Genomic DNA, 56,475 nt, shown 5'->3' with positions numbered 1-56,475 from the left:
GTCGCGGCGCTGGCCGAGGCGATTGCCGCCGACAGCACGCCCGTGATCCTGATTGCCCATAGCCTGGGCTGCATCACGGTGGCGCATTGGGCGGCCACCGCGCCATTGAATTTTCTGCGTCAGGTGCGCGGTGCCTTGCTGGTCGCGCCCGCGGATGTCGAGCGCCCGGCCTGTGCGCCGGCGCTGCGCAACTTTGCACCGATTCCGACGAATCTGCTGCCGTTCCCCAGTCAAGTGGTCAGCTCCGACAACGACAGTGCCGTCAGCGCTCCGCGTGCCCTGGAACTGGCGCGTAACTGGGGCGCCGAGGCAGGGATTCTGGCGGGTGCCGGGCACATCAACGTGAAGTCCGGGCATCAGCGTTGGGAGCAGGGCTTTGCTTATTTGTATCGCCTGCAAAACCGCATGGAACATCACGCTCTGCGCCGCGCTTGAGTCTTTTTATTTTTTCTTTTTTTTAAAATCGCCCCCCGTCTCCCGGCGGTTTTGGGCGGGAGTCTGCCATGAGCTTTGAAGTTTTCGGTCAGCCACTGCTGACCTTCCCCGATGCAGAAAAAAGTCCCCTGAGCATCCGCGCCAAGGCGCTGGTGTTTGTCGATCCACGCTCGCGTCAGTTGCGCGAAGAGCTGGAGCAACTGGCACCGCGCGCGATCTCGGTGTTGATCCGTGGCGAAACCGGCAGCGGCAAGGAATTGCTCGCGCGGCACATTCACCGGGCCAGCGATCGAGGCGGCTTGTTCGTGTCGGTCAATTGCGGGGCGATCAGCCCGACGTATGCCGACGCTGAATTGTTTGGCTATGCCGCTGGCAGTTACAGCGGTTCGGCAAGCAGCCGCGCTGGCTGGTTCGGTTCGGCTAATGGCGGCACGCTGTATCTGGACGAGATCGGCGATTTGCCGCTGCCGATCCAGATCAAGTTGCTCGCGGCGCTGGAAAACCATGAAGTCACGCGCGTCGGCTCGTCTCAGCCGAGCCCGGTGGACGTGCGCCTGGTCGCGGCAACCAGCATCGACCTTGCGCAAGCCGTGGCGGCCGGTAAATTCCATGAGCGGCTCTATCACTACCTCAGCGAAGGTCAGCTGGAATTGCCGGCGTTGCGCGAACGGGTGGGCGATATCCTGTCCCTGTCCGAATATTTCCTCGGTATCTACAGCCAGCGCCTGGACCTGCCCGTGCCGCTGATCAGCGAAGCGGCGCAGCATCTGCTGGAACAACACAGCTGGCCAGGCAACACCCGAGAGCTGGAAAACGTCATTCACTTCGCACTGTTGGTGAGCACCGGCGACGAAATTTTGCCAGAGCATCTGAACCTGACCGCGCCGCTGACGCAGATCGAGCGGCAGCTCAAGCACATCCTCATTAAAGGCACTGCTGCCGAGCGAGCCGCCCTGAAGCAACTCTTGAAGCAAACCGAATCATTGTAGGAGCGAGCAAGCTCGCTCCTACAGGGTGCGAACAAAATGGAATATGAAAGTGAATAAAAGATATTGTTCGGGAATAAAAATTCTCGGTATCTTCCGCTTCACGCCAGCGATAGCACTTCGCTGGCACCTCAACTTTTAGCCGTCGTCACTGGCGACCGTGATTTTCGATAAGGACACTGCATGAAAAAGGTTCTGTTGTTCACCGCACTGGCGGCTGCCCTGACTGCGGGCCTGGCCCAGGCCGGCGAGAAACTGGTGGTTGCGGCGACCCCGATTCCACACGCCGAGATTCTCGAACTGATCAAGCCAGCCCTCGCCAAAGAAGGCGTGGACCTGGAAATCAAAGTGTTCACCGACTACGTTCAGCCGAACGTACAAGTGGCGGAAAAGCACCTGGACGCCAACTACTTCCAGACCCAGCCTTACCTGGACAGCTTCAACAAAGGCAAGGGCACTAACCTGGTGACCGTGATCGGTGTTCACGTTGAACCGTTCGGTGGTTACTCGAAGAAGTACAAATCGTTGGCTGAACTGCCGAACGGCGCAACCATCGCTCTGCCGAACGAAGGCAGCAACAGCGGTCGTGCTCTGCTCCTGCTGCAGAAGGCTGGCCTGATCGAATTGAAAGACCCGAAAAACGCTCTGTCGACGCCGAAAGACATCGCCAAGAACCCGCACAACTTCAAGTTCAAGGAACTGGAGTCGGCCTTGCTGCCGCGTGTTCTGGACCAGGTCGACCTGGATTTGATCAACACCAACTACGCGCTGGAAGCAGGTCTGAACCCGGCTAAAGACGCGCTGGTCATTGAAGGTGCCGATTCGCCTTACGTGAACTTCCTGGTGGCTCGTCCGGACAACAAGGACAGCGACGCCATCAAGAAACTGGCCAAGGCGTTGACCAGTCCTGAAGTGAAAGCATTCATCGCCAAGAAGTACAGCGGCGCGGTATTGCCGGCGTTCTGATTAGACGCAGCAACAAACCCCTTCAAGGTTTCGAACGCCGACGGCTAACACCAGCGTCGGCGTGATCGTTCCTACACTCGGCGTGGGAATGATCTATATCGTTCAGGCCACCCTGGCCTTCAACGCCCTGCGCAACGCCACCAGCAGTTTAAGAATGTCCTGCGGATCCAGTCGTTGCGGCACTTTTACTTCAGCCATGTTCGCTTCCTTGTGAGGGGTCGGCCGGGAGAGTCTGGCCAAAAGCTGTGCGTCCTTGGAGGGGGAACTCGAAAAAAAGATCCTTCCTACAGCGCAAAGGAAAATAGTCGTCTTCCATCGTCACGGCAAATCCGCGAGATAGTTTTTTGCGTGATATCCATATGCTTTAACGGTATTTAAATTCTTTTTCTTATGCCTTTAAAGTCTGTGCCTGCCAGGTGGTTATCCACCGCCCATGGACCGCACCGCCGTCGCTTGCCGAGCGACGTTCAGGATGTTCAATGAACTTCGATTACGCTTTTATCCTCAGCACCTTGCCGGCGTTTCTCAAGGCCGTGGGCGTGACGCTGCAGGTCGGTTTTATCGCCATCGGCACCTCGTTGCTGGTGGCGCTGATCAACGCGACGATCCTGGTGTTTCGTACGCCTTACCTGCAACGCCTGGTCGGGTTGTACGTGGAGCTGGCGCGCAACACGCCGTTGCTTATCCAGCTGTTCTTTGTGTACTTCGCGTTGCCGGCGCTGGGCATCAAGGTGTCCGGCTTCGCTGCGGCGATCATCACCATGACGTTCCTTGGTGGCGCTTACCTCACTGAAGTATTGCGTGCCGGCGTGGACGCAGTGCCCCAGGCGCAACTCGAATCCGGGCGCTCCATCGGTTTGTCCCACGGGCAATTGCTGCGCTACGTGATCCTGCCCCAGGCCGGCATCCTCAGCTTGCCCTCGCTGTTCGCCAACTTCATTTTCCTGCTCAAGGAGACCACCGTGGTCTCCGCCGTGGCCGTCCCGGAAATTCTCTACACCACCAAAAGCTATATCGCGCTCTACTACAAAACCTATGAAATGCTCGCCGTGCTGACGTTGATTTGCGTGCTGCTGTTTTTGCCGCTGTCGCTGCTGCTCAGCCGCCTGGAAAGGAGGCTCCAGCATGGCCAGTTCGGGTCTTGAATTGCTCTGGGTGTCACTACCGCAACTGGGCAAGGGCGCGGCGCAAACCCTGTCGATCTCCTTTCTGAGCATCGCCATCAGTACGGTTGGCGGCGTGCTCTACGGCGTATTGCGGACGCTGAATTCGACATGGTTGAACGCGATCCTGCGGGTCTATCTGGAACTGTTTCGCGCGATCCCGGTGCTGGTCTGGTTGTATCTATTGTTTTTCGGCCTGCCGATTTTCTTTGGCCTGAGCATTCCGAGCTTCTGGTGCGCGGTGCTGGTGCTGTCGTTGTGGGGCGCCAGCGAAGTCGGAGAAGTAGTGCGCGGCGCCTTGCATTCGTTGCCGCGCGGCCAGCGCGAGGCGGGGTTGTCGATCGGCCTGAACGGCCCGCAACTCTACGGCTACGTGTTGCTGCCCCAAGCGCTGAAACGCATGACACCGCCGACCATCAACGTCTACACGCGCATCATCAAGACCAGTTCGCTGTCGGTGCTGATCGGCGTGGTGGATGTGATCAAGGTCGGCCAGCAGATCATCGAACGCACCTACGAATCCGTGCTGATCTATGGCGCGCTGTTCCTGTTTTTCTTTTTCATCTGCTACCCGCTCTCGGCCGCTTCGCGCGTGCTGGAGCGGCGCTGGACGCAAGCATGAGCGCATTGATCGAGTTCAAGGGCTTCAACAAGTTTTTCGGCGAGCAGCAGGTACTCGACGGCATTGACCTGCAAGTGAAGCCGGGCGAAGTGATCGTCATCCTCGGGCCGAGCGGCTGCGGCAAAAGCACCTTGCTGCGCTGCCTCAACGGTCTGGAAATCGCGCACAGTGGCAGCCTGAAGTTTGCCGGCCGTGAGCTGCTGGACAAAGGCACCGACTGGCGCGAAGTGCGCCAGCAGATCGGCATGGTGTTCCAGAGTTATCACCTGTTCCCGCACATGAGCGTGCTCGACAACCTGTTGCTGGGCCCGGTCAAGGTACAGAAGCGCGACCGCCATGAAGCCCGTGTCCAGGCCGAATCCCTGCTTGCGCGTGTGGGCCTGCTGGACAAGCACGACGCCTTCCCGCGCCAGCTCTCCGGCGGCCAGCAACAACGCATCGCCATCGTCCGCTCGCTGTGCATGAACCCCCAGGTCATGCTGTTCGATGAAGTCACCGCCGCCCTCGATCCGGAAATGGTCAAGGAAGTGCTGGAAGTTATTCAGGGCCTGGCCCGCGAAGGCATGACGCTGCTGATCGTCACCCACGAAATGGCCTTTGCCCGCGCCGTGGCCGACCGCATTGTGTTCATGGATGCCGGGCGAATCCTTGAGCAAAACCCTCCCGAGATGTTCTTTACGAACCCGCAAACCGCACGAGCGCAGCAGTTCCTGGAGAAGTTCTCCTACGTCGCCGCACTACCCAAAATGACTCAAACGAAGGAATCGGAACTGTTATGAAAACTGCCAAGTCTTCTCTATTTTTACTGCCGCTGCTCGGCCTCGCGCTGTTGGCCGGTTGCAACAAAACCGAGGAACCGGCGAAGCCGAAAGTCGCCAGTGAAAGCACTGCGCCGGCCAGCTACATCGACAAAATCAAGGCGCGGGACAAGCTGATCGTCGGCGTCTTCACCGACAAGCCGCCGTTTGGTTTCGTCAATGAGGCCGGGCGTTATGTGGGTTTCGATACTGACATCGGCCGTCAATTCGCCAAGGATTTGCTGGGCGATGAAAACAAGGTCGAGTTCGTTGCGGTCGAGCCGGCGAGCCGGATTCCGTTCCTGCAAAGCGACAAGGTCGACCTGATCCTGGCCAACATGACCGTGACCCCGGAACGCAAGGAAGCGGTGGACTTTACCAACCCGAACCTGAAAGTTGCGGTACAGGCGCTGGTGCCACAGGCCAGCGAAGTGAAAAACCTCGATGACCTGGCAACCCGCACGACCATCGTTACCACCGGCACCACGGCGGACATCTGGCTGACCAAGAATCACCCGGACTGGAAACTGCTGAAATTCGAGAAAAACTCCGAATCCCTGCAAGCCTTGGCCAACGGTCGCGGCGACGCTTATGCGCAGGACAATCTGGTGCTGTTCAGCTGGGCCAAGCAAAACCCTGGCTACCGCGTGCTGGACCAGAAACTCGGCGCCGAAGCACCGATTGCCCCGGCGGTGAAGAAGGGCAATATCGAGCTGCGTGACTGGGTGAATACTGAGTTGGCGAAGCTGGGCGAAGAGAAGTTTTTGCTCAAGCTGTACGACCAGTATGTGCGTAAAGAACTAAGCGATGACACCAAGCCTGAGAGCGTGATTGTCGAGGGTGGCAAGTGGCAGGGGTGATTCGCCGTTTCATATAGAGAGCCTCCAATACCTAGCATTTCTGCTAGGTATTCGCCCCTCGGGTACTGGTGCAAGCTGAATACTTTTGCGGGGGTGTTGCAATGAGCACGTCAAAAGCCAGCTTGTGTCGTTACCGCTACAGCGCGCTTGATCTGCTGACAGGGATTGAGCTCGCCGGGCAACAACCGCAGCAACGGTTTTACTGCCGCGAGCACCTGGCGACCGATGTTCAAGGCGCGGCCAGCCAGAGCGTGTTCCAGCAAGGTCATCAACTGTTGGCGCTGCAATCGCGTGACAGTGGTGGCGTCAATAACCGGCTGCTGGCCACGGACCCACAGCGCTCCGTGTTGCAGGTGACTGATCGTGGTGGATCGGTGCAGCAGGTTTATTCGCCTTATGGTCACCGTCGGATCGAAAGCGGTGCTGGGAGTCTCTTGGGGTACAACGGCGAAGCGGTCGATCCGCTCACCGGTCATTACCTGCTCGGCAATGGACATCGCATGTTCAACCCGGCGCTGATGCGCTTCAACAGGCCGGACGAGTTAAGCCCGTTCAGTCGCGGTGGACTGAATCCGTATGCGTATTGTGTGGGCGATCCAGTAAATTTCAGTGATCCGACCGGGCAGTTTGCCGAAATCGGCCGATTGATCACCAGCATCCTGGGTTTGTCGAATACAGGACTGGGCATGACCCGTGCCATCCCCTCCTTTAACCTGGCCAAGGATGCCTTGGGATTGGGTGCATTGAGGAAATTACCGGCCAGACAGGGCTTTGCGGCAACCAGCACGGTGGTGGCCAGTGGGTTGATACTCACCACGGGTGTGGCTGGGGTTGCCAGTGCCGTTGTGTTATTCGTCGAGAATCCTGAGGCAGCCAAAATACTGGGTTATGTCGCATTAGGGCTGACTACGCTGGCGGTAGCCTCGAGAGTGGGGACTTACTGGGCTGTGAGAAAGCCCGGGACTGAAGCTGCCTTGGTGAGTTTTGTGAAGAACAAGGGGCAGGTGAGCATCGCGACACCCCACGCGTCACCACGGCCTTCGGTGTCTTTCGAGCCCTCGGCTCCCCCACTAACGCCAGGCCTGGGACCAACAGAATTTTGGAGCACGGCCAACAACATTCGTCGTAGGTCTATCTGAAGGCACAGCCGACAGATTGGCCGATCAATCCGGCCATTACCAAGCCGGTTCATCCAGTAGCCACTCCCCAACAATCCCGCTCTGCCCGAGGTTTTTCTCCAGCACAGTGGGAACAGCAAACCTGTGCACCTATTGAACCCTGTTCTAAGCTCACAGTCGTATCGCCATTGGCACGTCCGTACAACGCAAAGGAGTCTGCATGGCTGGTCCCGGATTGAAAAGAGTGGTTGGCCTGAGCCTGCTTGTCCTGCTGAGCGCCTGCGGGGAAAAACCCCAGGGCGAAAAGGACCGTCCGCGGGTGTTCGTGCAAGCCGTCACGCCTCTGGATTACGCCGCGTCCGTGACCCTCACCGGCGATGTGCAGGCGCGCGTGCAGACTGAGTTGTCCTTCCGCGTGGGCGGCAAGATCATCCAGCGCATGGTCGATGTCGGAGACCGGGTTACAGCCAGACAGGTATTAGCCAAACTCGACCCGAAAGACCTGCAAACCAGTGTCGACTCGGCCCAGGCGCAGGTCACCGCCGAGCAGGCGCGGGTCAAGCAGACCGCCGCCGCCTTCGTTCGCCAGCAAAAACTCCTGCCCAAGGGCTACACCAGCCAAAGTGAATTCGACTCCGCCCAAGCCGCGTTGCGCAGCAGCCAAAGTGCGTTGACGGCGGCCCAGGCGCAGTTGGCCAACGCCCGTGAGCAACTGGGCTACACCTCGCTGATCGCTGATGCGCCGGGGATTATCACGGCCCGTCAGGCCGAAGTCGGTCAGGTGGTGCAGGCGACAATGCCGATTTTCAGCCTCGCCCGGGACGGTGAGCGTGACGCGGTGTTCAACGTCTACGAATCGCTGCTGGCGGAGGCGCCGGCAGATAAAACCATTATGGTCAGCCTGCTCGACAACCCCGCCATCAAAACCAAGGGCACCGTCCGGGAAATCACTCCGGCGGTGTCCGCGCAGACCGGCACGGTGCAGGTCAAAGTCACCCTTGATGCGCTGCCGGAAGGCATGCAGCTCGGTTCGGTGGTCAGTGCCACGGCGAAGACGCCGGGCAAATCAGCCGTCGAGCTGCCGTGGTCGGCGCTGACCAAAAATCTCAGCGATCCGGCCGTGTGGCTGGTGGACGACGAAGGCAAGGCGCAGTTGCACACGGTCACGGTCGGTCGTTACCTGACCGGCAAAGTCATCATCAGCGACGGCCTGAAGGGTGGTGAAAAAGTCATCATTGCCGGCGGCCAGTTGTTGCATCCCGGGGTGAAGGTGGAAATCGCCGAAAACACCTACAAAGACCTGGCCGAAGGAGCCCAGCCATGAGGCGCGTGTTGCTGGGGCTCGCCGGTGTGATGCTGGTGGCCTGTTCGGAAAAAGAGCCACCGCCGGAGCCAGTGCGTCCGGTGTTGTCGATCAAGGTCCAGGCGCTGGACGAGGAAACCCTCGGCCGCTTCGCCGGGAGCATTCAGGCCCGTTACGAAACCAATGTCGGTTTCCGTGTGCCGGGACGGATCGCCAGCCGCAACGTCGATGTCGGCGCCGAAGTCCAGAAGGGCGCCTTGCTCGCCACGCTGGACCCCACTGATCAGCAAAACCAGCTGCGCTCGGCCCAGGGCGATCTGGCGAAGATTCAGGCGCAGCTGATCAACGCCCAGGCCAACGCCCGGCGTCAGCAGGAACTGTTCGATCGTGGCGTTGGCGCGCAGGCGCAACTGGACATCGCCCAGACCGACCTGAAAACCACCCAGGCCTCGATGGACCAGGCCAAGGCCGCGGTCGATCAGGCCAAGGACCAACTCGGTTACGTCGAATTGCGCACCGATCACAAAGCCATCGTCACCGCGTGGAATGCCGAAGCCGGGCAAGTGGTGACTGCCGGCCAGCAAGTGGTGACCCTGGCGCAGCCGGACATCAAGGAAGCGGTGATCGACCTGCCCGATACGCTGGTCGAGCAGTTGCCGACGGACGTGGTGTTCCAGGTCGCCGTGCAACTGGACCCGAGCATCACCACCACCGCCATCGTTCGTGAAATCGAACCCCAGGCGCAGAGCGCCACCCGCACCCGCCGCGCTCGCTTGACCCTGACGGACACGCCGCCCGGTTTTCGGCTGGGCACTGCGATCAGCGTCACCCTCAGTTCCGCAATCAAACCGCGCATTGAGCTGCCACTGACCGCGCTGCAGGAAGTCGATGGCAAAACACGCATCTGGGTCATCGACGCACCCACCCAAACCGTGTCCCCACGTGACGTCAGCCTGGTCAGCCGCACCGATTCGACCATGATCCTGGCGAGCGGCGTAAAGTCCGGCGAGCGAGTGGTCAGTGCCGGCGTCAACAGCCTGAAACCGGGGCAGAAAGTGAAAATCGATGAGGACAGCCCACAATGAAAGGGAGTTTCAACTTATCCGAATGGGCCCTCAAGCATCAGTCGTTTGTCTGGTACCTGATGTTCGTCGCCCTGCTGATGGGCGTGTTCTCGTACATGAACCTCGGTCGCGAGGAAGACCCGTCGTTCACCATCAAGACCATGGTTATCCAGTCCAGTTGGCCGGGCGCGACCCAGGAAGAAACCCTCAAACAGGTCACTGACCGCATCGAGAAAAAACTCGAAGAGCTCGATTCCCTCGACTACGTGAAAAGCTACACCCGGCCCGGCGAATCGACGGTGTTTGTGTATCTGCGCGACACCACCAGCGCCAAGGACATTCCGGAAATCTGGTACCAGGTGCGCAAGAAGATCAACGACATTCGCGGCCAGTTCCCCAAAGGCCTGCAAGGGCCGGGGTTCAACGACGAGTTCGGTGATGTGTTCGGTTCGGTGTACGCCTTTACTGCTGACGGTTTGTCGATGCGCCAGTTGCGCGATTACGTCGAACAGGTGCGCGCCGAGATTCGTGAAGTGCCGGGCCTGGGCAAGGTCGAGATGGTCGGTGAGCAGGATGAAGTGCTCTACCTGAATTTTTCCACACGCAAACTGGCGGCGCTGGGTATCGATCAGCGCCAAGTGGTGCAGAGCCTGCAATCGCAAAACGCGGTGACGCCTGCCGGCGTGATCGAAGCCGGTCCGGAGCGAATTTCCGTGCGCACCTCGGGTCAATTCGCGTCCGAGAAAGACCTGGAAAACGTCAACCTGCGGCTCAACGATCGCTTCTATCGTCTGGCCGACATTGCCGAGATCAGCCGTGGCTACGTCGACCCGGCAACGCCCGAATTCCGCTTCAATGGCCACCCGGCCATCGGCCTCGCCATCGCGATGAAGAAGGGCGGCAACATTCAGGAATTCGGCAAGGCGCTGCACCAGCGCATGACCGGGCTGACGGCTGACCTGCCGGTCGGTGTCGGCGTACATAACGTGTCCGACCAGGCCGATGTTGTGGAAAAAGCCGTCGGTGGCTTTACCAGCGCGCTGTTCGAAGCCGTGGTGATCGTGCTGATTGTCAGCTTCATCAGCCTCGGCGTGCGCGCCGGTCTGGTGGTGGCGTGCTCGATCCCGCTGGTGCTGGCGATGGTCTTTGTGTTCATGGAATACAGCGGCATCACCATGCAGCGGATCTCCCTCGGCGCGTTGATCATTGCCCTCGGGCTGCTGGTGGACGACGCGATGATCACCGTGGAGATGATGGTCACGCGCCTGGAAATGGGCGAGACCAAGGAGCAGGCGGCCACGTTCGCCTACACCTCGACCGCGTTCCCCATGCTCACCGGCACGCTGGTGACGGTGGCCGGTTTTGTGCCCATCGGCCTCAACGCCAGTTCGGCAGGGGAGTACACGTTCACGTTGTTCGCGGTGATTGCGGTGGCGATGCTGGTGTCGTGGGTGGTCGCGGTGTTGTTCGCGCCGGTGATCGGCGTGCACATTCTCAGCGCCAAGGTGAAACCTCACAGCACGGAGCCCGGGCGCATCGGCCGTGCATTCAATTACGGCATGCTCTGGTCCATGCGCCATCGGTGGTGGGCCATCGGCATCACCATCGCCTTGTTCGTGGCGTCGGTGTTCTCCATGCAGTTCGTGCAGAACCAGTTCTTCCCGTCCTCGGACCGTCCGGAAATCCTCGTCGACCTGAACCTGCCGCAAAACGCCTCGATCGCCGAAACCCGCAAGGCGGTGGACAAGCTCGAAGCGACGTTCAAGGACGATCCGGACATCGTGCGCTGGAGCACCTACATCGGCGAAGGCGCGATCCGTTTCTACCTGCCTCTCGACCAGCAACTGCAGAACCCGTACTACGCGCAATTGATCATCGTCAGCAAAGGCCTGGAGTCGCGCACGGCCCTGAGCCAGCGTTTGCGCGAGCGCCTGCGCAAGGATTTCGTCGGCATCGGCAGCTATGTGCAGGCGCTGGAAATGGGCCCGCCAGTGGGCCGGCCGATCCAGTACCGGGTCAGCGGCAAGGACATCGACCAGGTGCGCAAACAGGCCATCGCGCTGGCCACCGAACTCGACAAAAACCCGCACATCGGCGAGATCATTTACGACTGGAACGAGCCGGGCAAAGTCCTGCGCATCGACATTGCCCAGGACAAGGCGCGGCAGCTGGGGCTGTCGTCGGAGGACGTGGCCAACCTGATGAACAGCATTGTGGTCGGTGCGCCGGTGACCCAGGTCGATGACGATATCTACCTGATCAACGTCGTCGGTCGCGCGGTGGACGCCGAGCGCGGTACGCCAGAGACCTTGCAGAACCTGCAAATCGTCACGCCGAGTGGCACCTCGATCCCGCTGCTGGCCTTCGCGACCGTGCGTTATGAACTGGAGCAGCCGCTGGTGTGGCGGCGCGACCGCAAACCGACCATCACCATCAAGGCGGCGGTGCGCGACGAGATTCAACCGACCGATCTGGTCAAGCAACTGAAACCGGAAATCGATAAATTCGCCGACGGTTTGCCGGTGGGCTACAAGGTTGCCACTGGCGGTACGGTTGAGGAAAGCGGCAAGGCCCAGGGGCCGATTGCCAAGGTCGTGCCGTTGATGCTGTTTCTGATGGCGACGTTCCTGATGATCCAGTTGCACAGCGTGCAGAAGATGTTCCTGGTGGCCAGCGTCGCGCCGCTTGGCCTGATCGGCGTGGTGCTGGCGTTGATCCCGACGGGCACGCCGATGGGCTTCGTGGCGATCCTGGGGATTCTGGCGCTAATCGGCATCATCATCCGCAACTCGGTGATTCTGGTGACGCAGATCGACGCCTTGGAGAAAGAGGGATTGGCACCGTGGGATGCGGTGGCGCAAGCCACGGAACACCGTCGTCGGCCGATTCTGTTGACGGCTGCGGCGGCGAGCTTGGGGATGATCCCGATCGCCCGGGAAGTGTTCTGGGGGCCGATGGCGTACGCGATGATCGGCGGGATTATTATTGCGACGTTGCTGACGCTGCTGTTTTTGCCGGCGCTGTATGTGGCCTGGTACAAAATCCGCGAGCCGAAGAAAGAGACGACCTGATAAAAAACAAAAGATCGCAGCCTGCGGCAGCTCCTACGGGTGGACGCAAAACCCTGTAGGAGCTGCCGCAGGCTGCGATCTTTTGATCTGCCTAATCCGCGCGACGCCAAACACTCGCCAGCCAAGGCTGTTGCTCCCGCGGCAGTCCCTCCGGCCGGTAGTAATGCTCCAGCTCGACAAACCCCGCCGCAGTCAGCAAATCCTGCCACGCCTGAAGATCGTGATACGCCCCATACCGCGGCCCATTCCATCCTTCCTGGTTTTCGCCACGGGGATTGGAACTGAACAACACCCCACCCGGCTTCAAAGCCCTGTGCAACTCCTTCAAAACCCGAGGCAACTCCTGGCGCGGAATATGAAACAGCACCGCATTGGCGAAGATCCCGTCGAAGCGCTCCGCCGGCAAATCAAGTTTCAGAAAATCCTGCTGCCAGACCTCGCAACCACTGTCTTCACGCGCCATCTGCGCAAATTTTTCCGAGCCGTCGAGGCCGACCGCTATGTGGCCCATGCGCGTGAAAGTCTGCAAATCGCGACCGGGACCGCAGCCGAAGTCGAGGATGTCGAACGGCGCCTCGCCTTGAATATGCCGTAACAGCGCGTCGATGTTCTGGCTGACATCGTGATCGCGCGTCCCTTCGCGAAAACCCTCGGCCACCGAGTTGTAATGGCCGAGGGTGGTGGAAGTGATTTGCTGAAGATCGTCGGGGGACTGTTTCATGGTTGGCTGCGCTGGCAATTGGGATTCGCCGAATATACGCCATGCCCTTACTGACTCAACGCTTATTGAGCCCCCGAGCCAACCGATCCCCACCCAACTGAATCACCGCCACCAGGACCACCAGCAGCACAATGACCGTCAACATGATCTGGCTATCAAACCGCTGATACCCGTACCGATAGGCAATGTCGCCCAGCCCACCGGCACCAATCGCCCCGGCCATGGCCGACGAGTTGATCATGGTCACCAAGGTAATGGTGAAACCGCCGACGATCCCCGGCAGCGCCTCAGGCAACAACACATGCCAGACGATGTGCCAGCGCCGGCAGCCCATCGCCTGCGCCGCTTCGATTAAACCAAAATCCACCTCGCGCAAACTGACTTCGGCAATCCGCGCAAAAAACGGCGTAGCGGCAATCGTCAGCGGTACCACGGCGGCCCAGACGCCGTAAGTAGTGCCGACAATCAACCGCGTGAACGGAATCAGCGCCACCATCAGAATCAGGAATGGGATCGAGCGGAACAGGTTCACGAATGCGCCCAGCACGCGGTTGAGCATCGGTGCCTGGTAGATGCCACCCTTGTCGCTGGTGACCAGAATCACCGCCATCGGAATGCCCGCCAGCAATGCGATCAGCGAGGACACGCCGACCATTAAAAACGTGTCGATGAACCCTTGCAGCAAGCGATCAAACCACATAACCCAGCACCTCCACCTGTTGCGCGAAGTGAGCAGCGCGCTGACGCAGTTCCTCGGCACCGAGTGCCGAGCCAGCCACCGCCAGCAACAATTGCCCCAACGCGTGGCCCTGAATCCGTTCCACGCCACCTTGCAGCAACCGCACGCGCCCACCGAGTGCGGTGAACAGTGCGGCCAGGTCCGGTTCGTGCGTGGCGCTGCCGGTGAACTGCAAACGCAAGACCACGGCGGCGTCCGACGACTGTGGCTGAGCCTGAAGGCGACTTTGCAACTCTTGCGGCAGCGCATGCTGCAACGGCGCCAACAACGTCTTGCTGACTTCATGCTGCGGGTTGCCGAACACTTCCCACACCGGGCCTTGCTCGACGATACGCCCGTGCTCCAGCACCACGACGCGGTCGCAGATATCGCGGATCACCGCCATCTCGTGGGTGATCAGGATGATGGTCAAACCCAGGCGCTGGTTGATCTCGCGCAGCAGGCCGAGGATTGATTGCGTGGTCTCCGGGTCCAGCGCCGACGTAGCTTCGTCGCACAGCAGGATTTGCGGGTCGTGCACCAGCGAACGGGCGATGCCGACGCGCTGTTTCTGCCCGCCGGACAGCTGCGCTGGGTACGCCTTGTGTTTCTCTTGCAAGCCCACCAGTTCCAGCAGTTCGCGAACTTTCTTTTGGCGTTTTTCCTTCGGCACACCGGCAACTTTCAGTGGCAGTTCGACGTTCTGCCAGACCGTCTTGGCCGACATCAGGTTGAAGTGCTGGAAGATCATGCCAATGCGCCGACGCAGCGCGACCAGACGGTCTTCATCGAACTCGCCGATGTCCACCTGATCGATCAGCACACGCCCCGTGCTCGGTTGTTCGAGGCGGTTGATGGTGCGGATCAGCGACGACTTGCCGGCGCCGCTGCGGCCGATGATGCCGAACACTTCACCGCGCTGGATCGCCAGATCGATGCCGTGCAGCGCCGCCACCGGACCTTGCTGGCCGTTGTAGGTCTTGCCCAGGCCGATGAACCGTACATGAGCATGGTTCAGGTCACGGTGCAGTTCAGTCTTTTCGGCTTTCTGAGGCTCTGGAATATCCAGTCGCCGTTGGATCGCTGCCGTCATTCTCAGCTTTCCCAACCGGCTTGGTAGAGCTTGCCGTGGGCTTTATCGAGGGCAGCGCGAACGGCTGGCGAGTGCTGGTAAATGTCGACGAATTTGATCAGGCGCGGGTCGGTTTTGCTTTTCGGCTGGATCACGAACTGGATCACGTATTCCTTGTGGTCGAGGCCGTCGAACAGCAGCGCGGAACCGGCATCAAAGGTCTTCGCCAGGCGAATGTAGGCCGGGTAGCCCTGGACCAGATCGGCGTCGTCATAGGCGCGCACCAGTTGCACGGCTTCGACCTGGAGGATTTTGATTTTCTTCGGATTGGCGATGATGTCTTCTTCGGTGGCCTTGTAGCCGACACCCGGTTTGAGGGTGATCAGCCCGGCTTTGGCCAGCAGTTGCAGACCGCGACCGCTGTTGATCGGGTCGTTGGCAATGGCGACGCTGGCGCCTTCAGGAAGCTCGTCGAAGCTTTTGTATTTTTTCGAGTAGAGGCCGACGTTGTTGATGATCCCCGGCGCGAACGGCACCAGGTCAAAACCGGCGGCGGCCTTGGCGTTTTCCAGGAACGGCACGTGCTGGAAGTAGTTCACGTCGATGTCACCGGCGGCGAGGCTGACGTTGGGGGCGATCCAGTCGGTGAACTCGACGAGTTCGACCTTGAGCCCTTGTTTGTTGGCTTCTTCGACGGCGGCTTCCAGCGAGATGGCGAAAGCGGCAGTGGTCCCGACTTTCAGCGGCGCGTCGGCGGCGAAGGTGATGGAGCTGAACAGGCCGAGGGCCAGGGCCAGTGCTTTGACTGGGTGAGAGAGGTAGTGCTTTTTCATAATGAGATTTCCAGTCAGTGCATTAATTTTTGGGTTTCATGGCGGGCCTCATCGCTGGCAAGCCAGTTCCCACGGGGATTTTTTGAGCGCCCGAGAACCCTGTGGGAGCTGGCTTGCCAGCGATGCTTTTAGCGTCGAAACGCGGAACCCGTGTGTTGCTCCGGCAAATGCGCCTCGGCGTGAAACAGCTTCTCGCGCAGGCTGCCATCGTCATAAGCGGTCTTGTACGACCCGCGACGCTGCAGCTCGGGAATCACCAGATCAATAAAATCCACATAGCTTTCTGGCGTGACGATCCGGGTCAGGTTGAAGCCATCCAGCCCGGTCTCGGCGATCCAGGATTCCAGCTCGTCGGCCACTTGTTCCGGTGAACCGACCACGGTGATGTAGCGACCACCGAGGGCGTGTTGCTCGAGCAATTTGCGCCGGGTCCAGTCGTTGTTTTGCAGGTTCTTGGTGGCGGACTGGATCGCGTTGCTCTTCACGTACTGGATCGGTTCGTCGATGTCGTACTCGGAGAAATCGATCCCGGTGGACGCGGAGAAATGCGCCACACCGGCCTCGGCGCTGGCGTAGCTCAGGTACTCGGCGTGCTTGGCCCAAGCGAGTTCTTCGGTGGCGCCGACAATCACGTTCAGGCCCATGAACACCTTGATGTCCTCGGGATTGCGCCCGGCATCGACGGCGCTGGCGCGCACCTTGTCCACCTGAACCTTGGTCGAAGGCTTGGTCTGTCCGCTGATGAATACGCACTCGGCATGACGCCCGGCGAACAGTAAACCGCGATCCGAACTGCCGGCCTGGAACAGCACCGGCGTGCGTTGCGGCGACGGCTCGCAGAGATGATAACCCTCGACCTGATAGAACTCGCCCTTGTGCTCGACCTTGTGCACTTTGTCTGGCTGCGCGTAGATCCGTTGCTGTGGATCGTTGAGCACCGCGCCGTTTTCCCAGCTGCCCTCCCAGAGTTTGTAGAGCACTTCCAGGTATTCATCGGCCTGGTCGTAACGACGGTCATGCTCGACCTGCTCGCTCAGGCCCATGGCTTTGGCGGCGCTGTCGAGGTAGCCCGTGACAATGTTCCAGCCCACCCGACCGCGGCTCAAATGATCGAGGGTCGACATGCGCCGGGCGAACAGGTACGGCGGCTCATACGTCAGGTTGGCGGTGAGGCCGAAGCCGAGGTTTTTCGTTACGGCGGCCATCGCTGAGACCAGCAACAGCGGATCGTTGACCGGCAGCTGGATCGACTCTTTCAACGGCACATCGACCGAGTTCTGGTAGACGTCGTACACACCGACGATGTCGGCGATGAACAAGCCGTCGAACAAACCGCGCTCGAGCAACTGCGCCAGTTCGGTCCAGTATTCAATAGTTTTGTATTGGGTGGAGGTGTCCCGTGGGTGCGTCCACAAGCCATGATTGATGTGCCCGATGCAGTTCATGTTGAACGCGTTGAGCAGGATTTTCTTTTTAGCGTCGGTCATCAAATGGTCCCCCGCAGCGGCGGGTTTTCATCGTTGAGGTAATAGTTGCCGACCGCGTGATATTTCCAGCGCACCGGGTCGTGCAGCGTGTGCACCCGCGCGTTACGCCAGTGGCGATCAAGGCCGTGCTCGATCAGGGTGGCCTGGCTGCCGGCCAGTTCGAACAGCGTGCTGCCGGCGGCGAGAGAAATTTCGGTGCTGATGGCCCGCGCCTCGGCGACGGCAATCGACGCGGCGGCGACGGTCTCGGCGTTGGTGTCGGCCTGGGCCTTGTCAAGGAATTCGCCCGAGCGTTCCAGCAGTGCTTCGGTGGCGTGCAGACGAATGCTCAAGTAGCCGAAGCTTTTGATGGTCAGCGGGTCGTCGGTGGCTTTTTCATGGGTGGCATCAATCCACGGCCGGGTTTTGGTGCGCACGAAATGCAGCGCATCTTCATACGCCGCGCGGGCGATGCCGGTGTCGATGGCGGCGTGAAGAATCTGCGCCAATGGGCCGACGGTCGTCGGGCGTTCGAAAGCGCTTTGAAACGGGATCACGTCTTCGGCGGCGACGTAGACGTCTTCGAACACCACCGAACCGCTGCCGGTGGTGCGCTGGCCGAAACCGCTCCAGTCATCGATAACGGTCAGGCCTTTGCTGTCGCGCGGGACGAACGCCAGTTGCTGCACGCCGTTTTCATCCACGACTGAGGTCGGGATGCGTTGCGCGTAGATTGCGCCCGTGGCGTAGAACTTGCGGCCGTTGATGCGATAGCCATCTACGTCCCGCTTCAGGCTGGTGGTTCGGTCGCTTGCGGTTTTGGTGCCGAGTTCAGCGAGTGCATTGCCGAATCGCTGGCCGGCCAACACGTCGGCATAAAGACGCTTTTTCTGCTCGGCGCTGCCGTTCACGCGCAGTACTTCAAGGGCGTAAAAATGGTTCTGCGGAATTTGCCCGAGCGAACCGTCAGCCCGGGCGATCAAGGCGATCACCTTGGCCAGCGTGACGTTGGATACGCCCGCTCCGCCGTACTCTTTCGGCACACTGATGCCCCACAGGCCCGAGCGGGAAAACACTTCCAGTTCCGGGTGCGGCAGGCGACGTTCGCGGTCACGCAGGGCGCTGTCGCGTTTGAAATCTTCGGCCAGGTCGGTGGCGACAATCAGGGCTTGCTCATCGCTGGTTATGACCGCGACGTGGTGAGAAATGGGCATGTGTTTCTCCAGAGATCTGGTCAAAAATGTCTGGTCGTTAGATCCAGGAATGACGAGCGGGCAGCGTGCCGTTGAGGTGATAGGCACCGACGGCGTGATACTTCCAGCGCACCGGGTCATGCAGCGTGTGCACGCGAGCATTGCGCCAATGGCGATCAAGGTTGAATTCGGCGAGGGTGGCGCGGCTGCCGGCCAGTTCGAAGAGCTTTTCGCTGGCCAGCAGCGAGATCTCGGTGGTCAGCACTTTGGCTTCCGCCACGGCAATCGAGGCGCGTGCGGCAGACTCGGCGGTGAGTGGCGCGGCGTTGACCTGATCCAGTACCTGGCCGGCCTTGCGCAGTAGCGCTTCGGCGGCGTGCAGTTCGATTTTCAGTTTGCCGATATCGGCAATCACGTAGAGATCATCGCTGGCGCGCTCGACCTTGGCGTCGATCCACGGACGGGCGCGGGTTTTCACAAATTCGATGGCGTCATCGATGGCGCCGCGAGCGATGCCGGCGTCGATGGCCGCTTGAATCAGCTGCGAGACGGAACCCTGGATGTTCGGTGTGTCGTTGATCTTCCAGTTATCCACCACCAGCTCGGCGTCGACCCTCACGTTGTTGAGCAAAATGGTGCCGCTGGCAGTGGTGCGCTGGCCGAAACCGGACCAGTCATCGACGATGCGTAGGCCCGGCGTGCCGCGACGGACGAAGGCCAACACTTGCTTGCCGTCGTCGTTCAACGCCTTGACCGCGACCCAGTGGGCGAACAATGCGCCGGTGGAGTAAAACTTCTGCCCGCTGATGACAAAGCCGTCGCCGTCGGCGGTGATCCGTGCCTTGAGTTCCAGGGTGTTTTTTGTGCCCCGTTCCGGGCCGGCATTGCCGATGCGCCAGCCTTCGAGCACGCTTTTGAACAGCTGCTTTTTCTGCGCTTCGGTGGCACTGCCGAGCACTAGATTGAGAATGCCAAACTGGTTCTGCGGGATTTGGCCCAATGCCGGGTCAGCCGCGGAAATAATCGCGAAGACCTCGGCCAGGGTCACGAACGACACCTGCGGGCCACCGTATTCGCGCGGTATGGCAATGCTGCCGAGACCGCTGCGGGTGAACTGTTCGATGTCCGACCACGGCAACTTGCGTTGCTGGTCCCGTTTGGACGCCTGCAGGCGGGCGACTTGCGCCAGCTCATGAGCGGCCTTGATGGCTTGCGCGTCATTGCGCAACACCTGCGCGGGCAACAACAGCGGGGCGATGTCCAGATCACTCTGGACGGTGGCTTCTGCCAGACTGGACATCAGAGCCGCTCCTTGGCTGCACGCAATGCCCTGGCGATCTGCACTGGGGTGATTGTGTTCCGGACCATACCTACCTCACATCTCATGGAAACGCCGCGATGGTTGCGGCGAAGTAAAAACAAGAATGTCCGGTGGTCCGGTGCATATACCCTAAGCGCGTATAAATAATTAATAAACTAACTTTTGGGAATATAGATAGAAGTGTGTCGTGAGCAACTGTTCCCAGGGCAACAGTTTGTTCGTGCAGCAACAGACACGCTTTTGCAGGAGCGAGCCTGCTCGCGATGGGCGTTAACGATGACGTGGTTTTCCTGGATGATCACGGCGTCCTTCAGTCCATCGCGAGCAGGCTCGTTCCTACAGAGGGCGGACCTTGGTGCAACCGATTTTCAACGTGCGCGCCGGTGCCCAGCGGGAGTTGTTGCCCACACGGTCGAGGATGCAATAGGTTACTTCCAGCCGCAGGTCCTCCCCCGCTTCAAGGATGATCGCCGGCGGCACCCATACCTGAATTGGCTTGCCCACCTCACTGGCTTTGAGCCGTGGCAGGTCCATGCGCACATCACCCCAGCGCAGGGTGATTTCGTCGTCGGCAGCCATGTTCAGATACGGATCGATAGTCAACGGAACGCCGCGCTTGATCTGGTTCGGATTGACGCCCTGACGGCGGATCGTTTCGGGAATGATCACCGGCGCCAGGCTCTGGTTTTCATCACCGCACAGCGCATGCAACTGGCCACCCGGGCAGTCGAGCTTGATCAGGACGCGTGTTGTCGGGGACAGCGCAGCTCCATGGCCGACTTGCATGACGCGGTAATGGATGCGTGAGGAGCCATTGGCGATGAAGCTTTCCGGCACTCGCAGGCTGACGGCTTTGCCGACGTCGTCGGCATCCAGCACTCTGGAGGCGACGTAACAGTTTTCCCAGAACAGCTCGATCAGGTCACCTTTGTCCATGCCAGGGTAAGGCGCCACATCGATCAGTAGGTGAGCCGCCGAAATCACGTTGATGCCGCTCTTGTGTGATTGCATCACGGTCGGTGCGGCGAGTTCGGGTTTGTTCGAGATATTGTTCATGGGTTTCTCCTTGAAGTCTTGCAGCGAAGTCCATTTCCGGAAAATCAAAAATGCGAATTACGAACAGCAAAACCGTTCATTAACTTAATTGGAATAATGATTGAGCGTGATGGGTGTCGATTGCTGAAGACTAGATAAGAGTGCGCATCGACGAGAGTCAATAGAGTGAATTGGTTAAAGACTGAATCTGGCGTTATTCAGAAAACTCCTACACGTCGATGTTAATTAACCATAGCGCTCTGTCTGCAATAGCTGCCATAACAAGCCGTGTCTACCGGGCTGAAACATTGGTTTATCGCCTCTCTTCATATTTCAGGAGCGATGATAGTAAAGGCGTCAGTCAGTCCACAGGGCATACATATGTACCGCGCACGCGCACAAGAAGACGCCTATCGTACGGACACATTTATATAGGTTTGTGGGGTTTTTTTATAAGCGGGTGGGGTGCTTCCATCCATGGAAGTTGCCCGGTGGTACGAGGGTGTTTTAGTTGTGAGCGTTATTAAGGAACTTGCTGAGAAACTGTTTGGTCCGTTCTTCCCTTGGATTGGCAAACAGCGCCTTGGCTTCGCCTTGTTCGACGATCACGCCCTTGTCGAAAAACACTACGCGATTGGCGACGTCACGGGCAAAGCCCATTTCATGGGTGACAATTACCATGGTGCGATTCTCTTCGGCCAGGCTGCGGATGGTCGCCAGCACTTCACCTACCAACTCCGGATCGAGCGCTGAGGTGGGTTCGTCGAACAGAATGACTTCCGGTTCCATCGCCAGCGCCCGGGCAATCGCCACACGCTGTTGCTGACCACCGGAAAGGCGTCGCGGGTAAGCGTCTTCCTTGCCCGCCAGGCCGACCCTGGCCAGCAGCTTTTTACCCAGGGCAACGGCTTCGTCGTGCGGGATCTTCTTGACGATGATCGGGCCTTCGATGACGTTTTCCAGGGCGGTGCGATGCGGGAACAGGTTGAAATTCTGGAACACGAAGCCCACGTGCTGACGCAAGCGCCGCACCAGCGTTTGCTGCTGATTCAAGGGACGGCTGCCATCGATCTCGATGTCACCGACCTTGATCCGGCCGCTGGTGGGTTCTTCGAGAAAATTCAGGCAACGCAGGAACGTGGTTTTCCCCGAGCCGCTCGGCCCGATGATCGCGACGACCTCGCCTTCCTTCACTTCCAGATCAATGCCGTTAAGCACCACTTGACCCTTGAACTGCTTTGTCAGTTTTTCCACGACAATCATGGGGTCAGGACTCCTGGTCGTGCCGATTGACCCGTGCTTCCAACTGGTTCTGGAAGTGCGAAAGCACCGTGGCCAGAATCCAGTAGATCAGCGCGGCGGCAAGGTACATGGTGAAAATTTCGAAGGTCCGGGCGGTAATCAGCTGCGCCTGGCGGAACAGTTCCGGCACCTGAATGGTGGCCGCCAGCGCCGTGTCCTTGACCAGCGAGATAAAGCTGTTGCCGAGCGGCGGCAATGCGGTGCGCATCGCTTGCGGGATGATGGCCCGGCGCAGGGTCTGCGCGCGGGTCATGCCGATACTCGCAGCCGCTTCCCACTGGCCGCGCTCGATGGAGCTGATCGCGGCACGCAGGATTTCGCAGGCATAAGCCGCCATGTTCAGCGAGAAGCCGATCAGGGCTGCTGGCAGCGGATCAAGTTCGATGCCCAATTGCGGCAAGCCGTAATAGATCACGAACAGTTGCACCAGCAACGGCGTGCCGCGAAAGAACGACACGTAGATGCGGGCCAGCCAGCTCACCAGTTTGAAGCGCGACAGACGCATCAACGCCAGGCCGAAACCCATCACCAGACCGAAGAACATCCCGCCCAGGCTGAGGATTACCGTGTAGTACGCGCCCTTCAGCAGAAAGGGCGCGGAGTCCAGCGCCAGTTGGAAAGCTTCTTCCATTATTGAGTGACGTCAGCGCTGAAGTATTTTTCCGAAAGCTTTTTCAGCGTACCGTCGGCACGCAGCTTGTCGATGGCCTTGTTCACTGCGGCCAGCAGCTCAGGCTCGCCTTTGCGCAGGGCGATACCGGCTTCCTGACGGGAGAATGCTTCGCCGGCGGCGGAAGTGTCCTTGGCTTTCTTGGCGTATTCCAGAGCGGCGAGACGGTCGATCAGAATGGCGTCGGTGCGGCCGTTACGCAGGTCGGCGAATTTGCTTGGATCATCTTCATAGGTGCGCACGTCAGCGGTCGGCACGTTGGCTTTCACCCATTGCTCGTAGTTGGTGCCCAGGCCTACGCCGACTTTCTTGCCACCCAGGTCGGCGGCGGTCTTGATGTTCAGCTCCGCAGCCTTTTTGGTCAGCACCAGCGCCTGAATCCCGGAAACGGTGTACGGCTCGGAGAAGTCATACTTCTTCTTGCGTTCTTCGGAGATGGTCACTTGGTTGATCACTGCGTCCAGACGCTTGGATTCCAGCGCCGCGAGGATGCCGTCCCATTTGGTCGGTTGCAGTTTGACCTTCACGCCCAGCTCTTTGGCCAGGGCTTCGGAGAATTCGACTTCGAAGCCGGCCAGTTTGCCGTCGGCGTCGACGAAACTGAACGGTGGGTAAGTGCCTTCCAGGCCGACGTTGATCACGCCAGCGTCCTTGATTTTTTGCAGCTGCTCACCGGCAACCGCTTGCCCCAGCAGGCCGGCGCTCAGCGCCAGGCCCAGCGAACCTACCAGCAGATTTCGACGTAGTACGGAAAAATTCATGTCAAGCCCCTGTTGTTTTATGAAGAGTTTTTTATGACGACGCTTTTAGGAATGTTGGCAAAATCGGGATGTGGACGACTGGGATATCCTGCCCTAAAGCAGCTGATGCGTCTCGCTGCAAATGCGCCTGCGGCATGACTATATGATGGCGCTTTTAGATACGAAAATAATAAATACAGTTTTTGTTATTCCTTAAAGGAATATGTGTCGGATAGACCGCGCAGCGCTCTCAGAATGACGAGTTGTACGCAAACAATGCCGGTGCGCCGCCGGTGTGCAGGAAGATAATCGGCCCTTCATAAAAGCGCTGACGCCCGATCCCGTCGAGCAACCCGGCCATGGCTTTGCCGGTATATACCGGGTCCAGCAACAGACCTTCCTGACTCGCCAGCAGTTTGACCGCCGCCAATGTCCCGGCATTCGGCTCGCCGTAGCGCGGGGCGAAATACTCGTCCCACAATTCGACCTTGAAACTCGCCGGCAGCTGCACTCCCAGCAACGCAGCGGTGCGTTCGGCCAGGCCCTGAACCTTGGGTCGCTGATCTTCATCGCTGCGGGAAACCGTGACGCCAATCACCGGCAGATCCGGCAACACTTCGCTCAACGCAAGCGCCAGGCCACTGTGCGTCCCGGCGCTGCCAGAGGCCAGCACCACGGCGGCGAAGGTCAGGCCGGTGTCCTTGATCTGTTCCGCCAATTCAAGCCCGGCCCGCACATAGCCCAAAGCGCCTAAAGCGTTTGAGCCTCCGATCGGCACCAGGTACGGCTTCTTGCCGTTGTTGCGCAGACGTGCGGCCAACGCCTCCAACTGCTCGTCAGCGTTGTCGAGGTTTTCCACCAATTCGACCTTGGTATCGAACAAATCGAGCAACAGCCGATTGCCGTTGCCTGTGTAGTTGGCGTCGTCGGTGCCCAGCGGATTTTCCAGCAATGCGACGCAGCCCAGGCCGAGTTTGGCGGCGAGCGCGGCGGTCTGGCGCACATGGTTGGATTGCAGCGCGCCAGCAGTGATCAGCGTGTCCGCACCCTTCGCCAGCGCATCGGCGCCGAGGTATTCAAGTTTGCGCAGCTTGTTGCCGCCCAACGCCAGTGGCGTCAGGTCGTCGCGTTTGACGTACACGTCGCGGCCCAGCCAGGCAGACAGGCGTTCAAGTTTTTCCAGAGGGGTCGGGTGGCCGAGCAGATCGAGGCGGTCGAAACGGGCGAGCTGTTGTTTGATCATGGGTCCGTACTGGCGGTGAAGGATGTCAGGACTATAGGCACGGCTATAGGTGTGGGCAACCGTCAATCGCTTATAGCTGAAAGTGCTGAGCACAGCACAATCGGTTCTTAATTTGGCCTGCAGACCTTGCCGTAAAGTAATCGCCGTCAGCGCGGCCAGACAGTCCGGCCGCCCGTGTGGAGTTTTTACCGTGACCGAGCGTTCCAGCCATTGGCAATTGCAGACCATCGTCAGCCAGCTGCGCACGGCGCGCGATCAGTGGCGTGCGCAAAACGGCCGAGTCAGCGGCGAGCAGGGCGGTCGTGAATTGCCTTCGCGAGCGGCCATGGCCGAGATTCTGGAAGCGCTGTGCGGTGCGTTGTTCCCGATGCGCCTCGGCCCGGTGGACCTGCGCGAAGAGAGTGAAGATTTTTACGTCGGCCATACGCTGGACGTCGCGCTGAATGCATTGCTGGCTCAGGCGCGTCTGGAATTGCGTTACGCCGCTCGCCACAGTGATCAGGCCGATGCTGAAGTCGAAGCCCGGACCATTCAGATCATTCAGGGATTTGCCTTGGCTCTGCCGGGATTGCGCAGCGTGTTGGACACCGATGTGCTGGCGGCCTATCACGGCGACCCGGCGGCCCGCAGTGTCGACGAAGTGTTGCTGTGCTATCCGGGCATTCTGGCGGTGATTCACCATCGTCTTGCCCACCATTTGTACCGCGCCGGGCTGCCGTTGCTGGCGCGGATCAGCGCCGAAATCGCGCACTCGGCGACCGGTATCGACATTCACCCGGGTGCGGAGATCGGCCGCAGTTTCTTCATCGATCATGGGACCGGCGTGGTGATCGGCGAGACTGCGATCATCGGCGAGCGCGTGCGCATTTATCAGGCCGTGACGCTGGGCGCCAAGCGCTTCCCGTCGGACGAAGACGGCCAGTTGCAGAAGGGGCATGCGCGGCATCCGATCGTTGAAGATGATGTGGTGATCTATGCCGGCGCGACGATTCTGGGGCGGATCACCATCGGCAAGGGTTCGACCATTGGCGGCAACGTCTGGCTGACGCGCAGTGTGCCGGCGGGGGCGAACCTGACGCAGGCGAATTTGCAGCATGATGATGGGGCGCAGAAGTAAGGTCCGATCTCTAGCGACCTTGCCGACGCCATTGCTGGCAAGCCAGCTCCCACAGGTCTTATGCACAGTACCTGTGGGAGCTGGCTTGCCAGCGATTGGATCTCAAGGCAAACCGAGATAATGGCATTCAGCCAATTCTCCAGTGAACGAATCCCCCAACCCCCGCGTCATACCCATCCTTGAGCTAGCGTACAAACAGTACCGTCGAGCCCTGCGATTAGTCCTTAGCACCCTATTCATGTTTAACTTGAACGCTCATTCAAGTTAAACCGCCGGTTTGCTGCCCGCTCACAACAGGAGGCTTGCCCTTGCCGAGTCCGTCATTGATTGTCCGGTTTCACCCCCTTGAGGCGCACTGCACATGAGTGCACCGTCCACCCCCGCCAGCGGCCAGGTCCGCATGAATCCGCCGGTATTTTACTTCGCGGCGAGCTTCATCCTGCTGTTCGGTATCGTCGTCATTGCCATGCCCGAACAGGCTGGTGCCTGGCTTCTGCAAGCGCAAAACTGGGCGGCCAATACGGTCGGCTGGTACTACATGCTCGCGATGACCCTGTATCTGGTCTTCGTGGTGGTCACCGCCTTGTCCGGCTACGGCAAGATCAAGCTCGGTGCCGACCACGACGAGCCCGAATTCAGTTACCTGTCGTGGGCCGGCATGCTGTTCGCCGCCGGGATCAGCATCACGCTGTTTTTCTTTTGCGTGTCCGAACCGCTGACTCACCTGTCGCAACCACCGCAAGGCGAGGCCGGCACGGCAGACGCGGCGCGCCAGGCGATGCAGATTCTGTTTCTGCACTGGGGCCTGCACGGTTGGGGCGTATTTGCCTTCGTCGGCATGGCGCTGGCCTACTTCGCCTACCGCCACAACCTGCCGCTGGCCTTGCGTTCGGCGCTGTATCCGTTGATCGGCAAGCGCATTAACGGGCCGATCGGTTACGCAGTGGACGGCTTCGGCATCATCGCCACGGTGTTCGGCCTCGGCGCCGACATGGGCTTCGGCGTGTTGCACCTCAACTCGGGGCTCGACTACCTGTTCGGCATCGCTCACACCCAGTGGATCCAGGTCGGTCTGATCACGCTGATGATGGGCGCGGCGATCATCGTCGCGGTGTCCGGCGTCGATAAAGGCGTGCGGGTCATGTCCGACATCAACATGCTGCTGGCCTGTGCGTTACTGCTGTTCGTACTGTTCGCCGGCCCCACGCAGCACTTGCTCAACACCCTGATCCAGAACATCGGCGATTACCTCGGCGCGTTGCCGATGAAGAGCTTCGACCTCTACGCCTACGACAAACCCAGCGATTGGCTGGGCGGCTGGACGGTATTTTATTGGGCCTGGTGGATCGCGTGGTCGCCGTTCGTGGGCCTGTTCATCGCACGGATTTCCCGTGGCCGGACCATCCGCGAATTCGTCTTCGGCGTGTTGTTGATTCCGCTCGGGTTCACCTTGGCGTGGATGTCGATCTTCGGCAACAGCGCCATCGATCAAGTGCTCAATCACGGCATGAGCGCGCTAGGCATGTCGGCCATCGATAATCCGTCGATGACCCTTTATCTACTGCTGGAAACCTACCCGTGGAGCAAAACCGTGATTGCGGTCACGGTGTTCATCAGCTTCGTGTTCTTCGTCACCTCGGCCGACTCTGGCACTGTGGTGCTGTCGACGCTTTCGGCGAAGGGCGGCAACCCGGATGAAGACGGGCCGAAATGGCTGCGGGTGTTCTGGGGCGCGATGACCGCGCTGGTGACCAGCGCACTGTTGTTCTCCGGCAGCATCGATGCGCTGAAGTCGGCGGTGGTGCTGACCTCGTTGCCATTCTCGATGATTTTGCTGTTGATGATGTGGGGCCTGCACAAGGCGTTTTATCTGGAGTCGCAGAAGCAAATCGCACAGCTGCATTCGCTGGCGCCGGTGTCCGGTTCGCGGCGTGGCGGTTGGCGGCAGCGCCTGAGCCAGGCGGTGCATTTCCCGTCGCGGGATGAGGTCTACCGCTTCCTTGATACGACGGTACGCCCGGCGATCGAAGAGGTGACGGCGGTGTTCGTCGAGAAAGGTTTGAACGTGGTCACTCAGCCCGACCCGGCCAACGATAACGTCAGCCTGGAAATCGGCCATGGCGAGGAGCATCCGTTCATCTATCAGGTGCAGATGCGTGGCTACTTCACGCCTTCATTCGCCCGTGGCGGCATGGGTTCCAAGGAACTCAACAATCGCCGTTACTACCGGGCCGAAGTGCATTTGGCCGAGGGCAGCCAGGACTATGATCTGGTGGGTTACACCAAGGAACAGGTGATCAACGACATTCTCGATCAGTACGAACGGCACATGCAGTTTTTGCATTTGGTGCGTTGATCCTAGCTCTCGCTGCTCAACACCATGAACAGCACCAACGCCGCCACCGGCACGCCGAACACAATGCTGCCGACCACCAGCTCCGTCGTCACGGGCTGGCCCGCGGTGACCACGCCGATGGCGCCGTTGATCATCGTCAGGGCCAGCCACAGGACGATGAAGCTGTAGGTCATGGTCTGGCGGCTGAAGCCGATTTTCTCGCCGATGAACAGCATCAGCGCCAGCAGGATCAGGCCGAAGGTGATGATGATCGTGGTGTGCATGGTGCGTTCCTCCCTGCAGATGTGTGCTGTTCTTGAGGCCCTCATCGCTGGCAAGCCATCTCCTACAATGGATCTTTGAACGATGCAAATTCAGTGTAGGAGCTGGCTTGCCAGCGATGGCGTCGGCCCTGCGTACAAACCAGCTTAAACCAACCCGCCATTCACCCGCAGAACCTGCCCGTTGACCCAAGCTGAATCCGGCCCCAGCAGAAAAGACACCACACACGCCATATCCTCCGGCTGAGCCAGACGTTCCAGCGGCGGCATCCTGGAGAACGCCAACAATTGCAAGGAGCCACGTGGATCAAGTCAAAGCGGTCAGTTTGCGGACGCACGGTGAACGCTGCAAATCTGTGAAACGTTTCAGCATTTTCTCCAGTCGGAGGTTTATCGGCGTTTATCTCGGCGTATGCTGCAACTCGCGAAGCAGTCGATAACCACTTCAAGACAGACAAGAGAGCATTCGATGACGTACACCGCTGCCGAAAATCGCTACGACTCCATCCCCTATCGCCGCGTTGGTCGCAGCGGACTGGTGTTGCCGGCGTTGTCCCTGGGCCTGTGGCATAACTTCGGCGACAGCACGCCGATCGACACACAGCGCGCATTGCTGCGCACGGCGTTCGATCTGGGGATCAACCACTTCGACCTGGCCAACAACTACGGCCCGCCGTACGGCAGCGCCGAGATCAACTTTGGCCGTTTGCTGCGTGAAGACTTCAAGCAGTATCGCGACGAGTTGATCATCTCGAGCAAGGCCGGTTGGGACATGTGGCCGGGTCCTTATGGGCAGGGTGGTGGTTCACGCAAATACGTGTTGGCCAGCCTTGATCAGAGCCTGCAGCGTCTGGGTCTGGACTATGTCGACATTTTCTATTCACACCGTTTCGACCCGGACACGCCGCTGGAAGAAACCGCCAGCGCATTGGCCACGGCGGTGCAGCAGGGCAAGGCGCTGTACATTGGCATCTCGTCCTATTCCGGGGTGAAAACCCGTGAAATGGCCGCGCTGCTGCAGGAATGGAAAGTGCCGTTGCTGATTCATCAACCGGCCTACAACCTGCTCAATCGTTGGGTGGAAAAAGACTTGCTGGACGTCACCGATGAACTGGGCACTGGAGTGATTGCCTTCACGCCATTGGCTCAGGGCCTGCTTACCGACAAATACCTCAACGGCATTCCGAAGGATGCGCGGGTCAACCGTCCGGGCGGTGGTTCGTTGCAGTCCTCGCACTTGTCCGAAGCCAACATCGCCCATGTACGCGGGCTCAACGAGATTGCCAAGCGTCGTGGTCAGAGTCTGGCGCAACTGGCGTTGGCCTGGACGCTGCGCGATCCGCGCGTGACCTCGGCGCTGATCGGTGCGAGCCGTCCAGAGCAGATTATCGAGAACGTCGGGGCGTTGAAGAATTTGAGCTTCAGCGCAGAAGAGCTGGCGGAGATTGACCGGTTTGCCCAGGAAGGCGGGATCAATCTGTGGGAAAAACCTTCGACGGCTGAATAAGTGTTCGGCGCCGGATTATCTGGCGTCTGTAGCGCGCATCGCGAGCAGGCTCGCTCCTACAGTGGTTGGGTGTTGGCCACAAAATGTGTGGCCAACCGAGAACTTTGCAGGAGTGAGCCTGCTCGCGATGGGGTCAGAACAGTCCATGAAAAATCAGGGTTTACTGGAAAAACGGCACATCCCCCAACACCGTTGCCCGCTGCATCACCCGCCGCGCCGGGCGGTAATCATCCACCGCGTAATGCTGTGTCACGCGGTTATCCCAGAATGCGATGTCGTCCTGCTGCCAGCGCCAGCGAATGGTGAATTCGGGCCTTGTGGCGTGCGCAAACAGCAACTTAAGAATCGCCTCGCTTTCGGTGTCCGAGAGCTCATTGATCTTCGACGTGAAGCCCTCGTTGACGAACAATGAACGACGCCCACTCACCGGATGCGTGCGAATCACCGGGTGCGACAGCGGCGGGTTTTTCCGCCGCGCTTCTTCCCACTGGGCCAAGGCTTCGGGCGTATTGCCGTAACGCTCCAGCGGAAACGAGCGAGTGAAGTCGTGCGTTGCCGTCAGCCCTTCAAGCAAGCTTTTCATGGGCGCCGACAGCGCTTCATACCCCGCAATGCCGCTGGCCCACAGCGTGTCGCCGCCAAACTCCGGCAGCAGTTTTGCACTCAACACCGCGCCCATCGCCGGGGTCGGCAGGAAGGTTACGTCGGTGTGCCAGATCGCGTTGTCGCGCACGTCGGTGACGGCGGTGTCGAGGATCAGCACTTCCGGCTGTTCCGGTACGTTCGGGTAGATCGGGTGAATGTGCAGGTCACCGAAGTGGGCGGCGAAACGCGCCTGTTGCTGCGGTGTGATCGGCTGGTCGCGGAAGAACAGCACTTGATGTTTGAGCAGTGCCTGCTCAATGGTATCGCGCTGTTCCAGGTTCAGCGGCTGGCTGATGTCGATGCCGCTGATCTGCGCGCCCAGCGCGTAGCTGAGGGGGACGATGGTCAGGTTACTCATGGTCTTTCTCTTCAATCCGGGGTGCCGAGCTGTCGGCATGGTCAATGACAAATCTTCAGTGCGCTTGGCCGTGCCACGGCACCAGCTTGCGCTGCAGGGCACGCAGGCCCATTTCCATGGCGAAGGCGATCAGCGCAATCACCAGAATCCCCAGCACCACCACATCGGTGACCAGGAACTGCGCGGCAGACTGCACCATGAAGCCCAAACCGCTGGTGGCCGCGATCAGTTCGGCGGCGACCAAGGTCGACCAGCCCACACCCAGACCGATGCGCACACCGGTCAAAATGTCCGGCAAGGCGCTGGGCAAAATGACGTGGCGAATCAACTGCGCTTTGGTCGCGCCCAACGACTGCGCCGCGCGCAATTTGGCCGGGTCGACCGTGCGCACCCCGGTGGCAGTGGCGATGGCGATCGGGGCGAAAATCGCCAGGTAGATCAGCAAGACTTTCGACAGCTCGCCAATACCGCACCAGATCACGATCAGCGGAAGGTAAGCCAGTGGCGGAATTGGTCGATAAAACTCGATGAGCGGATCGAAAATGCCGCGGGCGATGCGGTTGTGGCCGATGGCAATGCCGACCGGCACGGCAGTCAACACAGCAAAGCCGAGACCCAGGCCTATGCGGCTGAGGCTCGAGCCCAGGTGTTGCCACAAGGTTGAGTCCATGTAGCCGGTGGTCGCCAGCAGCCAGCCTTTTTGCAGCACGGCGGACGGTGGCGGCAGGAACAGCGGTTCGATCATGCCCGTGGCGGTGACGGCCCACCACAGGGCAACCAGGGTGGCCAGCGTCAGCACGCTGATCCAGCGCGTGCTCAAACTGCGACGAATCGGAATCACCGTCGAGCCGGGTTTCGCCGTCACGACCGGGATTTCATAGCTGCTCATGCGCGCTCCTGCCGCGTGGCGGCGCTGCGTTGGTTGAACACTTTGCCGAGCACGTGTTCACGGGTTTCGATGAAGCGCGGATCGGACTTGATCGCCCGTGCCGACTCACCGGCGGCGTAACGCTGACCGAAATCCAGACTCAGGCGCTCGACGATTTGCCCAGGGTTGGGCGCCAGCAAAATCAGATCCGTGGCGAGGAACACCGCTTCTTCGATGTCGTGGGTAATCAGGAATACCGGTTTGGCGGTGCGCTGCCAGACTTGCAGCAACAACTCTTGCATCTGTTCGCGAGTGAAGGCGTCGAGGGCGCCGAAGGGTTCGTCCATCAGCAGGACGCGTGGATCAGCCGCGAGTGCGCGGGCCAGACCGACGCGTTGTTTCTGGCCGCCCGAAAGCTGCCAGATGCGCCGGTGTTCGAAACCGGACAGGTCCACCAGCGAGAGCATTTCCCGTGCGCGAATTTCGCGTTTTTCTCGGGACACACCGGCCAGTTCCAGGCCGAAACCGACGTTGGCCAGCACGTCTTGCCAAGGCAGCAAGGCATCGTCCTGGAACACCACGCCGCGTTCGGCGCTCGGGCCTTTGACCGGCACACCGTCAAGGGTGATGCGCCCGGCGCTGGGCTCGACGAAACCGGCAATCAGGTTCAACAGCGAAGTCTTGCCACTGCCGGACGGGCCGAGGGCAACCAGCAATTGCTGGGGCCCCAGGCTCAGGGAAATATCCGCCAGCACCGGTTCCGGACTGCCGGGGTACTGTGCGCTGATGCGCTCCAGCTGAAGCAAAGCCATCGCAATTCACTCCCGATCAGTTGGTGATGAACTTGGCACTGACAAACGGCGCGTAGTCCGGCAGTACGGCTTCCACCTTGCCTTGTTCTTTCAGGAACACGGCCGTGTCGGTGATGGCTTTGGTGGTCGGTGCGCCGAGCGTGATCACTTGATCAGCCGCCAGTGGGTAGACGTTGCCTTGCAGCAGCAGCGGAATGTCGCTGGCCTTGGCGCCCGACAATTTCACAAGCTTGTCGACGTTGGATTGATTGGCGAGCCAGGCTTTCGGGTCTTTGCGGTAATCGGCGTAGGCATCCAAGGTGACTTTGGCGAACGCGGTGACGATTTCCGGGTGTTTCTCGGCGAAGTCTTTACGCACGATCCAGGCATCGAACGTCGGTGCGCCAAACTTGGCCAGTTCGCCGGAGGTGATCAGCACTTTGCCGTTTTCCTTGGCCACGCCCAGGGCGGGGTCCCAAACGTAAGTGGCGTCGATGTCACCGCGTTTCCAGGCAGCAATGATCGCTGGCGGCGCGAGGTTGAGGATGGTGACTTTCGACGGGTCGATGTTCCAGTGCTTCAGTGCGGCGAGCAGGCTGTAGTGGCCGGTGGACACGAACGGCACGGCAACTTTCTTGCCGATCAGGTCCTGTGGGGTCTTGATCCCGGAACCGTCACGGGCAACCAGCGCTTCAGCGGCGCCAATCTGGGTGGCGATGAGGAACGTTTCTACCGGAACCTTGCGTGTGATTGCCGCCGTCAGGGGGCTGGAGCCGAGGTAACCGATTTGCACGTCGCCGGAGGCGATGGCCGCGATGATGTCGGCACCGTTATCAAATTTGCGCCAGTCGATCTTGGCGTTCGTGGCTTTTTCGTAGGCACCGTCGGCCTGGGCGACTTTCGCTGGGTCCACGGTGGTCTGGTAGGCGACCGTTACGTCAGCCGCCTGGGCAAACAGACTCGCCGCAGCCAGAGACGCGGCCGCCAGGAGGCGAAGGGGGAAGTGCAGTTTCATTGGGGAGCTCCATATCAGGCGACCGAGGACCGGTGTGACAGGAGACTAAATGATCTAAGAATCCGAAAATAAATAACTTTTTCGAATGAGCTTATGTACGGAAAATTCTAAGCGCCACTGCACCTGTCGAAGCCCCGCTTGCCGGCGATGAGGCCCTAAAGCCCTGCAGCGATCTTTCGATCGCCATCGCTGGCAAGCCAGCTCCTGCAGGGTTCCGCGTGATGCACATGATTTTTTAGGAGCCGGCTTGCCGGCGATTAAGGTCCGCAGGACCGCCAGCGTCAGTTACTGATCGCCAGAATGCTCGCCTGATACGATCCGACAAACACATCGAAATCGCCGACTTCGTTCTGCTCCAGTTCCACTTGCTCCGCCAGCGACGAACGCGCGCGCGCTTCAAACGTTGCCTGGTCTTCAGCGCTCAAAGGTTCGCTGCGGAAATACTCGGCATGGGCCTGGCTTTGGCGCAGGGAGAATTGGCTGAAGCTTTCCTTGTGCTCGGCCATAGCTGCCAACACCTGAGCCGATGGTGTCAGGGACGAATCCTTGACCTTGGCCAGTTGCTCATCCAGCGACTTGCTGTGTGCATCGCCGCCATGGCTCTGATCCAGCAACGCAGCCAGTGGAGCAATTTTCTCCAGCAACTCGCTCGCCCATTCCTTCATTTCAACCGGCTGCCCGTCACGCTGCAATTGCAGACCTGGACGGCGACCTTCCTTGACCACGCTGAGGAAGTTGGATGTTGCGTTGCCGCAGGTGTTGTTGGTCAGCAACGGGCTGTCGTTCAGCGCGCAATACAGCAGGAACGCGTCGAGGAAGCGCGATTCGGTGAGATCGATGCCCATCGGCAGGAACGGGTTGATGTCCAGGCAACGCACTTCGACGTACTGAATGCCACGGGCCACCAGCGCCTGGATCGGCCGTTCACCGGTGTAGGTCACGCGTTTCGGGCGGATGTTGGAGTAGTACTCGTTTTCGATCTGCAGGATGTTGGTGTTGAGTTGAACCCACTCACCGTCCTGATGCGTGCCGATTTCCACATAAGGCGCATACGGCGTAGCCACGGCCTCGCGCAAGCTGTCGGTGTAGCTCGCCAGGTCGTTGTAGCACGGCGTCAAACCGGCCTGGGCGTTGCTCTGGTAACCGAGGTCACTCATGCGCAGGCTGGTGGCGTACGGCAGGTACAACGTGTCCGGGTCCAGTTGTTCCAGCTGGTGCGAACGACCGCGCAGGAAACCCGCATCCAGTGCTGGCGAAGCACCGAACAGGTACATCAGCAGCCAGCTGTAGCGGCGGAAGTTACGAATCAGCGCGATGTAGGCAAACGACTGATAGTCGCGGTCGGTGCCGACAAAGCCTTCCGTTTCCCTGAGCAGCGGCCAAAGCGTCTCTGGCAGGGAGAAGTTGTAGTGAATCCCGGCGATGCACTGCATGGTCTTGCCGTAGCGCAGGGCCAGGCCCTTGCGGTAGACGTACTTGAGCTGGCCGATGTTGGAGGTGCCGTAATAGGCGATAGGGATATCTTCCTCGGCCGGCAACGGGCACGGCATCGATGGACTCCACAGGTACTCGTTGCCGAGCTTGCTGTAGGCAAAACGGTGAATCTTGTCCAGGCTCGCCAGGGTGTCGGCCGGGTCGGGCAGGGCGGGCGTGATGAATTCCAGCAGCGACTCGGAATAGTCGGTGGTGATTTGTTCGTTGGTCAGCGCAGAACCCAATTCTTCCGGGTGCGGCGTTTGCGCCAGGCGACCTTCGCCAGTCACGCGCAGGCATTCACGTTCGATGCCGTGAAGGCACTGTTCGAGCAGAGAGAGGTTAGCGCGCTCGCCGAGCAGAGCCAGGCGGCGGTTGAGAAGTTCGCTCAAGTTGGATTCCTTCACGCGTCAGTCGCCCCAATATGGGGGTGGGCAGGACGGTCTACAAGGGTGAAGTTAAAACTGGCGTTTTCGCCTGGTTTTTGCAACCGCGCAAGCCATGCCGGTCGATCAAGAACTGCACAATCCCTGTAGGAGTGAGCCTGCTCGCGATGGCGGTGTGTCAGTCAACACATGCTTCGTCTGACACACCGCCATCGCGAGCAGGCTCACTCCTACAGGATTCGTTGCGCTGAAATTAACTCAAATCGATGACATCTAGCTACAGGACAACGAACGTGCCTTGTGCTTTTGCGACGAGTTTGTCGCCCTGCATCACGTCGGCCTCGACCACTAAAGTGCGCCGGCCTGGGTGAATCACCCGCGCCGTGCACATCACCTCGCCGTCGGAAACGGCGCGGATGTAGTTGATCTTGCATTCGATGGTCACGCTCTGCTGGTCGAAGCCATGGGCACTGGAACAGGCCAGCCCCATGGCAATGTCCACCAGACTGAACAACGCCCCGCCGTGCAGCTTGCCGCCGCGATTGCGCAGTTCTGGCTCAAGCCCCAGGGCCACTTGAGCCACCCCGGTTTCCAGGCTGTGCAAACGGCAGCCCAGCAGCCTGAAGAATGCACTTTCGGTGACGCCGGCGGGCAACTCCATCAGCGTTTCTTCAACTGCTTGGCGTTGGCGAACAGCGAAGCCATGGGGTTGTTGGTTGGGGCGGCTGCCGTGGTTTCCTTGCGTGGCGGCGTGTTCTGCGACTGGCGTGGTGCCGACCCTGGACGCGCACCACGAGCGCCGTCGATTTTCTCGCCCGGCGTGTCGCTCATGCGCATCGACAGACCCACACGTTTGCGTGGGATGTCGACTTCCATGACCTTTACTTTCACCACGTCGCCGGCCTTCACCGCTTCACGCGGGTCTTTGATGAACTTCTCCGAAAGCGCTGAGATGTGCACCAACCCGTCCTGATGCACGCCGATGTCGACGAATGCTCCGAAGTTGGTCACGTTGGTCACGACGCCTTCGAGGATCATTCCCAGTTCGAGGTCCTTGAGGTCTTCGACGCCTTCCTGAAACTCGGCCGTCTTGAACTCGGGACGCGGGTCGCGGCCAGGTTTTTCCAGCTCTTGCAGAATGTCGGTGACCGTTGGCAGACCGAAGGTTTCGTCGGTGTACTTCTTTGGGTCCAGACGCTTGAGGAAGCTGGCGTCGCCGATCAACGAACGGATATCACGGTCGGTTTCAGCGGCAATGCGCTGCACCAGCGGATAGGCTTCCGGGTGAACCGCCGACGAATCCAGCGGGTTGTCGCCGTTCATCACGCGCAGGAAACCGGCCGCCTGTTCGAAGGTTTTTTCGCCCAGACGCGCGACTTTCTTCAACGCCGCGCGGGTTTTGAACGCGCCGTGCTCGTCGCGGTGGCTAACGATGTTCTGCGCCAGGGTCGCGTTAAGGCCGGAGATGCGCGCCAGCAGCGCAACCGAAGCGGTGTTCACGTCGACGCCCACGGCGTTCACGCAGTCCTCGACCACGGCGTCCAGGCCGCGCGCCAGTTTCAGCTGCGACACGTCGTGCTGGTACTGGCCGACCCCGATGGACTTCGGATCGATTTTCACCAGTTCGGCCAGCGGGTCCTGCAAGCGACGGGCAATCGACACCGCGCCACGGATCGACACGTCGAGGTCCGGGAATTCCTTGGAGGCCAGTTCCGACGCCGAATAAACCGATGCGCCGGCCTCGGAGACCATGACTTTGGTCATCTTCATCGCTGGGTATTTTTTGATCAGTTCAGCGGCAAGCTTGTCGGTTTCTCGACTCGCGGTGCCATTGCCGATGGCGATCAGGTCCACCGAGTGTTTGGCGCACAGGGCGGCCAGCACGGCGAGAGTCTGATCCCACTTGTTGTGCGGTACGTGCGGGTAAACCGTGGCGTGATCCAGCAGCTTGCCGGTGGAGTCGACCACGGCGACCTTGCAACCGGTGCGCAGGCCCGGGTCGAGACCGAGGGTGGCGCGCGGGCCTGCCGGGGCCGACAGCAGCAGGTCGTGCAGGTTGTGGGCGAACACGTTGATCGCTTCGGTCTCCGCGCCGTCGCGCAGTTCGCCGAGCAAATCGGTTTCAAGGTGGGTGTAGAGCTTGACCTTCCACGTCCAGCGCACCACTTCGCCCAGCCATTTGTCGGCGGCGCGGTTCTGGTTCTGGATGCCGAACTGCTGGCCGATCATGCCTTCACACGGGTGCATGGTGCCCGGCAGTTCGTCGCCGACTTTCAGCGCGGAACTCAGAATGCCTTCGTTGCGGCCACGGAAAATCGCCAGCGCGCGGTGCGACGGCATGCTTTTCAGCGGTTCGTCGTGTTCGAAATAGTCGCGGAACTTGGCGCCTTCCTCTTCCTTGCCGGCGATCACGCGGGCACTGAGGATGGCTTCCTGCTTCAGGTAGCCGCGCAGTTTTTCCAGCAGGCCGGCGTTTTCAGCGAAGCGCTCCATGAGGATGTACTTGGCGCCTTCGAGGGCCGCCTTCACATCGGCCACGCCTTTTTCGGCGTCGATGAAGCGCGCGGCTTCGACGTCCGGGGTCAGGTTCGGGTCGTTGAACAGACCGTCCGCCAGCTCGCCGAGGCCGGCTTCCAGGGCAATCTGGCCCTTGGTGCGGCGCTTCTGCTTGTACGGCAGGTACAAGTCTTCGAGGCGGGTCTTGGTGTCGGCGAGCTTGATGTCGCGTTCCAGTTGCGGGGTCAGCTTGCCTTGCTCTTCGATGCTGGCGAGGATGCTGATGCGCCGTTCGTCGAGTTCTCGCAGGTAGCGCAGACGCTCTTCCAGATGACGCAACTGGATGTCATCAAGGCTGCCGGTCACTTCTTTCCGGTAACGGGCGATGAAGGGAACGGTAGAGCCTTCATCGAGTAGCGCGACGGCCGCTTCGACCTGTTGTGGGCGTACGCCGAGTTCCCCGGCGATGCGGCTGTTGATGCTGTCCATAAAACCACCTGACAAATTGTGAAAGCAGGCTCGCGGGCGCAGGAATAAAGGCTCGGCGAGTCTGGTTGAGCGGCCTGGCCTGCGCCGCTACCTGGATCAACAGGCATCCCGTTGACCCGTGAAATCGAACAATTACTACCGTGGCGATGAAAATGAAAAGTCGCCAGTACGGTAACGATCAGACGTTGCCTGACACAAAACGCCGCGCATTATAACCAGCGTTGTGTCATTCGGGGGCGTCACAGTCTGTAGGCACAATGCCCGGATTTCTGGCAGTGAAGGAAAAATCTGCTAACAATGCACACGGTGCGTATAACGGCAGCTACGCCATAATGCGCGCCGAGATCAAAGGAGCATCCAATGAGCAGCACTGCAAACATTGCTGAAGGCGAAAAAATTCTTATCGTTGACGACGATCCGGGGCTCAGCAGCCTGCTGGAACGCTTTTTCGTCAGCAAGGGCTATCGCGCCCGCGCCGTACCGAACACCGAACAGATGGACCGCCTGCTGGCGCGTGAAGTGTTCAACCTGGTCGTCCTCGACCTGATGCTGCCCGGCGAAGACGGCTTGACCGCCTGCCGCCGCCTGCGTGGCGCGAACAATCAGATTCCGATCATCATGCTCACCGCCAAGGGCGACGAGCTGAGCCGCATCAAAGGCCTGGAACTGGGCGCCGACGATTACCTGGCCAAGCCGTTCAACCCGGATGAGCTCATGGCTCGGGTCAAAGCGGTCCTGCGCCGTCAGTCGACCCCGGTGCCGGGCGCACCGGGCAGCGAAGACGAAAGCGTAACCTTCGGTGACTACGAACTGTCCCTGGCGACCCGCGAACTCAAGCGCGGCGACGAAGTGCACATGCTCACCACCGGTGAGTTCGCGGTGCTAAAGGCGCTGGTCATGAACGCGCGTCAGCCACTGACTCGCGACAAGCTGATGAACCTGGCCCGTGGCCGCGAGTGGGATGCCCTGGAGCGTTCCATCGACGTGCAGATCTCCCGTCTGCGCCGGATGATCGAACCTGATCCTTCCAAGCCGCGTTACATCCAGACTGTCTGGGGCGTGGGCTACGTGTTCGTTCCGGATGGCGCCGCCACCAAGTGATCGGCGATTTGTAGGAGCGGGTCTTGCGGACGTAGCGTCCGCAGACTCGCGATCCGCAATATGCGAGCATCGCTCGCTCCTGCAAGTGTGTAGCGGTTATCCATGAAAACCCCCGTGTGGTTCCCCCAAAGTTTTTTCTCCCGCACCCTGTGGCTGGTGCTGATCGTTGTCCTGTTCTCCAAGGCGCTGACCCTGGTTTATCTGTTGATGAACGAGGACGTGCTGGTGGACCGTCAATACAGTCATGGCGTCGCCCTGACGCTACGCGCCTACTGGGCGGCGGATGAAGAAAACCGTGACAAGATTGCCGAAGCCGCGACCCTGATCCGGGTCGTAGGCACGGGTGTGCCTGAAGGCGAGCAACACTGGCCCTACAGCGAAATCTATCAGCGGCAGATGCAGGCGGAACTGGGCGCCGACACCGAAGTGCGCTTGCGTATGCATTCGCCGCCGGCGCTGTGGGTCCGGGCGCCGAGCCTGGGCGATGGCTGGCTGAAAGTGCCGCTGTACCCGCATCCCCTGCGCGGCCAGAAAATCTGGAACGTACTGGGCTGGTTCCTCGCCATCGGCTTGCTGTCCACCGCTTCAGCGTGGATCTTCGTCAGTCAGCTCAATCAACCCTTGAAGCGTTTGGTCTATGCCGCGAGGCAACTCGGCCAGGGCCGCAGCGTGCGCCTGCCGATCAGCGATACACCGAGTGAAATGGCCGAGGTCTATCGCGCGTTCAACCAGATGGCCGAAGACGTCGAACAGGCTGGTCGCGAGCGTGAGCTAATGCTGGCGGGTGTATCCCATGACCTGCGGACACCACTGACCCGATTGCGCCTGTCGCTGGAATTGATGGGCGACCACAGCGATCTGTCAGACGACATGGTCCGTGACATCGAAGACATGGACGCGATTCTTGATCAGTTCCTGGCCTTCATTCGCGATGGCCGCGATGAATCGGTGGAAGAGGTGGACTTGACCGACCTGGTGCGTGAAGTTGCCGCGCCGTACAACCAGAACGAAGAGAAAGTGTGCCTGCGCCTGGAGCCGATTCAACCGTTCCCGTTGCGGCGGGTGTCGATGAAACGGTTGCTGAACAACCTGATCGGCAACGCGCTGCATCACGCCGGCAACGGAGTGGAGGTGGCGGCCTATGTGTCCGGAGACGTGAGTGCACCGTACGTGGTGTTGAGTGTCATGGACCGTGGCGCGGGGATTGATCCGTCGGAGCTGGAAGCGATCTTCAACCCGTTCACCCGGGGGGATCGTGCTCGGGGCGGGAAGGGCACTGGGTTAGGCTTGGCGATTGTGAAGCGGATTGCTTCGATGCATGGCGGGAATGTCGAGCTACGTAACCGAACGGGTGGTGGGCTGGAAGCGCGGGTGCGGTTGCCGCTGGGATTGATGTTGCCGCGCGATGCGGTATAGGAGCAGCTACAAGCTACAAGCTACAAGCTACAAGCTACAAGCAGCTTTCACTTGCCGCTTGAAGCTTGCAGCTTGCAGCTCAAAACTCCCCTATCCTTTGCCCTTGGTGCGCGTCATATTCGGCCCGCCATTCTTCTCCAGATGCTCGATGATGATCCCCGCCACATTCTTCCCTGTCGTGGTCTCAATCCCTTCCAGCCCCGGCGACGAGTTCACTTCCATCACCAACGGTCCGTGATTGGAACGCAGAATATCCACACCCGCCACCGCCAGACCCATTACCTTCGCCGCGCGCAACGCGGTCATGCGTTCTTCCGGCGTGATCTTGATCAGGCTGGCGCTGCCGCCGCGATGCAGGTTGGAGCGGAACTCCCCAGGCTTGGCCTGACGCTTCATCGCCGCAATCACCTTGTCGCCGACCACGAAGCAGCGGATGTCCGCGCCGCCGGCTTCCTTAATGTATTCCTGCACCATGATGTTTTGCTTGAGGCCCATGAAGGCTTCGATCACCGATTCCGCCGCCGTTGCGGTTTCGCACAGCACCACGCCGATGCCCTGGGTGCCTTCCAGCACCTTGATCACCAGCGGCGCGCCGTTGACCATGTCGATCAAGTCGGGAATGTCATCCGGGGAGTGGGCAAACCCGGTAACCGGCAGACCAATTCCGCGGCGCGATAGCAATTGCAGCGAACGCAGCTTGTCCCGCGAGCGGGCAATGGCCACCGATTCGTTGAGCGGGAACACCCCCATCATTTCGAACTGACGCAACACCGCGCAGCCATAGAACGTCACCGACGCGCCAATCCGCGGGATCACCGCATCAAAGCCTTCCAGCGGCTTGCCGCGGTAGTGGATTTGCGGCTTGTGGCTGGCGATGTTCATGTAGGCGCGCAGCGTGTCGACCACCACCATTTCATGGCCACGCTCGGTTCCGGCTTCGACCAGACGACGAGTGGAATACAAACGCGGGTTCCGCGACAGCACAGCGATCTTCATGCAACACCTGTGGAAGAGGTAGATACCGGGAACACCGGCTTGTCTTGTACATATTTGATGCCTGGATTGACCACCAGTTGGCCGTCGATCAGGGCTTTGGAACCCAGTAGCAGGCGATAACGCATGGACTTGCGGCAGGCGAGGGTGAACTCGACCCGCCAGACTCGATCACCGAGGGCCAGGGTGGTGCTGACCACGTAGCGCTTCTGCGAATGGCCATTGGAGCTTTTAATGGTTTTCATCGTTACCAGCGGTGCTTCGCAGCGCCGGTGACGCAGTTGCACCACCGTGCCCAGGTGCGCTGTAAAACGCACCCAGTGTTCGCCATCGCGCTCAAACGGCTCGATATCGGTGGCGTGCAGGCTGGAGGTGCTGGCACCGGTGTCGATTTTTGCCCGCAGGCCCGCGACTCCCAGACCCGGGAGCGCCACCCACTCGCGCAGACCGACAACGGTCAAATGATCAAATGTCTTCAATAGGAAAAAACCGGCGATTAGCGCGTCCAGGCTTCAGGAGACACCTGGGCCAACGCTTTGAATGCAGGTTTGGCGAACCAGTAACCCTGCATCAGAAAAATTCCACAGTCCGCCAGGAAATCCCGTTCTCCGGCACTTTCAATGCCTTCGGCGATGACTGTAACGTCCAACTCCGCACAGATTGTGACAATCCCCCGAACGATAGCCTGGCGGACACGGTCGCGGTCGACATCGCGGATCAGTGCCATGTCGAGTTTGATCAGGTCTGGTTGGAAATCAGCCAGCAGATTGAGCCCCGAGTATCCAGCACCGAAATCATCGATGGCGGTCTTGAAGCCGAATTCGCGGTATTCACGCAGAATATTAGTCAAATGGCGATAGTTATCTACATGCTCGCTTTCCAGGGTTTCGAAAATCAGCCGGTCGATGGGAAAGTTGTATTTTTTTGCCGCCTCCAGCGTGCTGCGAATACACAGCTCCGGACGGTACACGGCGTTGGGCATGAAGTTGATCGACAAGTGTGTCTGCATATCTAAACGCGCCGCACCTTCAATGGCGCGAGTCCGGCAGAGCTGGTCAAAGCGGTAGCGATTCGCCTCGGTGACCTGATCAAGGACCGACATCGCACCTTCTCCCGCCACCCCGCGCACCAGCGCTTCATGGGCGAAAACCGACTGGTCTCGCAAGTCGACGATCGGTTGGTAGGCGAAGGAAAAGTCGAAGCCTAAAGGCTCGCTTTGCTGGCAACCCTGGCAACCGCCCTTGGGCGAAGTCAATGAAGACGGAAATTTAGTCACTCGAGCACTCCATGCCGATGGGTCGGCCAAGATCACAGTCTATCTGGAGGGCCGAGTTCTTGCGCCCGACAGAAACGGTAGTACAGTTCCGACTATTGGCGGAAAGAGGAATTCAAGTGGCACAAAAACAGGAAGAGGACGACAAGGTCCGTCTCGATAAATGGTTGTGGGCCGCGCGGTTTTATAAAACACGTGCCTTGGCCAAGGCGGCGATTGAAAGTGGCAAGGTGCATTGCCGGGGTGAGCGTTGCAAGCCAGGCAAGGAACCGAGGGTCGGCGACGAGTTCCAGCTTCGCATGGGATTCGAAGAGCGCACGGTGGTGGTCCAGGCCTTGTCGATCGTGCGCCGTGGCGCACCGGAAGCTCAGACGCTGTATGCCGAAACCGAGGCCAGCATCGCCAAGCGCGAAGCGGCCGCGGCCATGCGCAAGGCGGGTTCGTTGGGCGTTAGCACCGATGGCAAGCCAAGCAAGAAACAGCGGCGGGATTTGTTTAAGTTTCGTGGGAGCAGTAACGACGAGTGAGTCGGTTATTTCTGTGTGGTTCAGACTGACGTCATCGCCGGCCTTCACGGGCCGTAGACTTGCAATTACCCACCTGCGCAGCCATATCGGGTAATTCGCCAACCGCGAGTCGAGCAGGCCAAACAGCCACTCGTCGAAAATCGCACACAGCCTCTGACCTGTAGGCCATAACCAGAAGGCTGGTGCAGGGGCGTAGTTTTCACTTTTATTTTTGTCATTTACTTCAGATACCCAGACCTATGACCGATCTCACGGATACCGACTACACCCAACGCTTCATCTTCGATGACAGCGACACCCGCGGCGAGCTGGTTTCGTTGGAGCGCAGTTACGCCGAAGTCCTCGCCAAACACCCCTATCCGGAGCCGGTTGCGCAATTGCTCGGCGAACTGATGGCTGCGGCGTCGTTGCTGGTCGGCACCTTGAAGTTTGACGGTCTGCTGATTCTGCAGGCGCGTTCCGATGGGCCGATCCCGTTGTTGATGATTGAGTGTTCAAGCGAACGTGAAATCCGTGGCCTGGCCCGTTACGAGGCCGACCGGATTGCGCCCGACGCGACGTTGGCCGATCTGATGCCCAACGGCGTGTTGGCGCTGACCGTCGACCCCACCGTGGGCCAGCGTTATCAGGGCATCGTTGACCTGGACGGCGAGACCCTGTCGGAATGCTTCACCAACTATTTCGTCATGTCGCAACAGGTGGGCACGCGTTTCTGGCTGTACGCCGATGGCCGTCGCTCCCGCGGTTTGTTATTGCAGCAATTGCCCGCCGACCGTCTCAAGGACGAAGAAGATCGCGCCGCCAGTTGGCAGCACATTACCGCGCTGGGCGGCACCCTGACGGCCGATGAGTTGCTGAGCCTGGACAACGAAACCGTGCTCCATCGCCTCTACCACGAAGAGCAGGTTCGGTTGTTCGACGTGCAGAAACTGCGCTTCCGATGCAGCTGCTCGCGCGAACGTTCTGCCAATGCGCTGGTCAGTTTGGGTCTGGAAGATGCCCAGGCGCTGGTTATCGAACACGGTGGCAACATCGAGATCGATTGCCAGTTTTGCAACCAGCGTTACCTGTTCGACTCCGCCGACATCACTCAATTGTTCGCTGGCGCAGGCGTCGAGACGCCGTCAGATACCCGACACTAAAACGGTTCAGCGCAGGTAAATTCACTGGTTAGCGCCGGAATAACGCCGTTACGACGGGAGGGCCCTACTCTTTTTGGGCTTTTCTGGCATAATCCGGCCCACTTTTTGTCGCGGTAGTAGTGCACGACTTTCTACTACAAAACGTTTGGAGCACACTCGGCCACTGGCCGACGGGGAATCTCATGACGCAAGCCAATAATGCCGTGTACACCGATCTGAGTATTGACGATCTGGTAAAAGAAGCTCTGAGTCGCGGTGAAGGCGAGCTTGCCGACACCGGCGCGCTGGTTGTTCACACCGGTCACCGTACCGGCCGCTCGCCAGTTGACCGTTTCATTGTTGAAGAACCGACTACCCAGGATGCGATCTCCTGGGGCCCGATCAACCGCAAGTTCCCGGCCGACAAGTTCGATGCCCTGTGGAACCGCGTTGAAGCGTTCAACAATGCGCAAGAGCATTTCGTATCGCACGTGCATGTAGGTGAGGCCTCGGAGCACTACCTGGCCGTGAAGATGACCACCCAGACTGCCTGGCAGAACCTGTTCGGTCGTTGCCTGTTCATCAATCCGGCCCAGTACAACCCGGCCGGCCGTGATGAGTGGCAAGTGCTCAACGTTGCCAACTTCGAATGCGTGCCAGAGCGTGACGGCACCCACTCCGACGGTTGCGTGATCCTCAACTTCGCACAGAAGAAAGTGCTGATCGCCGGCATGCGCTACGCCGGTGAGATGAAGAAAGCCATGTTCTCGGTGCAGAACTTCCTGCTGCCGGCCGCTGACGTGCTGCCGATGCACTGTGCCGCCAACATCGGCGAAGCGGGCGACGTGACCCTGTTCTTCGGTCTGTCCGGCACCGGCAAGACCACCCTGTCCGCCGATGAAAGCCGTTACCTGATCGGTGACGACGAACACGGCTGGGGCGAAGGCATTGTCTTCAACATCGAAGGCGGCTGCTACGCCAAGTGCATCGACTTGTCCGAGAAGAACGAGCCGGTCATCTGGAAAGCCATCAAGCACGGCGCAGTCCTGGAAAACGTCATCATCGATGACGCCAAGCACGCCGACTACGCTGATGTCAGCCTGACCCAGAACAGCCGCGCCGCCTACCCGCTGGAGCACGTTGCCAAGCGCTCCGAGAAGAACCTCGGTGGCGAGCCAAACGCTGTGATCTTCCTGACCTGCGACCTGACCGGCGTGCTGCCGCCAGTCTCGATCCTCAGCGAAGAACAAGCGGCCTACCACTTCCTGTCCGGCTACACCGCACTGGTGGGCTCGACCGAAATGGGTTCCGGCAGCGGCATCAAGTCGACCTTCTCCACCTGCTTCGGCGCACCGTTCTTCCCGCGTCCTGCCGGCGAATACGCAGAATTGCTGATCAAGCGCATCCGCGGCTTCGGCTCCAAGGTTTACCTGGTCAATACCGGCTGGACCGGCGGCGGCTACGGCGTCGGCAAACGCTTCAACATTCCGACCACTCGCGGCGTCATCGCGGCAATCCAGAGCGGTGCGTTGATCGGTGCTGAAACCGAACACCTCGACACCATCAACCTTGACGTGCCACTGGCTGTACCGGGCGTTGATACCGGCCTGTTGAACCCACGCAATACCTGGGCTGACAAGGCTGCTTACGATGAAGCTGCCAAGGCGCTGGCCGGGTTGTTTGTTGAGAACTTCAAGAAGTTCGAAGTGAGCGATGCGATCAAGGCTGCTGGGCCTAGGCTATGAGGCTTGGATTTAACGAATGAAAAAGCCGCCCTTTGAGGGCGGCTTTTTTATAACTTTTGAATCAAGAAGAACTAGTGTCTTGTTTTTGCCACCGTTCTATAACTGTCTCGAAAACGACTTCTTGCCAGTTTGTATTCCATTCTTTGAAGACATTTACGCTTGCAGATTTTGGTTCAGGGCCTGGTTTTTTCAAACGAACCAAACTGGGCATTAGAACTGCGTCACCTACGATTAAAGCTTCACCTTGGGCTAGACTTGGCAGAAGGTCCACTAAACCATTGGCGCTGTCTGGAAGAAGTGCCTTGATATAACCTTGGTCGATGGTATTCGTGAGTCTCAAAGATATGAAGTTACTGCATTGGAAGAATATTGTGTCTGATACTTCTGAAGGGCGTTGACTGACCACCATTAGGCTTAAACCGTACTTTCGCCCCTCTTTAGCTGCCAGAATAATTGCAGTTACGCGGACCTCTTCAGTCGCAGCTTCTGCTCAATTGGCTTTCCAGTTCCTGTGTATCCCAGTTCTGCACCTTGATCGCTTGATAAAGCATGCCGATAGTGAGTGGGACTTTATCGCCCCGTCCCTTTGCCCTTCGCTTGAGAAGCACATCAAACCCTTCCGGCTGAACGTAGCGATAGGCATCGAAGTCTGCAAAGTCGACCCCGAACTGTTCCTCCAGCGCTTCCATCAGGTGGCGCGCATCCGCTCCGTCGCAGCCCAAATCGAAGTTTATCGACGTAGTGAGGCTGATGGTTTTGCGTTTGGGCAAGCCGAGTTCTTCGTGTAGCAGCTGCATGAGCAGGTGCATGGTGTGGTCGTCGGGGAAATTGGGGGCGAGGTTCATTCGGGTGCGTCCGGTTGGGCTTGGGCGGATCTTATTAGTCGTCAGGCTCGCAGGGAAGAACGGGAGCAAACTGTTGCAGTTTGTCTTGTCGGTATTTTGCGAGTGCTTCTTCTCGTGTAAGAAGCGGCTTGGTGAGGTCTGCCGGTGAGGTGTCGAATCCCGCCAGACGCAGGCTCGCCAAGTAGTTTGAGCGGCGGACTTTTTCGTAGTGCATTTGTTTTTGATTAAAGGTTAATTCACTCATCACCATCGTCAGCCCATCAACGTTGTACTCCCGGTAAGGTTGACGCTCGCCCCTCAGGATCTCGTTCGTCTGTTGCACGCTATCCATCAGCTCATCTAAAAATTTGCTCATGGTTATCTCCAGTGTTCAAAGACGGCTTTCACCGCATTGTGTTTGGATCGCTCCCACGCACAGCGTGAGAACGATCTGTTTACTCGACGTCAGGCAGGCGCTTTCCAGCTCATCATGCGTTGCTGGGCGACTGTGAGCAGGTCGCAGCCGTCCTGGGTCAACAGGTAGAGCGCGTGGGTGATGTGGGGGATGTCTTCGAGATCGCCTTGCTCGAAGCATTGGCAGTGCAGGGTTCGAAGCAGTTCGCTGGAGGCTTGCACGCGCTGGAGGGCGGCTTCGAGGAGGTCTTGCGGGTTGGCTTCTGTGTCGATGATCAGGGCCGGGGTATCGGTTAGGTTGGTTTTGAGTGGGCGGTAGCGATCGGGGAACGGGTTCAACTTGTTCATTGTATTTATCCTCAAATGCATCAAGCGATACCGCTTCCATCGTGACCAAGCGATGGGAGGCGGACTGTGTTCGGGTTGGTCAACCGGTGAGGTTCATACGCATACCCGGCACGCCCGAAGGCGTCCCAAACACAGCCACCATATAGCGTGCAGACACGGAGGTGCCGCAGGATACAACGGAGGCTGATGCGTATACCAATCGGGTGACCAAGCCCGGCCGCTGATTGCCAGCGACAGCCAACTATAGATATGGCTGCCGGTTGGCGATAGGCGACAAGGTGTCTTCTGTTGTAGGACGGGGATGAAGCTTTGGAAGGGCGTAGCCTACGGATTTATCTTTGGTTGAATTTGGCAGTCAGGTTTTACCGAGTTTTCGTTCTTCGCGGGCAAGCCACGCTCCTACACGGCCGGTGGTTGCGCATCAAGTGGCGGGGATTTTCGGCAGGCGCTGGCAGGCGATTTCGAGGAGTTCGTGACCGTCCTGGGTCAGCAGGTAGAGGGCGCTGACGATGTTCGGGATGTCACTCGCGTCTGCCTGTTTGAAGCACAGGCAGTAAAGGGTTTCGAGCAGGTCGCTGGCGGCGCGGATGCGTTGGCGGGCGGCGTCGAGGATTTCATGGGGGTCGGCCTCGGTGTCGATGACCAGGACGGGCTTGTCGCTGTAGCTGCTTTTAAGTGGTCGATAGCGGTCATTCATCGGGGGCCGTCCTGTAGAAAGTCTGGCGGCTCGATACTCTGTTTGAGCCGCGGCGAAGACTATGACGGGGGCGACTAACTGCGGCAAGACGGCCACAATCGACAGTTTGCGTAGGGAGTTTTACTGGCTTTTGTGGAATGGCCCTACGTGTTTGCCAAGGTTTTCCACAACTAAACCCTACAGCGGAAATTTCCCATGGTGTTGTCAGGCACTTCGCATTGAACCTCGGTATGGCAAGCGCCAGAGTTTGTAGGGCGTTTCGAAAATGCCCGGTAAAGAACTTGAAGGGAATCAAGTAAGCACCTTACCGCTGCTATGGGGTCGGACGTCAGGGAGGCAAAGTGCCCCGACTGTTTCAACCTGTGGCGAAGGCTTGGCCCGATGGACGCGGTATCATCTCGTATCGTTTTTGCCCCCAACCTTTTCCTGACTTGCTGCGTTTGCCGGCTAGGCTTTGGACTTCGCAGCGGTCAACGGAGTGACAGCTTATGCACAACACCCTGGAACAGGTTTTCGGTTATCCACAGTTTCGGCCTGGCCAGGAAGCGGCGATCAGCGCTGTGTTGGCCGGGCGCTCGGCGGCGGCGATTTTTCCCACGGGCTCGGGTAAGTCTTTGTGTTACCAGCTGCCGGCGGTGTTGCTGCCGCACCTGACGCTGGTGGTCTCGCCGCTGTTGGCATTGATGCAGGATCAACTGGCGTTTCTACAGCGCCACGGTATTGCGGCAGGCAGCATCGATTCGGCCCAGAGCCGCGATGACGCCAATGACGTGATGGCGCGGGCCAAGTCCGGCGAGTTGAAGATTCTGATGATTTCCGTGGAGCGCCTGAAGAACGAGCGCTTTCGCAATTTCTTGCAGCAGGTACCGATTTCGCTGCTGGTGGTGGATGAGGCGCATTGCATCTCGGAATGGGGCCATAACTTCCGTCCCGACTACCTCAAGCTTCCCGACTACCAGCACCAGTTCAACATCCCGCAGGCACTGCTGCTGACGGCCACCGCGACCCCCAAAGTGATCGCGGACATGCAGGCGAAATTCGCCATCGCCCCGCAAGACGTGGTCACCACTGGTTTCTACCGTCCCAACCTCAATTTGCTGGTGGAGCCGGTGCGTGGCCAAGAGAAACGCCGACGCCTGGTCGAATGGATGAGTCAGCGTCCGGACCAGCCGAGCATCGTCTACGTCACCCAGCAGAAAACCGCCGAGCACATTGCCGAACACCTGGGACGCAACGGCATTCAAGCCGAGGCGTATCACGCCGGTTTGCCCCACGAACAACGCGAAGCCATCCAGAAACGATTCATGAGTGGGCAGTCCAATTGCATCGTCGCCACCATTGCGTTTGGCATGGGCATCGACAAGAGCGACATCCGTAACGTGGTGCATTTTGACCTGCCCAAATCCATCGAAAACTACAGCCAGGAAATTGGCCGCGCCGGGCGTGACGGACAGCCATCGGACTGCCTGGTACTGGCCAACCGCGACAGCCTCAACGTGCTGGAAAACTTCGTTTACGGCGATACGCCCGAGCTGGAAGGCATTCGCTACGTGCTCGACGACGCGAAGGCTGCCGCGCCGGAAGGGCAATGGGAATTTCTGCTGGGGCCGTTGGCCGATCAGAGCAACATTCGCCAGTTGCCGCTCAAGACTTTGTTGGTGCAGTTGGAACTGCGCCGGATCATTGCGCCGCGATACGCTTATTACGCGGAATACCGTTTCAAGTATTTGCAGGAACCCGAGGTCTTGCTCGACCGTTTCGAGGGTGAGCGCAGAGACTTCGTGGCCGCGATCATCCAGACCTCCAGACGAGCGCGGACCTGGGCGACGGTGAATTTCGATGTGCTCTACGAGCAGTATTCGGCCGAGCGAAATCGGGTGGTGAAGGCGCTGGATTATTTCCAGGAGAAGGGCTGGGTCGAGCTGGAAAGCAAGCAGATGACCGAGGTCTACGGCCTGCTGCAAATGGACTTCGACAGTCAGGCGCTGAGTGCTGAACTGCACACCTGTTTCACTCAGCACGAACGCACGGAAATCGCGCGGATCCACGCCATGCTTGATCTGTTCGCCACCGACCAATGTCTGGGCTATCGCCTGGCCAAGTATTTCGGCGATGAAAACGCGCCGCAGCAGTGCGGGCATTGTTCGGTGTGTCACGGGCACGCGGCACGACTGCCGGCGCCTCCGGAGTTGCCGGGTCTTGTGGATAAAAACTTCGATGCGCTGTGCGGTGACTTTATCCACAAGCACGAACAGCACACCGGCAGCGCTCCTTCGGCTGAGCGGTTGACACGATTTTTGTGTGGGATCAGCGTGCCGCTGTTTACCAAACTCAAAGCACGGTCGATTGCGGGTTTTGCGGCGCTGGAGGCGCACCCGTATGGCGAAGTGCGGGCCTGGGCCGAGGCGCATCCATCCGCTGAATGTTCCCCATCACAGGAATAAATTTCAAAAAACCCCGGTGGCTGACTATGGTGGGGACTGTCTTTGGATCGCCAACAAGAGAACAATCATGAGCCAGACACCGTTCAACATTCAGCGTGCCGCCGTGATCGGGGCGGGCACCATGGGCCGTGGCATTGTCATGTGCCTGGCCAATGCCGGGGTGCCGGTGCAATGGGTTGATAACAACCCGCAAATGCTCCAGCAGGCTTTGGCCTCCGTCGCTGAAACCTATGCGCACAACGTACGGCAGGGCCGGATTGATCAGGCTGACGCCGATGCCCGCATCGCACGGGTCGCGGCGGCTGCCGATTACGCGGCGATCCGTGATGTCGATCTGGTGATTGAGGCGGTCTACGAAAACCTCGAGCTGAAGCAGAAAATTTTTCGCGAACTGGATTGCCTGCTTAAACCCGAAGCCATTCTGGCGAGCAACACCTCGGCGCTGGATATCGACGCGATTGCCGCAGCCACTCGCCGTCCGCAACAAATTCTGGGCCTGCACTTCTTCAGCCCCGCACACATCATGAAACTGCTGGAAGTCGTGCGCGGCGCACAAACCGCACCGGCTGTGCTGGAGGCCGCGCTGGAACTGGGCAAACGCATGGGCAAAGTTAGCGTGGTGGCAGGCAATTGCGAGGGTTTCATCGGCAATCGCATGCTCAATACCTACGTGCTCGAAGCGCGCAAGATGCTGCTGGAGGGAGCTTTTCCCTATCAGGTAGATGCGGCGTTGCAGGGCTTCGGTTTCGCCATGGGGCCATTCCGCATGTACGACGTGGTTGGTATCGACCTGGGCTGGCGGGCTCGGGAATTGGCGGGCAAGGGGCAGGATGCGCCAGAGATTCAGATCGACAACCGCCTGTGTGAACGGGGCCGTTTTGGCCAGAAGAGTGGCAACGGGTATTACCACTATGAGGCAGGCAGTCGCCAGGCCGAGCACGATGTAACGGTGGATGCGCTGGTGCAGGAAGTCAGCGAAGGGTTGGGCTTCCATCGTCACGAGATCGGGCCTGAGGAGATGCTGGAGCGCTGCTTGCTAGCATTGGTGAACGAGGGCGCGAAGATTCTTCAGGAAGGGATTGCGGCGTCAGCGCACGACATCGATCTGGTGTACCTCAATGGTTATGGTTTTCCGGCGGCCAAGGGCGGGCCAATGGCCTGGGCGGATCAGCAGGGGTTGGCGGATATTCATCAGCGGTTGCTGCAGCTTGAAACAAAGCAGGGTGATCACTGGCAGCCGGCGCGATTGATTGGGGAATTAGCGGCGCTGGGTAAGGGGTTTGCGAATTCATGAATCTACGCGCCGACTATCCGCACTTCCAGCCCATCACCACGCGCTGGCACGACAATGATGCCTATGGTCACGTCAATAACGTTACCTATTACAGCTTCTTCGACACGGCGGTAAACACCTACCTGATCGAAGTCGGCGGCCTGGATATTCATGACGGCGAAGTCGTGGGGTTTGTCGTGAGTTCAGCCTGTGATTATTTTGCCTCCATCGCATTCCCCGACCGGATCGAGATCGGGTTGCGCGTGGGCAAGTTGGGCAACAGTTCGGTGCAATACGAACTGGCGGTGTTCAAGGCCGGCGAAGACGATGCTTGCGCGGCAGGGCGATTTGTCCATGTGTTTGTGGATCGGGAGTCGAATCAGCCGGTGGCGATTCCCGCCGGGTTGCGCGGTGCACTGGAGAAACTGGTGGTTTGATTGGCAAAAAAAATCGCAGCCCTTGGGCTGCGATTTTTCGATCTACCGGTAAACGAGGCGATTCAGCCTCAGTCGCGATAGCGATGTTTGCGATGGCCGTAGTGGTGGCCACGATCATGGCGACCGTCACGGTAGTAGCGACGATCGTCACGGCCACCGCGATAGGAGCGACGATCATCATCTTCGTTGCTCTTGTTGCCCATGTAGTTACCCAGCGCGCCACCGGCGCCGCCACCTGCTGCGGAGCCGATCAGGCTGCCGGTGCTGCCGCCCATGCTGCGGCCGACCACGTTACCGCCTGCTGCGCCCAACGCACCGCCAATGGCTGCTTCGCCGCGGCTGCGTTTGTCTGCGCCGACTGCGCTACCACCCGCGCCACCCAAAGCCGCGCCAATGGTGGAACCTGTGTTGCCGCCTAACGATTGACCGACGACCGAGCCCAGAACCCCACCTAATGCGCCGCCCACACCTGCTTCGGTGGTGCCTCCGGCAGAAGCGAAACCACTGACCAGGCCAAGGGACAACAAGAGAATCGAGGAGAACTTCATAGAGGAACCTCAAGGGGATGACGGCGCGATCCTGAGGCTGTGTCGTAGTGGTGACAATCGAAATCCGACGAGTAGCACGACTTGTACACAATTCTATAAGTTGCTGTTTTTTGGGCGGAACTTAAGTGTTTTTCGCCGGTCTTTAGCTACTTCGGAAGGGCCGTTTTTGTGAGAAAACGGCCTTTTTTGTGGGCGATTGGAACGTATTCGTCGGGGCCGGACCAGGCAAATGGTTAAGCCGACTGAGCCAAAATCAACCCGGTCTCACTCGCCGTTTCCAGCCGGATCGCCACAAACTTCGAGGTCGGCGTATGGCTGCCATCCCCGGTGCTTTCCAGCGGCACCAACGGATTCACTTCCGGGTAGTACGCCGCGGCCTGCCCTGCCGGAATATCAAACGCCAGCAGCGTGAAGCCCTTCACCCGGCGCTCACGGCCATCGTCCCAGATCGAAACGATGTCGGCCTTCTGCCCCGGTTTGAAGCCCAGACGAATGATGTCCGCCTCGTTCACGAACAACACATCCCGCTGACCTTTCACACCGCGATAACGATCGTCGAGGCCGTAAATGGTGGTGTTGTACTGATCGTGCGAGCGCATGGACTGCATGATCAGATCCGGCAATACGCCAGTCGCGCGGGTGCGCTCGTGCACCAGGTCTTTTGGCAGGACGTTCGGACGGAAATTCGCGCGCCCCGACGCCGTGTTCCAGCGACGGGAGCCGGCGCTGTTGCCGAGGTAGAAACCGCCCGGGTTCTTGATCTTCTGGTTGAAGTCCTTGAAGCCCGGAATGGTGTCGGCGATCAGGTCGCGAATGCGCGAGTAATCGGCAACTAGCCAGTTCCAGTCCACCGGTTTACTGCCCAGGGTCGCGGCGGCGATGCCGGCGAGGATCGCAGGTTCGGAACGCATCTGGCTCGACAGCGGCTGCAACTGACCGTTGGACGCGTGGACCATGCTGAACGAATCTTCCACGGTCACTGCCTGTGGGCCTTCGGTCTGGACATCGATGTCGGTGCGACCGAGGCACGGCAGGATCAGCGCGTCTTTACCGTGGGCCAAATGGCTGCGGTTGAGCTTGGTGCTGATCTGCACGGTCAGGTCGCAATTGCTCAAGGCCTGAAAGGTGCGCGGGCTATCTGGCGTGGCTTGGGCGAAGTTGCCACCCAGGCCGATGAAGACTTTCGCCCGGCCGTCGGCCATGGCATGAATCGCCTCGACCACGTTGTGGCCGTTTTCGCGCGGCACCTTTAACTGGAAACGACGCTCCAGGGCGTCGAGGAATGCTACTGGAGGACGTTCGTTGATGCCCATTGTGCGGTCGCCTTGCACGTTGCTGTGGCCACGCACCGGGCACAATCCGGCGCCGGGCCGGCCGATGTTGCCGCGCAGCATCATCAGGTTGGCGATTTCCTGGATGGTCGGCACCGAATGGCGATGCTGGGTGATCCCCATCGCCCAGCACATGATCACGTTCTTGCCTTTGGCGTACATGCGCGCCGCTTGCTCGATTTCCACAAGCGTCAGGCCCGACTGCTCGACGATCTGCTCCCACGGGGTGTCGTCGACGGCACCCAGGTACTCCAGCACGTTGGCGCTGTGTTCATTAAGGAAGTCGTGGTCGAACACCGCGGGTTCACCGGCTTTCTGCGCATCGCGTTCCCATAGCAGCAGAAATTTCGCCATGCCGCGCATCAGCGCCATGTCGCCGCCGAGCGCCGGGCGGAAGTACGCGGTGTTGGTTGGCTTGTCGCCGTTGGTGAGCATTTCGATCGGGTGCTGCGGGTGCTGGAAACGTTCCAGTCCACGTTCTTTCAGCGGGTTGATGCACACCACTTGTGCCCCGCGTTTGACTGCTTCGCGCAGCGGTTCGAGCATCCGTGGGTGGTTGGTGCCGGGGTTCTGGCCCCAGACGAAAATCGCATCGGCGTGTTCGAAGTCGTCGAAGGTCACGGTGCCTTTGCCAACGCCAACGCTCTGCGCCAAGGCGACACCGCTGGCCTCGTGGCACATGTTCGAACAGTCGGGGAAATTATTGGTGCCATAGGCGCGCACGAACAATTGATAGAGAAACGCTGCTTCGTTGCTGGCGCGTCCAGAGGTGTAGAACTCGGCTTGATCCGGGCTCGACAACCCGCGCAGGTGCCTGGCGATCAGGGTGAAGGCATCGTCCCAACTGATCGGTTGATAGCGATCGGTTTCGGCGTTGTAGCTCATTGGCTCGGTCAGGCGGCCCTGGTATTCAAGCCAGTAGTCGCTCTGCTCCAGCAGCGAGGTGACGCTGTGTTTGGCGAAGAACGCCGGGTTGACCGCCCGTTTGGTCGCTTCCCAGTTCACCGCTTTGGCGCCGTTCTCGCAGAACATCACCATGCCTTTTTCCGGGGAATCACCCCAGGCGCAACCCGGGCAGTCAAAGCCGCCGTTCTGGTTGGTCTTGAGCATGATGCGCAGGTTTTTCAGCGCGTTGTCGCTGGTCAACCAGGCCTGGGCCACGCTGATCAGCGCGCCCCAGCCGCCGGCCGGGCCTTTGTAGGGCTTGTAGCGGGGGACGGGTTTCTGGTCGGCTTGACGGTGTTGGCTCACGCTTGATTCTCCAACGCCGGGCTGTAGACCCGCGGCGCATTCTTCTGAGGCAAATGGATAAGGTTCAGGTTGTGACGACGGGCCCATTGCACGGCGAGGCCGGTGGGCGCCGACAGGCTGACGAGGGTCTGGATGCCAGCACGCAGCACTTTCTGGATCAATTCGAGGCTGCAACGACTGGTGACAATCGCCAGGCCGCCGGTGGTCGGGATGTCCTGCCGGATCAGCCCGCCGATCAGCTTGTCGAGGGCGTTGTGCCGGCCAATGTCTTC

At 59.5% G+C, this 56,475-nt stretch carries 52 protein-coding genes and 2 pseudogenes (2 of these 54 running past the window's edge); 22 read left to right on the top strand and 32 right to left on the bottom strand.

Annotated features, from left to right (window positions below; genetic code table 11):
• The 11 genes from ACYZT4_RS20055 to ACYZT4_RS20005 all read left to right on the top strand — a co-directional run.
• Positions 1-435 carry the 3' portion of an alpha/beta hydrolase gene (locus ACYZT4_RS20055; protein WP_461982574.1) on the top strand. 147 nt of this gene lie to the left of the window's left edge, so 435 of the gene's 582 nt are visible here — the last part of the coding sequence; its start codon lies off the left edge, out of view; its stop codon occupies positions 433-435.
• Positions 436-503: 68 nt separating this feature from the next.
• Positions 504-1,424 carry a sigma 54-interacting transcriptional regulator gene (locus tag ACYZT4_RS20050; protein WP_461982572.1) on the top strand — a complete coding sequence of 307 codons (921 nt, stop codon included), beginning with the start codon at positions 504-506 and terminating at the stop codon, positions 1,422-1,424.
• 180 nt (positions 1,425-1,604) lie between these two features.
• On the top strand, positions 1,605-2,387 hold the full coding sequence (locus tag ACYZT4_RS20045; protein ID WP_461982570.1) for a MetQ/NlpA family ABC transporter substrate-binding protein: 783 nt from the start codon (positions 1,605-1,607) through the stop codon (positions 2,385-2,387).
• A 479-nt stretch (positions 2,388-2,866) separates the two neighbouring features.
• Entirely contained in the window at positions 2,867-3,532 is a 666-nt protein-coding gene (locus ACYZT4_RS20040; RefSeq protein ID WP_008148239.1) for an amino acid ABC transporter permease, read from the top strand.
• The gene (locus tag ACYZT4_RS20035) at positions 3,513-4,172 is read left to right on the top strand and encodes an amino acid ABC transporter permease (RefSeq protein WP_461982568.1); all 660 of its coding nucleotides are present in this window, start codon (positions 3,513-3,515) and stop codon (positions 4,170-4,172) included. Before ACYZT4_RS20040 ends, ACYZT4_RS20035 begins: the two co-directional genes overlap by 20 nt.
• A complete protein-coding gene (locus tag ACYZT4_RS20030) occupies positions 4,169-4,951 on the top strand; it encodes an amino acid ABC transporter ATP-binding protein (RefSeq protein ID WP_461982566.1) in 783 nt (260 codons plus the stop codon). The genes ACYZT4_RS20035 and ACYZT4_RS20030 overlap by 4 nt, the downstream gene beginning before the upstream one ends.
• Positions 4,948-5,829 carry a transporter substrate-binding domain-containing protein gene (locus ACYZT4_RS20025; protein ID WP_461982564.1) on the top strand — a complete coding sequence of 294 codons (882 nt, stop codon included), beginning with the start codon at positions 4,948-4,950 and terminating at the stop codon, positions 5,827-5,829. Before ACYZT4_RS20030 ends, ACYZT4_RS20025 begins: the two co-directional genes overlap by 4 nt.
• A 101-nt stretch (positions 5,830-5,930) precedes the next feature.
• Positions 5,931-6,968, top strand: a complete 1,038-nt coding sequence (locus ACYZT4_RS20020) for an RHS repeat-associated core domain-containing protein (protein ID WP_461982562.1) — start codon at positions 5,931-5,933, stop codon at positions 6,966-6,968.
• A gap of 199 nt (positions 6,969-7,167) precedes the next feature.
• Positions 7,168-8,271, top strand: coding sequence for an efflux RND transporter periplasmic adaptor subunit (locus ACYZT4_RS20015; protein ID WP_461982560.1), 1,104 nt, complete (start codon positions 7,168-7,170; stop codon positions 8,269-8,271).
• The gene (locus tag ACYZT4_RS20010) at positions 8,268-9,335 is read left to right on the top strand and encodes an efflux RND transporter periplasmic adaptor subunit (RefSeq protein WP_461982558.1); all 1,068 of its coding nucleotides are present in this window, start codon (positions 8,268-8,270) and stop codon (positions 9,333-9,335) included. Before ACYZT4_RS20015 ends, ACYZT4_RS20010 begins: the two co-directional genes overlap by 4 nt.
• A complete protein-coding gene (locus tag ACYZT4_RS20005; RefSeq protein WP_461982556.1) occupies positions 9,332-12,385 on the top strand; it encodes an efflux RND transporter permease subunit in 3,054 nt (1,017 codons plus the stop codon). Before ACYZT4_RS20010 ends, ACYZT4_RS20005 begins: the two co-directional genes overlap by 4 nt.
• Before the next feature lie 91 nt (positions 12,386-12,476).
• Here ACYZT4_RS20005 and ACYZT4_RS20000 read toward each other — a convergent pair whose 3' ends face one another.
• The 12 genes from ACYZT4_RS20000 to ACYZT4_RS19945 form a co-directional block, all read right to left on the bottom strand.
• On the bottom strand, positions 12,477-13,106 hold the full coding sequence (locus ACYZT4_RS20000; protein ID WP_461982554.1) for a class I SAM-dependent methyltransferase: 630 nt from the start codon (positions 13,104-13,106) through the stop codon (positions 12,477-12,479).
• Between the two features lie 55 nt (positions 13,107-13,161).
• Positions 13,162-13,806, bottom strand: a complete 645-nt coding sequence (locus ACYZT4_RS19995; RefSeq protein ID WP_461982552.1) for a methionine ABC transporter permease — start codon at positions 13,804-13,806, stop codon at positions 13,162-13,164.
• Positions 13,796-14,917 carry a methionine ABC transporter ATP-binding protein gene (locus ACYZT4_RS19990; protein ID WP_461982550.1) on the bottom strand — a complete coding sequence of 374 codons (1,122 nt, stop codon included), beginning with the start codon at positions 14,915-14,917 and terminating at the stop codon, positions 13,796-13,798. Before ACYZT4_RS19990 ends, ACYZT4_RS19995 begins: the two co-directional genes overlap by 11 nt.
• A 2-nt stretch (positions 14,918-14,919) precedes the next feature.
• Entirely contained in the window at positions 14,920-15,729 is an 810-nt protein-coding gene (locus tag ACYZT4_RS19985) for a MetQ/NlpA family ABC transporter substrate-binding protein (RefSeq protein WP_461982548.1), read from the bottom strand.
• 128 nt (positions 15,730-15,857) lie between these two features.
• Positions 15,858-17,216: an LLM class flavin-dependent oxidoreductase gene (locus tag ACYZT4_RS19980; protein ID WP_461982546.1), complete on the bottom strand. Its 1,359-nt coding sequence runs from the start codon at positions 17,214-17,216 to the stop codon at positions 15,858-15,860.
• Positions 17,216-18,409 (bottom strand): SfnB family sulfur acquisition oxidoreductase, encoded by a 1,194-nt coding sequence (locus ACYZT4_RS19975; RefSeq protein WP_461982544.1) that lies wholly within the window; start codon positions 18,407-18,409, stop codon positions 17,216-17,218. Before ACYZT4_RS19975 ends, ACYZT4_RS19980 begins: the two co-directional genes overlap by 1 nt.
• 37 nt (positions 18,410-18,446) lie before the next feature.
• Positions 18,447-19,688, bottom strand: a complete 1,242-nt coding sequence (locus ACYZT4_RS19970) for an SfnB family sulfur acquisition oxidoreductase (RefSeq protein WP_461982542.1) — start codon at positions 19,686-19,688, stop codon at positions 18,447-18,449.
• A 357-nt stretch (positions 19,689-20,045) separates the two neighbouring features.
• Positions 20,046-20,765, bottom strand: a complete 720-nt coding sequence (locus ACYZT4_RS19965) for a hypothetical protein (RefSeq protein WP_461982540.1) — start codon at positions 20,763-20,765, stop codon at positions 20,046-20,048.
• Between the two features lie 486 nt (positions 20,766-21,251).
• Positions 21,252-22,007 (bottom strand): L-cystine ABC transporter ATP-binding protein TcyN, encoded by a 756-nt coding sequence (gene tcyN, locus ACYZT4_RS19960; protein WP_461982537.1) that lies wholly within the window; start codon positions 22,005-22,007, stop codon positions 21,252-21,254.
• Between the two features lie 4 nt (positions 22,008-22,011).
• Positions 22,012-22,677, bottom strand: a complete 666-nt coding sequence (gene tcyL, locus ACYZT4_RS19955; protein ID WP_461982535.1) for a cystine ABC transporter permease — start codon at positions 22,675-22,677, stop codon at positions 22,012-22,014.
• On the bottom strand, positions 22,677-23,477 hold the full coding sequence (gene tcyJ, locus ACYZT4_RS19950) for a cystine ABC transporter substrate-binding protein (protein ID WP_461982533.1): 801 nt from the start codon (positions 23,475-23,477) through the stop codon (positions 22,677-22,679). Before tcyJ ends, tcyL begins: the two co-directional genes overlap by 1 nt.
• A 229-nt stretch (positions 23,478-23,706) precedes the next feature.
• Positions 23,707-24,699 (bottom strand): D-cysteine desulfhydrase, encoded by a 993-nt coding sequence (locus tag ACYZT4_RS19945; protein ID WP_461982531.1) that lies wholly within the window; start codon positions 24,697-24,699, stop codon positions 23,707-23,709.
• Between the two features lie 190 nt (positions 24,700-24,889).
• Between ACYZT4_RS19945 and epsC the strand changes: the two genes are divergently transcribed.
• Positions 24,890-25,816 carry a serine O-acetyltransferase EpsC gene (gene epsC, locus ACYZT4_RS19940; protein WP_461982529.1) on the top strand — a complete coding sequence of 309 codons (927 nt, stop codon included), beginning with the start codon at positions 24,890-24,892 and terminating at the stop codon, positions 25,814-25,816.
• 400 nt (positions 25,817-26,216) lie between these two features.
• Positions 26,217-28,172: a choline transporter BetT gene (gene betT / locus ACYZT4_RS19935; RefSeq protein ID WP_461988747.1), complete on the top strand. Its 1,956-nt coding sequence runs from the start codon at positions 26,217-26,219 to the stop codon at positions 28,170-28,172.
• 2 nt (positions 28,173-28,174) lie between these two features.
• On the opposite strand, the gene ACYZT4_RS19930 is transcribed toward betT, so the two are convergent.
• Positions 28,175-28,435 (bottom strand): hypothetical protein, encoded by a 261-nt coding sequence (locus ACYZT4_RS19930; RefSeq protein ID WP_461982527.1) that lies wholly within the window; start codon positions 28,433-28,435, stop codon positions 28,175-28,177.
• A gap of 144 nt (positions 28,436-28,579) precedes the next feature.
• Positions 28,580-28,711: pseudogene (locus tag ACYZT4_RS19925) on the bottom strand (SDR family oxidoreductase); the annotation flags it as partial.
• Positions 28,712-28,901: 190 nt separating this feature from the next.
• On the opposite strand from ACYZT4_RS19925, the gene mgrA reads away from it, so the two are divergent.
• A complete protein-coding gene (gene mgrA, locus ACYZT4_RS19920; protein ID WP_461982525.1) occupies positions 28,902-29,939 on the top strand; it encodes an L-glyceraldehyde 3-phosphate reductase in 1,038 nt (345 codons plus the stop codon).
• 160 nt (positions 29,940-30,099) lie between these two features.
• Here the strand turns inward: mgrA and tauD are convergent, their stop codons facing one another.
• The 7 genes from tauD to ACYZT4_RS19885 all read right to left on the bottom strand — a co-directional run bounded on the left by tauD (position 30,100) and on the right by ACYZT4_RS19885 (position 38,460).
• Positions 30,100-30,942 (bottom strand): taurine dioxygenase, encoded by an 843-nt coding sequence (gene tauD / locus ACYZT4_RS19915; RefSeq protein ID WP_461982523.1) that lies wholly within the window; start codon positions 30,940-30,942, stop codon positions 30,100-30,102.
• Between the two features lie 55 nt (positions 30,943-30,997).
• Positions 30,998-31,831 carry a taurine ABC transporter permease TauC gene (tauC, locus tag ACYZT4_RS19910; protein ID WP_461982521.1) on the bottom strand — a complete coding sequence of 278 codons (834 nt, stop codon included), beginning with the start codon at positions 31,829-31,831 and terminating at the stop codon, positions 30,998-31,000.
• Complete coding sequence (gene tauB, locus ACYZT4_RS19905; RefSeq protein WP_461982519.1) at positions 31,828-32,622, bottom strand: taurine ABC transporter ATP-binding subunit; 795 nt, start codon at positions 32,620-32,622, stop codon at positions 31,828-31,830. The genes tauC and tauB overlap by 4 nt, the downstream gene beginning before the upstream one ends.
• A gap of 16 nt (positions 32,623-32,638) precedes the next feature.
• Complete coding sequence (gene tauA / locus ACYZT4_RS19900; RefSeq protein ID WP_461982517.1) at positions 32,639-33,616, bottom strand: taurine ABC transporter substrate-binding protein; 978 nt, start codon at positions 33,614-33,616, stop codon at positions 32,639-32,641.
• A gap of 281 nt (positions 33,617-33,897) precedes the next feature.
• Complete coding sequence (gshA, locus tag ACYZT4_RS19895) at positions 33,898-35,481, bottom strand: glutamate--cysteine ligase (RefSeq protein WP_461982515.1); 1,584 nt, start codon at positions 35,479-35,481, stop codon at positions 33,898-33,900.
• 271 nt (positions 35,482-35,752) lie between these two features.
• Positions 35,753-36,136, bottom strand: coding sequence for a PaaI family thioesterase (locus ACYZT4_RS19890; RefSeq protein WP_461982513.1), 384 nt, complete (start codon positions 36,134-36,136; stop codon positions 35,753-35,755).
• Positions 36,136-38,460, bottom strand: coding sequence for a Tex family protein (locus ACYZT4_RS19885; RefSeq protein WP_461982511.1), 2,325 nt, complete (start codon positions 38,458-38,460; stop codon positions 36,136-36,138). Before ACYZT4_RS19885 ends, ACYZT4_RS19890 begins: the two co-directional genes overlap by 1 nt.
• 360 nt (positions 38,461-38,820) lie before the next feature.
• Here ACYZT4_RS19885 and ompR point away from each other — a divergent pair, with 360 nt between their 5' ends.
• Positions 38,821-39,561, top strand: coding sequence for an osmolarity response regulator transcription factor OmpR (gene ompR, locus ACYZT4_RS19880; protein WP_414909052.1), 741 nt, complete (start codon positions 38,821-38,823; stop codon positions 39,559-39,561).
• Between the two features lie 102 nt (positions 39,562-39,663).
• Positions 39,664-40,977 carry an ATP-binding protein gene (locus tag ACYZT4_RS19875; RefSeq protein WP_461982509.1) on the top strand — a complete coding sequence of 438 codons (1,314 nt, stop codon included), beginning with the start codon at positions 39,664-39,666 and terminating at the stop codon, positions 40,975-40,977.
• Between the two features lie 90 nt (positions 40,978-41,067).
• Here the strand turns inward: ACYZT4_RS19875 and rimK are convergent, their stop codons facing one another.
• From rimK to rimA, 3 genes are read right to left on the bottom strand one after another with little or no spacing between them, the layout of a single operon-like run.
• The gene (gene rimK / locus ACYZT4_RS19870) at positions 41,068-41,973 is read right to left on the bottom strand and encodes a 30S ribosomal protein S6--L-glutamate ligase (RefSeq protein WP_003220641.1); all 906 of its coding nucleotides are present in this window, start codon (positions 41,971-41,973) and stop codon (positions 41,068-41,070) included.
• On the bottom strand, positions 41,970-42,449 hold the full coding sequence (rimB, locus tag ACYZT4_RS19865) for a retropepsin-like aspartic endopeptidase RimB (protein WP_461982506.1): 480 nt from the start codon (positions 42,447-42,449) through the stop codon (positions 41,970-41,972). The genes rimK and rimB overlap by 4 nt, the downstream gene beginning before the upstream one ends.
• Positions 42,450-42,466: 17 nt before the next feature.
• Positions 42,467-43,246 (bottom strand): S6 modification regulatory phosphodiesterase RimA, encoded by a 780-nt coding sequence (gene rimA, locus ACYZT4_RS19860; protein WP_461982504.1) that lies wholly within the window; start codon positions 43,244-43,246, stop codon positions 42,467-42,469.
• 116 nt (positions 43,247-43,362) lie between these two features.
• Here rimA and ACYZT4_RS19855 point away from each other — a divergent pair, with 116 nt between their 5' ends.
• From ACYZT4_RS19855 to ACYZT4_RS19845, 3 genes are all read left to right on the top strand, one after another.
• Complete coding sequence (locus tag ACYZT4_RS19855; protein ID WP_461982502.1) at positions 43,363-43,770, top strand: RNA-binding S4 domain-containing protein; 408 nt, start codon at positions 43,363-43,365, stop codon at positions 43,768-43,770.
• A 239-nt stretch (positions 43,771-44,009) separates the two neighbouring features.
• Entirely contained in the window at positions 44,010-44,912 is a 903-nt protein-coding gene (gene hslO, locus ACYZT4_RS19850; RefSeq protein WP_461982500.1) for an Hsp33 family molecular chaperone HslO, read from the top strand.
• Between the two features lie 182 nt (positions 44,913-45,094).
• The gene (locus tag ACYZT4_RS19845) at positions 45,095-46,636 is read left to right on the top strand and encodes a phosphoenolpyruvate carboxykinase (protein ID WP_461982498.1); all 1,542 of its coding nucleotides are present in this window, start codon (positions 45,095-45,097) and stop codon (positions 46,634-46,636) included.
• A 61-nt stretch (positions 46,637-46,697) separates the two neighbouring features.
• On the opposite strand, the gene ACYZT4_RS19840 is transcribed toward ACYZT4_RS19845, so the two are convergent.
• The 5 genes and pseudogenes from ACYZT4_RS19840 to ACYZT4_RS19820 form a co-directional block, all read right to left on the bottom strand.
• The gene (locus ACYZT4_RS19840; RefSeq protein WP_461982497.1) at positions 46,698-47,045 is read right to left on the bottom strand and encodes an ATP-binding protein; all 348 of its coding nucleotides are present in this window, start codon (positions 47,043-47,045) and stop codon (positions 46,698-46,700) included.
• 64 nt (positions 47,046-47,109) lie between these two features.
• Positions 47,110-47,481: a DUF1493 family protein gene (locus tag ACYZT4_RS19835; RefSeq protein WP_461982495.1), complete on the bottom strand. Its 372-nt coding sequence runs from the start codon at positions 47,479-47,481 to the stop codon at positions 47,110-47,112.
• Positions 47,482-47,557: 76 nt separating this feature from the next.
• A pseudogene (locus ACYZT4_RS19830) lies at positions 47,558-47,725 on the bottom strand (YhfG family protein); the annotation flags it as partial.
• A gap of 200 nt (positions 47,726-47,925) precedes the next feature.
• Positions 47,926-48,222, bottom strand: coding sequence for a hypothetical protein (locus ACYZT4_RS19825; protein WP_461982493.1), 297 nt, complete (start codon positions 48,220-48,222; stop codon positions 47,926-47,928).
• Positions 48,223-48,643: 421 nt separating this feature from the next.
• Positions 48,644-48,919 carry a hypothetical protein gene (locus tag ACYZT4_RS19820; RefSeq protein WP_461982491.1) on the bottom strand — a complete coding sequence of 92 codons (276 nt, stop codon included), beginning with the start codon at positions 48,917-48,919 and terminating at the stop codon, positions 48,644-48,646.
• A gap of 488 nt (positions 48,920-49,407) precedes the next feature.
• Here ACYZT4_RS19820 and ACYZT4_RS19815 point away from each other — a divergent pair, with 488 nt between their 5' ends.
• From ACYZT4_RS19815 to ACYZT4_RS19805, 3 genes are all read left to right on the top strand, one after another.
• On the top strand, positions 49,408-51,363 hold the full coding sequence (locus tag ACYZT4_RS19815) for a RecQ family ATP-dependent DNA helicase (RefSeq protein WP_461982489.1): 1,956 nt from the start codon (positions 49,408-49,410) through the stop codon (positions 51,361-51,363).
• Positions 51,364-51,430: 67 nt separating this feature from the next.
• Positions 51,431-52,657: a 3-hydroxyacyl-CoA dehydrogenase gene (locus ACYZT4_RS19810; protein ID WP_461982487.1), complete on the top strand. Its 1,227-nt coding sequence runs from the start codon at positions 51,431-51,433 to the stop codon at positions 52,655-52,657.
• A complete protein-coding gene (locus ACYZT4_RS19805) occupies positions 52,654-53,073 on the top strand; it encodes an acyl-CoA thioesterase (protein ID WP_461982485.1) in 420 nt (139 codons plus the stop codon). The genes ACYZT4_RS19810 and ACYZT4_RS19805 overlap by 4 nt, the downstream gene beginning before the upstream one ends.
• Before the next feature lie 68 nt (positions 53,074-53,141).
• Here ACYZT4_RS19805 and ACYZT4_RS19800 read toward each other — a convergent pair whose 3' ends face one another.
• From ACYZT4_RS19800 to fdhD, 3 genes are all read right to left on the bottom strand, one after another.
• On the bottom strand, positions 53,142-53,621 hold the full coding sequence (locus ACYZT4_RS19800; RefSeq protein ID WP_461982483.1) for a glycine zipper domain-containing protein: 480 nt from the start codon (positions 53,619-53,621) through the stop codon (positions 53,142-53,144).
• A gap of 233 nt (positions 53,622-53,854) precedes the next feature.
• The gene (locus ACYZT4_RS19795) at positions 53,855-56,203 is read right to left on the bottom strand and encodes an FdhF/YdeP family oxidoreductase (protein ID WP_461982481.1); all 2,349 of its coding nucleotides are present in this window, start codon (positions 56,201-56,203) and stop codon (positions 53,855-53,857) included.
• On the bottom strand, positions 56,200-56,475 hold the end of the coding sequence (fdhD, locus tag ACYZT4_RS19790; RefSeq protein ID WP_461982479.1) for a formate dehydrogenase accessory sulfurtransferase FdhD. 564 nt of this gene lie beyond the right edge of the window; the window shows 276 of its 840 coding nt (coding positions 565-840); the start codon falls outside the window, past its right edge — the gene reads right to left on this strand; its stop codon occupies positions 56,200-56,202. The genes ACYZT4_RS19795 and fdhD overlap by 4 nt, the downstream gene beginning before the upstream one ends.

It is taken from the genome of Pseudomonas sp. GB2N2 (assembly GCF_054897705.1).
Note: the sequence above shows the minus strand (reverse complement) of the source record. Positions and strands in the feature narration are given on the sequence as shown.

What these genes read in the sequence shown, in the direction of transcription:
- tcyL (WP_461982535.1), bottom strand. Translation starts at nt 22,677, where the DNA reads ATGGAAGAAGCTTTCCAACTGGCGCTGGACTCCGCGCCCTTTCTGCTG.
- ACYZT4_RS19820 (WP_461982491.1), bottom strand. Translation starts at nt 48,919, where the DNA reads ATGAATGACCGCTATCGACCACTTAAAAGCAGCTACAGCGACAAGCCC.
- ACYZT4_RS19890 (WP_461982513.1), bottom strand. Translation starts at nt 36,136, where the DNA reads ATGGAGTTGCCCGCCGGCGTCACCGAAAGTGCATTCTTCAGGCTGCTG.
- ACYZT4_RS19875 (WP_461982509.1), top strand. Translation starts at nt 39,664, where the DNA reads ATGAAAACCCCCGTGTGGTTCCCCCAAAGTTTTTTCTCCCGCACCCTG.
- ompR (WP_414909052.1), top strand. Translation starts at nt 38,821, where the DNA reads ATGAGCAGCACTGCAAACATTGCTGAAGGCGAAAAAATTCTTATCGTT.
- ACYZT4_RS19995 (WP_461982552.1), bottom strand. Translation starts at nt 13,806, where the DNA reads ATGTGGTTTGATCGCTTGCTGCAAGGGTTCATCGACACGTTTTTAATG.
- ACYZT4_RS19805 (WP_461982485.1), top strand. Translation starts at nt 52,654, where the DNA reads ATGAATCTACGCGCCGACTATCCGCACTTCCAGCCCATCACCACGCGC.
- ACYZT4_RS20040 (WP_008148239.1), top strand. Translation starts at nt 2,867, where the DNA reads ATGAACTTCGATTACGCTTTTATCCTCAGCACCTTGCCGGCGTTTCTC.
- ACYZT4_RS20005 (WP_461982556.1), top strand. Translation starts at nt 9,332, where the DNA reads ATGAAAGGGAGTTTCAACTTATCCGAATGGGCCCTCAAGCATCAGTCG.
- ACYZT4_RS19985 (WP_461982548.1), bottom strand. Translation starts at nt 15,729, where the DNA reads ATGAAAAAGCACTACCTCTCTCACCCAGTCAAAGCACTGGCCCTGGCC.
- ACYZT4_RS19945 (WP_461982531.1), bottom strand. Translation starts at nt 24,699, where the DNA reads ATGATCAAACAACAGCTCGCCCGTTTCGACCGCCTCGATCTGCTCGGC.
- ACYZT4_RS19815 (WP_461982489.1), top strand. Translation starts at nt 49,408, where the DNA reads ATGCACAACACCCTGGAACAGGTTTTCGGTTATCCACAGTTTCGGCCT.
- ACYZT4_RS20050 (WP_461982572.1), top strand. Translation starts at nt 504, where the DNA reads ATGAGCTTTGAAGTTTTCGGTCAGCCACTGCTGACCTTCCCCGATGCA.
- ACYZT4_RS19825 (WP_461982493.1), bottom strand. Translation starts at nt 48,222, where the DNA reads ATGAACAAGTTGAACCCGTTCCCCGATCGCTACCGCCCACTCAAAACC.
- tauB (WP_461982519.1), bottom strand. Translation starts at nt 32,622, where the DNA reads ATGGCTTTGCTTCAGCTGGAGCGCATCAGCGCACAGTACCCCGGCAGT.
- tcyN (WP_461982537.1), bottom strand. Translation starts at nt 22,007, where the DNA reads ATGATTGTCGTGGAAAAACTGACAAAGCAGTTCAAGGGTCAAGTGGTG.
- ACYZT4_RS19840 (WP_461982497.1), bottom strand. Translation starts at nt 47,045, where the DNA reads ATGGTGGTCAGTCAACGCCCTTCAGAAGTATCAGACACAATATTCTTC.
- ACYZT4_RS19810 (WP_461982487.1), top strand. Translation starts at nt 51,431, where the DNA reads ATGAGCCAGACACCGTTCAACATTCAGCGTGCCGCCGTGATCGGGGCG.
- ACYZT4_RS19845 (WP_461982498.1), top strand. Translation starts at nt 45,095, where the DNA reads ATGACGCAAGCCAATAATGCCGTGTACACCGATCTGAGTATTGACGAT.
- ACYZT4_RS20025 (WP_461982564.1), top strand. Translation starts at nt 4,948, where the DNA reads ATGAAAACTGCCAAGTCTTCTCTATTTTTACTGCCGCTGCTCGGCCTC.
- ACYZT4_RS20045 (WP_461982570.1), top strand. Translation starts at nt 1,605, where the DNA reads ATGAAAAAGGTTCTGTTGTTCACCGCACTGGCGGCTGCCCTGACTGCG.
- ACYZT4_RS19970 (WP_461982542.1), bottom strand. Translation starts at nt 19,688, where the DNA reads ATGTCCAGTCTGGCAGAAGCCACCGTCCAGAGTGATCTGGACATCGCC.
- ACYZT4_RS20035 (WP_461982568.1), top strand. Translation starts at nt 3,513, where the DNA reads ATGGCCAGTTCGGGTCTTGAATTGCTCTGGGTGTCACTACCGCAACTG.
- ACYZT4_RS19835 (WP_461982495.1), bottom strand. Translation starts at nt 47,481, where the DNA reads ATGAACCTCGCCCCCAATTTCCCCGACGACCACACCATGCACCTGCTC.
- tauC (WP_461982521.1), bottom strand. Translation starts at nt 31,831, where the DNA reads ATGAGCAGCTATGAAATCCCGGTCGTGACGGCGAAACCCGGCTCGACG.
- ACYZT4_RS20000 (WP_461982554.1), bottom strand. Translation starts at nt 13,106, where the DNA reads ATGAAACAGTCCCCCGACGATCTTCAGCAAATCACTTCCACCACCCTC.
- betT (WP_461988747.1), top strand. Translation starts at nt 26,217, where the DNA reads ATGAATCCGCCGGTATTTTACTTCGCGGCGAGCTTCATCCTGCTGTTC.
- ACYZT4_RS19990 (WP_461982550.1), bottom strand. Translation starts at nt 14,917, where the DNA reads ATGACGGCAGCGATCCAACGGCGACTGGATATTCCAGAGCCTCAGAAA.
- ACYZT4_RS20020 (WP_461982562.1), top strand. Translation starts at nt 5,931, where the DNA reads ATGAGCACGTCAAAAGCCAGCTTGTGTCGTTACCGCTACAGCGCGCTT.
- tauA (WP_461982517.1), bottom strand. Translation starts at nt 33,616, where the DNA reads ATGAAACTGCACTTCCCCCTTCGCCTCCTGGCGGCCGCGTCTCTGGCT.
- ACYZT4_RS20030 (WP_461982566.1), top strand. Translation starts at nt 4,169, where the DNA reads ATGAGCGCATTGATCGAGTTCAAGGGCTTCAACAAGTTTTTCGGCGAG.
- ACYZT4_RS19980 (WP_461982546.1), bottom strand. Translation starts at nt 17,216, where the DNA reads ATGACCGACGCTAAAAAGAAAATCCTGCTCAACGCGTTCAACATGAAC.
- tauD (WP_461982523.1), bottom strand. Translation starts at nt 30,942, where the DNA reads ATGAGTAACCTGACCATCGTCCCCCTCAGCTACGCGCTGGGCGCGCAG.
- ACYZT4_RS20010 (WP_461982558.1), top strand. Translation starts at nt 8,268, where the DNA reads ATGAGGCGCGTGTTGCTGGGGCTCGCCGGTGTGATGCTGGTGGCCTGT.
- ACYZT4_RS19965 (WP_461982540.1), bottom strand. Translation starts at nt 20,765, where the DNA reads ATGAACAATATCTCGAACAAACCCGAACTCGCCGCACCGACCGTGATG.
- ACYZT4_RS19800 (WP_461982483.1), bottom strand. Translation starts at nt 53,621, where the DNA reads ATGAAGTTCTCCTCGATTCTCTTGTTGTCCCTTGGCCTGGTCAGTGGT.
- ACYZT4_RS19885 (WP_461982511.1), bottom strand. Translation starts at nt 38,460, where the DNA reads ATGGACAGCATCAACAGCCGCATCGCCGGGGAACTCGGCGTACGCCCA.
- hslO (WP_461982500.1), top strand. Translation starts at nt 44,010, where the DNA reads ATGACCGATCTCACGGATACCGACTACACCCAACGCTTCATCTTCGAT.
- rimK (WP_003220641.1), bottom strand. Translation starts at nt 41,973, where the DNA reads ATGAAGATCGCTGTGCTGTCGCGGAACCCGCGTTTGTATTCCACTCGT.
- ACYZT4_RS19930 (WP_461982527.1), bottom strand. Translation starts at nt 28,435, where the DNA reads ATGCACACCACGATCATCATCACCTTCGGCCTGATCCTGCTGGCGCTG.
- ACYZT4_RS20015 (WP_461982560.1), top strand. Translation starts at nt 7,168, where the DNA reads ATGGCTGGTCCCGGATTGAAAAGAGTGGTTGGCCTGAGCCTGCTTGTC.
- mgrA (WP_461982525.1), top strand. Translation starts at nt 28,902, where the DNA reads ATGACGTACACCGCTGCCGAAAATCGCTACGACTCCATCCCCTATCGC.
- ACYZT4_RS19975 (WP_461982544.1), bottom strand. Translation starts at nt 18,409, where the DNA reads ATGCCCATTTCTCACCACGTCGCGGTCATAACCAGCGATGAGCAAGCC.
- tcyJ (WP_461982533.1), bottom strand. Translation starts at nt 23,477, where the DNA reads ATGAATTTTTCCGTACTACGTCGAAATCTGCTGGTAGGTTCGCTGGGC.